Source organism: Anaeromicrobium sediminis (genome assembly GCF_002270055.1).
Lineage (GTDB): Bacteria > Bacillota > Clostridia > Peptostreptococcales > Thermotaleaceae > Anaeromicrobium > Anaeromicrobium sediminis.
Genome location: NZ_NIBG01000002.1, coordinates 288,358 through 346,028, shown reverse-complemented (window position 1 = coordinate 346,028; position 57,671 = coordinate 288,358). Strand labels below are relative to the sequence as shown.

General features: G+C 32.8%; 53 protein-coding genes and 1 riboswitch (2 of these 54 only partly in view). Of the genes, 3 read left to right on the top strand and 50 right to left on the bottom strand.

What is annotated here, in order from left to right; all coding sequences use genetic code 11:
• From gap to CCE28_RS04270, 48 genes are all read right to left on the bottom strand, one after another.
• Window positions 1-300, bottom strand: the 5' portion of a protein-coding gene (gene gap / locus CCE28_RS04505; RefSeq protein ID WP_095131377.1) for a type I glyceraldehyde-3-phosphate dehydrogenase. Its footprint begins 714 nt before the window's first position; only the first 300 of its 1,014 coding nucleotides appear in the window; it begins with the start codon at window positions 298-300; the stop codon falls past the left edge of the window.
• Between the two features lie 27 nt (window positions 301-327).
• Entirely contained in the window at window positions 328-1,383 is a 1,056-nt protein-coding gene (locus CCE28_RS04500; protein ID WP_095131375.1) for a sugar-binding transcriptional regulator, read from the bottom strand.
• 387 nt (window positions 1,384-1,770) lie between these two features.
• Entirely contained in the window at window positions 1,771-3,177 is a 1,407-nt protein-coding gene (rpoN, locus tag CCE28_RS04495; RefSeq protein ID WP_095131373.1) for an RNA polymerase factor sigma-54, read from the bottom strand.
• A gap of 150 nt (window positions 3,178-3,327) precedes the next feature.
• Window positions 3,328-4,290 carry an ABC transporter permease gene (locus CCE28_RS04490; protein WP_095131371.1) on the bottom strand — a complete coding sequence of 321 codons (963 nt, stop codon included), beginning with the start codon at window positions 4,288-4,290 and terminating at the stop codon, window positions 3,328-3,330.
• A gap of 2 nt (window positions 4,291-4,292) precedes the next feature.
• Window positions 4,293-5,381: an ABC transporter permease gene (locus CCE28_RS04485; protein WP_242972896.1), complete on the bottom strand. Its 1,089-nt coding sequence runs from the start codon at window positions 5,379-5,381 to the stop codon at window positions 4,293-4,295.
• Entirely contained in the window at window positions 5,371-6,873 is a 1,503-nt protein-coding gene (locus tag CCE28_RS04480) for an ABC transporter ATP-binding protein (protein WP_242972901.1), read from the bottom strand. The genes CCE28_RS04485 and CCE28_RS04480 overlap by 11 nt, the downstream gene beginning before the upstream one ends.
• 182 nt (window positions 6,874-7,055) lie before the next feature.
• On the bottom strand, window positions 7,056-8,090 hold the full coding sequence (locus CCE28_RS04475) for a BMP family lipoprotein (RefSeq protein WP_095131367.1): 1,035 nt from the start codon (window positions 8,088-8,090) through the stop codon (window positions 7,056-7,058).
• Window positions 8,091-8,343: 253 nt separating this feature from the next.
• Window positions 8,344-9,516: a glycine/sarcosine/betaine reductase complex component C subunit alpha gene (gene grdD, locus CCE28_RS04470; RefSeq protein WP_334293508.1), complete on the bottom strand. Its 1,173-nt coding sequence runs from the start codon at window positions 9,514-9,516 to the stop codon at window positions 8,344-8,346.
• Window positions 9,517-9,536: 20 nt separating this feature from the next.
• Window positions 9,537-11,075, bottom strand: a complete 1,539-nt coding sequence (gene grdC, locus CCE28_RS04465) for a glycine/sarcosine/betaine reductase complex component C subunit beta (protein WP_095131365.1) — start codon at window positions 11,073-11,075, stop codon at window positions 9,537-9,539.
• 135 nt (window positions 11,076-11,210) lie between these two features.
• Window positions 11,211-12,521 carry a glycine reductase complex selenoprotein B gene (gene grdB / locus CCE28_RS04460; RefSeq protein ID WP_095131363.1) on the bottom strand — a complete coding sequence of 437 codons (1,311 nt, stop codon included), beginning with the start codon at window positions 12,519-12,521 and terminating at the stop codon, window positions 11,211-11,213.
• A 244-nt stretch (window positions 12,522-12,765) separates the two neighbouring features.
• Window positions 12,766-13,236 (bottom strand): glycine/sarcosine/betaine reductase complex selenoprotein A, encoded by a 471-nt coding sequence (gene grdA, locus CCE28_RS04455; protein WP_095131361.1) that lies wholly within the window; start codon window positions 13,234-13,236, stop codon window positions 12,766-12,768.
• A gap of 24 nt (window positions 13,237-13,260) precedes the next feature.
• Window positions 13,261-14,547, bottom strand: a complete 1,287-nt coding sequence (locus tag CCE28_RS04450; protein ID WP_095131359.1) for a glycine/sarcosine/betaine reductase component B subunit — start codon at window positions 14,545-14,547, stop codon at window positions 13,261-13,263.
• A gap of 59 nt (window positions 14,548-14,606) precedes the next feature.
• Window positions 14,607-14,927, bottom strand: coding sequence for a thioredoxin TrxA (trxA, locus tag CCE28_RS04445; RefSeq protein WP_095131357.1), 321 nt, complete (start codon window positions 14,925-14,927; stop codon window positions 14,607-14,609).
• 16 nt (window positions 14,928-14,943) lie between these two features.
• Entirely contained in the window at window positions 14,944-15,891 is a 948-nt protein-coding gene (gene trxB, locus CCE28_RS04440; protein WP_095131355.1) for a thioredoxin-disulfide reductase, read from the bottom strand.
• Between the two features lie 32 nt (window positions 15,892-15,923).
• On the bottom strand, window positions 15,924-16,292 hold the full coding sequence (locus CCE28_RS04435; protein ID WP_095131353.1) for a GrdX family protein: 369 nt from the start codon (window positions 16,290-16,292) through the stop codon (window positions 15,924-15,926).
• A gap of 173 nt (window positions 16,293-16,465) precedes the next feature.
• Window positions 16,466-16,572: riboswitch (glycine riboswitch) on the bottom strand.
• A gap of 111 nt (window positions 16,573-16,683) precedes the next feature.
• Window positions 16,684-17,523, bottom strand: coding sequence for a DegV family protein (locus tag CCE28_RS04430; RefSeq protein ID WP_176461658.1), 840 nt, complete (start codon window positions 17,521-17,523; stop codon window positions 16,684-16,686).
• Window positions 17,524-17,676: 153 nt separating this feature from the next.
• Window positions 17,677-19,302: a Na/Pi cotransporter family protein gene (locus tag CCE28_RS04425; protein WP_095131349.1), complete on the bottom strand. Its 1,626-nt coding sequence runs from the start codon at window positions 19,300-19,302 to the stop codon at window positions 17,677-17,679.
• Between the two features lie 155 nt (window positions 19,303-19,457).
• Window positions 19,458-19,928, bottom strand: a complete 471-nt coding sequence (gene trmL / locus CCE28_RS04420; RefSeq protein WP_095131347.1) for a tRNA (uridine(34)/cytosine(34)/5-carboxymethylaminomethyluridine(34)-2'-O)-methyltransferase TrmL — start codon at window positions 19,926-19,928, stop codon at window positions 19,458-19,460.
• Window positions 19,929-20,008: 80 nt separating this feature from the next.
• Window positions 20,009-21,268 (bottom strand): replication-associated recombination protein A, encoded by a 1,260-nt coding sequence (locus tag CCE28_RS04415; protein WP_095131345.1) that lies wholly within the window; start codon window positions 21,266-21,268, stop codon window positions 20,009-20,011.
• A gap of 194 nt (window positions 21,269-21,462) precedes the next feature.
• On the bottom strand, window positions 21,463-22,155 hold the full coding sequence (locus tag CCE28_RS04410) for a lytic transglycosylase domain-containing protein (protein ID WP_095131343.1): 693 nt from the start codon (window positions 22,153-22,155) through the stop codon (window positions 21,463-21,465).
• Between the two features lie 316 nt (window positions 22,156-22,471).
• Entirely contained in the window at window positions 22,472-22,969 is a 498-nt protein-coding gene (locus tag CCE28_RS04405) for an SEC-C metal-binding domain-containing protein (protein WP_095131341.1), read from the bottom strand.
• A 103-nt stretch (window positions 22,970-23,072) separates the two neighbouring features.
• Complete coding sequence (hemL, locus tag CCE28_RS04400; protein ID WP_095131467.1) at window positions 23,073-24,365, bottom strand: glutamate-1-semialdehyde 2,1-aminomutase; 1,293 nt, start codon at window positions 24,363-24,365, stop codon at window positions 23,073-23,075.
• A gap of 2 nt (window positions 24,366-24,367) precedes the next feature.
• Window positions 24,368-25,345 carry a porphobilinogen synthase gene (hemB, locus tag CCE28_RS04395; protein ID WP_176461657.1) on the bottom strand — a complete coding sequence of 326 codons (978 nt, stop codon included), beginning with the start codon at window positions 25,343-25,345 and terminating at the stop codon, window positions 24,368-24,370.
• Window positions 25,329-26,864: a uroporphyrinogen-III C-methyltransferase gene (cobA, locus tag CCE28_RS04390; RefSeq protein ID WP_330396814.1), complete on the bottom strand. Its 1,536-nt coding sequence runs from the start codon at window positions 26,862-26,864 to the stop codon at window positions 25,329-25,331. Before cobA ends, hemB begins: the two co-directional genes overlap by 17 nt.
• Window positions 26,857-27,786, bottom strand: a complete 930-nt coding sequence (gene hemC, locus CCE28_RS04385; RefSeq protein ID WP_095131337.1) for a hydroxymethylbilane synthase — start codon at window positions 27,784-27,786, stop codon at window positions 26,857-26,859. The genes cobA and hemC overlap by 8 nt, the downstream gene beginning before the upstream one ends.
• 4 nt (window positions 27,787-27,790) lie before the next feature.
• A complete protein-coding gene (locus CCE28_RS04380; protein WP_207652850.1) occupies window positions 27,791-28,441 on the bottom strand; it encodes a precorrin-2 dehydrogenase/sirohydrochlorin ferrochelatase family protein in 651 nt (216 codons plus the stop codon).
• 21 nt (window positions 28,442-28,462) lie between these two features.
• Complete coding sequence (locus CCE28_RS04375; RefSeq protein WP_095131333.1) at window positions 28,463-29,215, bottom strand: cobalt-precorrin-6A reductase; 753 nt, start codon at window positions 29,213-29,215, stop codon at window positions 28,463-28,465.
• Window positions 29,212-29,952 (bottom strand): precorrin-3B C(17)-methyltransferase, encoded by a 741-nt coding sequence (gene cobJ, locus CCE28_RS04370; RefSeq protein WP_095131331.1) that lies wholly within the window; start codon window positions 29,950-29,952, stop codon window positions 29,212-29,214. Before cobJ ends, CCE28_RS04375 begins: the two co-directional genes overlap by 4 nt.
• A complete protein-coding gene (hemA, locus tag CCE28_RS04365) occupies window positions 29,942-31,240 on the bottom strand; it encodes a glutamyl-tRNA reductase (RefSeq protein ID WP_095131329.1) in 1,299 nt (432 codons plus the stop codon). Before hemA ends, cobJ begins: the two co-directional genes overlap by 11 nt.
• Entirely contained in the window at window positions 31,231-32,277 is a 1,047-nt protein-coding gene (gene cbiG, locus CCE28_RS04360; protein WP_095131327.1) for a cobalt-precorrin 5A hydrolase, read from the bottom strand. The genes hemA and cbiG overlap by 10 nt, the downstream gene beginning before the upstream one ends.
• Complete coding sequence (cobM, locus tag CCE28_RS04355) at window positions 32,277-33,026, bottom strand: precorrin-4 C(11)-methyltransferase (protein WP_095131325.1); 750 nt, start codon at window positions 33,024-33,026, stop codon at window positions 32,277-32,279. Before cobM ends, cbiG begins: the two co-directional genes overlap by 1 nt.
• Before the next feature lie 479 nt (window positions 33,027-33,505).
• Window positions 33,506-34,090: a precorrin-6Y C5,15-methyltransferase (decarboxylating) subunit CbiT gene (cbiT, locus tag CCE28_RS04350; RefSeq protein WP_095131323.1), complete on the bottom strand. Its 585-nt coding sequence runs from the start codon at window positions 34,088-34,090 to the stop codon at window positions 33,506-33,508.
• Window positions 34,077-34,706: a precorrin-6y C5,15-methyltransferase (decarboxylating) subunit CbiE gene (gene cbiE, locus CCE28_RS04345; RefSeq protein WP_095131322.1), complete on the bottom strand. Its 630-nt coding sequence runs from the start codon at window positions 34,704-34,706 to the stop codon at window positions 34,077-34,079. Before cbiE ends, cbiT begins: the two co-directional genes overlap by 14 nt.
• A complete protein-coding gene (gene cbiD / locus CCE28_RS04340; RefSeq protein WP_095131321.1) occupies window positions 34,707-35,819 on the bottom strand; it encodes a cobalt-precorrin-5B (C(1))-methyltransferase CbiD in 1,113 nt (370 codons plus the stop codon).
• Between the two features lie 8 nt (window positions 35,820-35,827).
• Window positions 35,828-36,448, bottom strand: a complete 621-nt coding sequence (locus CCE28_RS04335; RefSeq protein WP_095131320.1) for a precorrin-8X methylmutase — start codon at window positions 36,446-36,448, stop codon at window positions 35,828-35,830.
• 10 nt (window positions 36,449-36,458) lie between these two features.
• A complete protein-coding gene (locus CCE28_RS04330) occupies window positions 36,459-37,331 on the bottom strand; it encodes a GHMP family kinase ATP-binding protein (RefSeq protein ID WP_095131319.1) in 873 nt (290 codons plus the stop codon).
• Window positions 37,321-38,397 (bottom strand): threonine-phosphate decarboxylase CobD, encoded by a 1,077-nt coding sequence (gene cobD / locus CCE28_RS04325; protein ID WP_095131318.1) that lies wholly within the window; start codon window positions 38,395-38,397, stop codon window positions 37,321-37,323. The genes CCE28_RS04330 and cobD overlap by 11 nt, the downstream gene beginning before the upstream one ends.
• 12 nt (window positions 38,398-38,409) lie before the next feature.
• On the bottom strand, window positions 38,410-39,348 hold the full coding sequence (cbiB, locus tag CCE28_RS04320) for an adenosylcobinamide-phosphate synthase CbiB (protein WP_095131317.1): 939 nt from the start codon (window positions 39,346-39,348) through the stop codon (window positions 38,410-38,412).
• A 1-nt stretch (window position 39,349) separates the two neighbouring features.
• Window positions 39,350-40,864 carry a cobyric acid synthase gene (locus CCE28_RS04315; RefSeq protein ID WP_095131316.1) on the bottom strand — a complete coding sequence of 505 codons (1,515 nt, stop codon included), beginning with the start codon at window positions 40,862-40,864 and terminating at the stop codon, window positions 39,350-39,352.
• A gap of 4 nt (window positions 40,865-40,868) precedes the next feature.
• Complete coding sequence (locus tag CCE28_RS04310) at window positions 40,869-42,245, bottom strand: cobyrinate a,c-diamide synthase (RefSeq protein ID WP_095131315.1); 1,377 nt, start codon at window positions 42,243-42,245, stop codon at window positions 40,869-40,871.
• Window positions 42,246-42,344: 99 nt separating this feature from the next.
• Complete coding sequence (gene cobC / locus CCE28_RS04305; RefSeq protein ID WP_095131314.1) at window positions 42,345-42,932, bottom strand: alpha-ribazole phosphatase; 588 nt, start codon at window positions 42,930-42,932, stop codon at window positions 42,345-42,347.
• A gap of 49 nt (window positions 42,933-42,981) precedes the next feature.
• Entirely contained in the window at window positions 42,982-43,731 is a 750-nt protein-coding gene (gene cobS, locus CCE28_RS04300) for an adenosylcobinamide-GDP ribazoletransferase (protein ID WP_095131313.1), read from the bottom strand.
• Window positions 43,732-43,743: 12 nt separating this feature from the next.
• Window positions 43,744-44,319, bottom strand: coding sequence for a bifunctional adenosylcobinamide kinase/adenosylcobinamide-phosphate guanylyltransferase (gene cobU, locus CCE28_RS04295; protein WP_095131312.1), 576 nt, complete (start codon window positions 44,317-44,319; stop codon window positions 43,744-43,746).
• A 251-nt stretch (window positions 44,320-44,570) separates the two neighbouring features.
• Window positions 44,571-45,917, bottom strand: a complete 1,347-nt coding sequence (locus CCE28_RS04290; RefSeq protein WP_095131311.1) for a lipase family alpha/beta hydrolase — start codon at window positions 45,915-45,917, stop codon at window positions 44,571-44,573.
• A gap of 217 nt (window positions 45,918-46,134) precedes the next feature.
• Window positions 46,135-47,544 (bottom strand): VanW family protein, encoded by a 1,410-nt coding sequence (locus CCE28_RS04285; protein ID WP_095131309.1) that lies wholly within the window; start codon window positions 47,542-47,544, stop codon window positions 46,135-46,137.
• 259 nt (window positions 47,545-47,803) lie between these two features.
• Complete coding sequence (locus CCE28_RS04280; RefSeq protein ID WP_095131307.1) at window positions 47,804-49,666, bottom strand: cell division protein FtsA; 1,863 nt, start codon at window positions 49,664-49,666, stop codon at window positions 47,804-47,806.
• A gap of 445 nt (window positions 49,667-50,111) precedes the next feature.
• Window positions 50,112-50,759, bottom strand: a complete 648-nt coding sequence (nth, locus tag CCE28_RS04275; RefSeq protein WP_095131305.1) for an endonuclease III — start codon at window positions 50,757-50,759, stop codon at window positions 50,112-50,114.
• A gap of 28 nt (window positions 50,760-50,787) precedes the next feature.
• On the bottom strand, window positions 50,788-51,069 hold the full coding sequence (locus CCE28_RS04270; RefSeq protein ID WP_095131303.1) for a DUF503 domain-containing protein: 282 nt from the start codon (window positions 51,067-51,069) through the stop codon (window positions 50,788-50,790).
• Between the two features lie 142 nt (window positions 51,070-51,211).
• Here CCE28_RS04270 and CCE28_RS04265 point away from each other — a divergent pair, with 142 nt between their 5' ends.
• Genes CCE28_RS04265 through CCE28_RS04255 form a run of 3 tightly spaced genes read left to right on the top strand, consistent with a single transcriptional unit; the run spans window position 51,212 to window position 56,037 of the window.
• Window positions 51,212-52,324, top strand: coding sequence for an efflux RND transporter periplasmic adaptor subunit (locus CCE28_RS04265; protein ID WP_095131301.1), 1,113 nt, complete (start codon window positions 51,212-51,214; stop codon window positions 52,322-52,324).
• Window positions 52,325-52,336: 12 nt separating this feature from the next.
• A complete protein-coding gene (locus tag CCE28_RS04260) occupies window positions 52,337-55,444 on the top strand; it encodes an efflux RND transporter permease subunit (RefSeq protein WP_095131299.1) in 3,108 nt (1,035 codons plus the stop codon).
• 11 nt (window positions 55,445-55,455) lie between these two features.
• A complete protein-coding gene (locus CCE28_RS04255; protein WP_095131297.1) occupies window positions 55,456-56,037 on the top strand; it encodes a TetR/AcrR family transcriptional regulator in 582 nt (193 codons plus the stop codon).
• 202 nt (window positions 56,038-56,239) lie between these two features.
• On the opposite strand, the gene CCE28_RS04250 is transcribed toward CCE28_RS04255, so the two are convergent.
• Together CCE28_RS04250 and CCE28_RS04245 are read right to left on the bottom strand one after the other, a co-directional pair.
• Complete coding sequence (locus tag CCE28_RS04250; protein ID WP_095131295.1) at window positions 56,240-57,430, bottom strand: glycine C-acetyltransferase; 1,191 nt, start codon at window positions 57,428-57,430, stop codon at window positions 56,240-56,242.
• A 196-nt stretch (window positions 57,431-57,626) separates the two neighbouring features.
• Window positions 57,627-57,671, bottom strand: the final stretch of a protein-coding gene (locus CCE28_RS04245; protein ID WP_095131293.1) for a Lon protease family protein. Its footprint extends 2,304 nt past the window's final position; only the last 45 of its 2,349 coding nucleotides appear in the window; its start codon lies off the right edge, out of view — the gene reads right to left on this strand; its stop codon occupies window positions 57,627-57,629.

The window sequence follows — 57,671 nt, the reverse complement described above, 5'->3', positions numbered from 1 at the left end:
TCCAGTAGATTCAACTACGATGTCTATTCCTAGTTCTCCCCAAGGTAAGTTTTCAGGATCTCTTTCAGCGAAGATCTTAATTTCTTTACCATCTACTACGATAGCTCCTTCTTTAACTTCTACACTTGAATCAAACTTTCCAAAACAACTGTCATACTTTAATAAGTGAGCTAATGTCTTAGCATCAGTTAAATCGTTTATAGCAACTACCTCAAATTTCTTGTCTGCTCTCTCCATAGCAATTTTAAATGCATTTCTTCCAATTCTTCCAAAACCGTTAATAGCAACTTTTACAGTCATGTTAATCCTCCTTAAATTTTCTAAAACTTAAATTTTTTTAAAAATTTCTTTTGCCAATCCCTCGTCTATGACCAAGACCAGGTTTTTATTTAATTTGCTAATTGCAATAATTGCCTCTGCCTTTTGATTTCCACATGCAGCTCCTATTGGATGTTCTAATTCCTTATAATGGTTTAAACTTACACCAATAGTATTTACCTCTTCTACTATTTCTCCATTTTTATCAAAATAGTATCCAAAGGCCTCTGCTACTGCACCTTTTTTGATAATATTTTCTATCTTATCCTCTTCTGTTCCCCTATTATTGGCCATTTCGTCGGCTCTACCTATACCAAATATTAGGGTTTGGATTTTCTTTATGTACTCTACTACTTCTTTAGTATGTGGATCTTTAATCAACTTATCTATTAGTTCCTTTGATATATTATCAGATACATGTAGTAATCTATAACTTGCTTTTAATTTTTCTGCCAAGGTGGCTGCTATGGTGTTAGATTGCTTTTCAACACTTCTACCAAGGCCTCCACGACCAGGAACTACTACCACATTGTTATTTTTACTATTATCAGAGCCTACACCTTCGGCAACCATTTGCATGGTTTTTCCTCCAGTAATACCTATTATCATATCTTTAGCCAATATGCTTTTAAAATAACTAGCAGTTGCCTTTCCAACTTCTTTTATAACAGATTCGTCTTCGTCATAGGAATCCATTACAATTAAAACTTTCTTTATATTTAATCTATCCCTTAGAAGTTCCTCAAGGTCATGTAGCTTTCTACTGTTATATACGAAATTTTTTAACACTCCTAGACTATTTTCCCCAAATTCGGTAGTATTCATTCCACTAGGATGTATTTCTATAAAACCTTGTTCCTTTAGCATATTTACTTCTGACCTGACTATCCTTTCTCCAATTTCTAAAATTTGAGAAAGACTTCTTCTTCCAATAGGTTGATTTTTTTCAATTTGCCTTAAAATTTCATATCTTCTAGTAAAGACCTCATTCACTTCTGGTACTAATTTTTTTCCTATATGAATGATTTCTTCCATGTATTCATTGCTATTTTCATAGTTTAGCAATTTAACTCCTCATTTCTGACGATTTATACTGGGACAATTTGAGTCCATATAGTCATTTACTGTCCCGCCTGTAAATAGATTATCATAAATAAATTAAAATGGCAACACGAAAATTTTAATTTCAAGGTGCTCCTATTACAGTTTTAAATTGGCCTATTTACAGACCCTTGTGAATTCGTAAAGGAAAAGCTTTTCACGTTTTTTAGCCAATCTATAAATTAGTTTTAGTAAATTAAAATATATTATTCTTCATACTTTTCTTACCCATTTTTTTCATAATCTTATCTTCTATCTGTAGATTATGGTATAATAACTGAAAAATTATACCTGTTTCAAAAAACTAAAAAAGGTACAATAAAGAAATATTTCTTTATTGTACCTTTTTTATTAAAATCGCTTTCTCTTTGATGATGATTGTATATTCATCTCATCCCTATATTTAGCAACAGTCCTTCTAGATATATTTATTCCCTTTTTCTTTAATACATCTGATATGGCCTGGTCGCTAAGGGGCTTCTTCTGATTTTCATTGTCTATTAAGTCTTTTATTATAGTCTTTATACTTTGTGATGAGACACCTTCACCCATCTGATTAGACACTCCACTTGAGAAGAAGAATTTTATTTCAAAAACTCCCCTTGGAGTTTGCATGTACTTTCCATTTACAGCTCTACTCACAGTAGATTCATGAACTCCAACTTCATTAGCTATTTGCTTTAGTGTAAGTGGCTTTAGATACTTTCTTCCGTAATCAAAGAACTCCTTTTGGTATTCTATTATGGCATTTACCACATTGAATATGGTCTGTCTTCTTTGTTCTATACTTTTTATTAACCACATGGCCGAATTTAATTTTTCATTTAAGAACTTAGACGTATTTGAACTCTTTTCCTCGTTTAATAATATCCTCTTATAGTACGGACTTACAGATAATCTTGGTGCTGTAGAGTCGTTAACAAGTACCACATATTCATCATCGATCTTTTCTACTGTAACATCAGGTGTTATATATTTTATATCCTTCTTAGATGCAAACAATCGTCCTGGTTTAGGCTCTAGAGTCTTTATGAAATCTGATATTTGTTGTATTTTTTTTATATCTATATTTAAATTTTTTCCTATATTAGCAAGTTTGTTATCAGCAATATCATTTAAATGGTCTTCTATAACCTTCTTTATATTATCATCCTCAATACCCATTTGCTGTACTTGTATTAAAAGACATTCCTTTAAACTTCTAGCCCCAACTCCTACAGAGTCAAAGGTTTGTATTAAACATAAAATATTTTCTATTATTTCTTCATCCTTTAAAATGCTTTTACTAATTTCTTCTATGGTTGTATTTAAATATCCATTATTATTTAAAGATTCTATCAAATATCTTCCTATTTCCATTTCATCTTCATTTAGCATAGAAAATTGTAATTGAAATAACAAGTGATCTGTTAAAGATGTCTCAGAGGAAACAAATTGTTCAAAAGAAACTTCCTCATCTTTAGATTTATTATAAGTGCTTTTGTAACTTATATCATCATATTCTTTAAAGTATTCTTTCCAATCTATATCATTCTTTTCTTGCTTTTCTTCCTTTTGCTTTCCTAATTCAGCAACTTTTTCTTGTACGTTCCCTTGCAGATTAGGCACATCTATAACAGGATTAGTCATTATTTCTTCATTAATAAACTGATTTAATTCTTGATAATTGAATTGAAGGATTTGTATAGATTGCTTCAACTCCGGTGTCATAACTAGCTTTTGAATTTGTGCCACATTCAAACTAATACCTAAATGCACCTTAAATCACCGTCCTCTTCTGTCCCTTCATTTCTTTAATAAGCTTTTTTGCCTACACTATAATTATAGCATTAAACCAGTCCTAATTAAAGGTCGTTAGACAAAAGGACAAAAAAAAGATAGGTTTAAAAACCTATCTTTATTTTGTCTTTATCTTTCATCCTTTTCATATGCTGCACCACTAGCAGCTGGCGCAGATGTCTTTCCGCCAAACCCGATTAATACAAATATGGTTACTACATATGGGATCATTGATAACAGGTGAGTTGAAATTCCCGCTCCTGCTTCTGTTCCACCTAAATAAATTTGTATTGCAGTAGTTGCACCAAATAGTAAACATGCTACTAATGCTCCTTGTGGTTTCCACTTACCAAATATCATAGCTGCCAGGGCGATGAAACCTTGACCTGATATTAATGTTGGTCTAAAGTTGGCAACAATGGCCATACTTAATGATGCTCCACCAAAACCTGCTAATATACCAGATAAGATAACTGAAAAGTATCTAATCTTGTATACGTTAATACCCAATGTATCAGCTGCCTTTGGATGCTCACCTACAGCTCTTATTCTAAGACCTAGCTTAGTTCTATATAGTACATACCAAGATAGAGCTACTAAGAAAAATGCAAAGTATACAGTTGAAAATTGGTCAAATACAGATGCAAGGATTGGACTATCCTTTAATAAACCATGAAGTGGTCTTGATATTTTAGACTCAAGTGGTAATGCTGGAGTAGTTGTAGATGCAAATATTCTACGAGCTAAGAATATTCCTACACCCCCACCTAAGAAGTTAATTGCAATACCTGATATAACTTGGTCTGCCTTAAAGGTTACAGATGCCACAGCGTGAAGTAATCCGAATAAGCCACCTGCAATACCAGCTATTATGAATCCTAATAGGGGTACCCACCAAACATTACCAAATGCTTCTTGTAATAAAAATCCTGATGCAGTTCCTGCAAAGGCTCCTATAGTCATCATACCTTCTATCCCAATATTTACAACACCACTGTTTTCTGAAAATACACCTGCTAAGGCTCCATATATAAGTGGTGTGCAATACATAAGGGTAGTTCCAAGTATAATTGCTAAATCTCTTAATTCCATAATTACTTAACCTCCTTTTGGAGTTTTTTCTTCTTAAAGTATTTCTTTGTATATTCGAATATTCTATAAGTTGCTATGAAGAATACTATAGAACCTATAACAATATTTATAACTTCCGTTGGTATTCCTAGCTGTTGCATTCTCATACCACCAAATGTTATACCTCCGAATAAAAACGCAGATAATACTACTCCTAAAGGACTGTTATTTCCTATTAAGGCTACTGCAATTCCATTAAATCCATAACCTTCTGTAGCTGCCAATACGGATACGTGATATCCTTCACCCATAATGTTTAAGGCTCCAGCTGCTCCACCTAAAGCACCAGCAATTGCCATTGCTAGGATCATGTTTTTATTAACATTGATACCACCATATTTAGCAGCATCCTTGTTATATCCAACTGCACGCAATTCGTAACCAATAGTAGTTTTAAATAATATGTAAGAAACTATTATTGCTATAATAATAGCTATTAAAGTTCCCCAGTGTATTCTAGCAGGTCCTACCACATGTCTAAAACCTGTTATAGTAATTCTAGCCGATTCTAATATATCATATGTAGATTCAGTTCCTGGCTTTTTTACGCCCTCCATGGTTATTATGTAGTTTGAAGTATATAGGGCTATCCAGTTTAACATGATGGTTGCAATAACTTCATGAACTCCAAATCTTGCCTTTAAGTATCCAGCAATAGCTCCCCATAGGGCTGCAGCTATTGTGGCTCCTAAGAAAACGATTGGTATATGAATAATTGCAGGTAAATCTAGAAAGTAACCTAATAGGGAAGCTACTAGGGCACCTATAATAAATTGACCTTCAACTCCAATGTTAAATAGTCCTGTTCTAAAGGCAAATGCCACAGATAAACCAGTTAGTATAAGGGGCGTTGAGCGAATAATAGTTCTAGCCATATACTTAGGTTTTGAGAAAATTCCCTTTAGCATAGTACTATAAGCTTCTACAGGATTATATCCTGATATGGTAATTATGACAGCTCCAACTAAAAGACCCATTAGGATGGCTAACATAGTGTACATAAACGTATCACTTTTTACTGCACTTAAAAACTTTTTTTCCTTATTCTTCAACTTTGCCACCTCCTGCCATCATAAGTCCTAATTCATTTTCATTAGTTTCTTTAGCGTTTACTACATCAACTATTTTTCCTTCATAGATAACGGCAATTCTGTCTGATACACTCATAATTTCATCTAACTCAAAGGATACTAAAAGTACTGCCTTGTCCTTATCTCTTTGTTCCACTAGTGATTTATGAACAAACTCTATAGCACCAACATCTAACCCTCTTGTAGGCTGAGTAGCAATTAACAAGTCCGGATCATTAGTTACTTCTCTAGCAATAATAACCTTTTGTTGATTACCACCAGATAGTGCTCTAGCTTTATTTTTCTCATTTCTAGGTCTTACGTCAAATTTCTCCATCAATTCTTTAGCAAAGGAATTAACTTCCTCTTCCATTATCCTAACTCCCTTTGAGAAAGGTTCTTTTCTATAGTTTTCTAAAACCATATTTTCTTCAACGGTAAAATCTAATACAAGTCCATGTTTTTGTCTATCTTCAGGAATATTTGATATACCTGACTCGAATACTTCCCTAGGTGTTTTGTTAGTAACATCATTTCCGTTTATTAATACTTTTCCAGATTTTGATGGTCTAAGACCTGTAATTGCCTCAATTAATTCACTCTGACCATTACCATCTACTCCAGCAATACCTAGTATTTCTCCAGCTCTTACTGAAAGATTTAATCCATCAACTACACTTATACCTCTATGGTCTTGTACCACAAGATTCTCTACTTTTAGCACTTCACCTTTAGCTTTTCTTTCTTCCTTTTCAACTTCAAAGCTTACTTCTCTACCTACCATCATTGATGCTAGATCATCTTCAGTAGACTCCTCCACATTAACTGTTCCGATTCTTTTACCACGTCTTATGATAGTACAAAAATCTGAAGTCTCTTTAATTTCCTTAAGCTTGTGAGTAATTAGTATAATTGATTTACCCTCATTAGTTAAGTTTCTTATTATTTGAATGAATTCCTTAATCTCTTGAGGTGTTAGTACGGCTGTTGGTTCATCAAATATTAGTATTTCAGCACCTCTATATAGTGCCTTTAATATTTCCACCCTTTGTTGCATACCTACTGATATATCTTCAATTTTTGCATTAGGATCCACATGTAGTCCATATTTTTCAGATATTGCCGTAACATCCTTAGTAGCCTTATCCATATTTATCTTGTTGGCAAAGCCAGTAGGCTCCATCCCTAATACAATATTCTCTGCAACTGTAAAAGGCTTTACTAGCATAAAGTGTTGGTGGACCATTCCTATTCCATTTTCTATAGCTATATTCGGGTTTTTTATATCTACGTATTTTCCATTTATGTGGATTTCTCCACTGGTAGGAGTGTATAATCCATAAAGGATATTCATTAAAGTAGATTTTCCTGCACCGTTTTCTCCTAATAGTGCATGTACTTCTCCTTTATGAACTGTCAGGTCTATATGATCATTTGCTACGAAGTCACCAAACTTTTTCACAATTTGTTTCATCTCTACTACTACTTCGTTAAATTGTTTACTGCCACTCACTTTTATACCTCCTTCTTTATTCATATTTTTTACTCTATTCTCATAATTTTACATGTATTTAAAAGGAACATTAAACCCAGAACTATAGTTCTGGGTTTAATTATTTATCTTTTTTAACGTAAGTTTTTATGCAACTTTGCTAATTACTTCATTGCCTCAAATTCTTCCTTATTAGCAGGAACTTTAATTTCTCCAGCAATGATTTGCTCTTTTAATTTAGCAACTTCATCTAATATTTCCTTTGGAACTAACTTGTCAGATGATGGAGCAATGTCAACTCCGCCTTCAGCTAATCCGTAAGTGATATTAGTACCACCTTTGAAGTTTCCTTCTTTTAAGTCTTTAGCAACATTGTATATTGCATTGTCAACTCTCTTAACTGCAGAAGTGATTACGTTTTCCGGAGCATCAGGATTTTGGTCCTTATCAACACCGATTGCATACTTACCTTTTTCCTTAGCTACTTCGATCATACCGTTTCCAGTATCTCCAGCTGCATGGAAGATAATATCTGCATCTTTAGCATACATAGATTCAGCTATACTTCTACCAATTGCAGGCTTATCAAATGCTCCTGCATATTGAGATAATATTTCAGCATCTGGGTTAGCATGCTTAACTCCAGCTTTAAATCCATAATCAAATCTGTGAATAACAGCGAAATCCATACCACCTATGAATCCAACCTTGTTAGTCTTAGTCATTTTTCCAGCTATGTATCCAACTAGGAATGATGCTTCTTGCTCTTTAAAAGTAATTCCTAATAGGTTTTCAGATGGATTTTCATAGTAGTTGTCTATTATAGCGAATTTTTGTTCTGGGTAATCTTTAGCAGCTTGCTCAACTTGAGATCCCATTAAGAATCCAATACCCCATACTAAATCATTTCCAGCATCTGTTAAAAGTTCTAAGTTAGAAGAGTAATCAGCTTCTTGCTTAGATTCTTGATATCCAGGTTTAACTCCTAATTCATTTTCTGCTTTTTGTAAACCTTCCCAAGCAGATTGGTTAAATGACTTGTCGTTTACTCCACCAACGTCAGTAACCATTGCTATCTTTAATGCTTCTTCCTTAGCTGGCTCTTCAGTTTGTGGTTCTTCTGGTTTAGCACCACAACCTGCTAATAGGCCAACTAATAATAATCCTACTAATAGTAAAGATGTTATCTTTCTTAACATAGTTTACTTCCTCCTCACTTTCTCTTTCAGTTTTGGCATAACATAAAAAAAATATTCATTTTTTGTGAAATACCAAAAAAAAATAAATTTAGTGTATTTTGTACATTATTATTATAACACTTTATTTTGGAAATAGTAAGTATATTTACCGTTTTATTGCAAAGTGGCACTATTTCAAATTTTCTAAAAAGAATAAAAAAATACAATTTAAAAAGACTTAGGTCCCCATAAGGACCTAAGTCTTTCATTTATATTAGCATGGAGATCCGCTACCTGCTATAAATCCAGCTTTAGCTAAAGCTTCAGTTGCTTCAACCATTTTTCCTTCATTTACAAGTACGATTGGACCTGTACAACCCATTCCACTTTCAGCATATATTCCTGCTTTCCATAGGGCTTGCACTGCATCCTCTAAATCCATAATATCTATACCAGAGATAGATCCTGTTACTACTTCCTTTTCAGGCATTGCCACTTCTTCATCAGATGATTCCTTTTTAGTTTCTTTTGTAAATCCAGCTAAAATTTCATCTAATTTAGCAGCACGTGCAGCTTTTACTTCTCTCTTAGATACTTCCGCTAAGTTACCCTGAGCTAACTTTGCAGCATACTTGATTGCATTAGCAACTACTGGAGATCCTGAAGCTCTTGATAAAATAAGGATAGCTCTTTCATAGTCAATACCTATTCCTGGTCCATATCCATATCCCATAGCTTCATAGCTTCCACCTGTAGTGTAAGAAGAGAATACTTTCATCATGATATTACCCGTTAAGGTATCAGTTACCATAACATCAGCAGTACCTGCAAGTAAGTCATTTCCTCTCATTACAGCTCCGCCATCACTTCTCATTGATTCAGCAAAGTTGACTTTGTAACCGTTTGTATCTAATTCTCTTAAAGCTCTTTCAACTTGTCTTGCACCATCTAAGTTAAGTATACCTACAGTAGGATTTGGATTTCCCATTGCCTTTGCAGTTATAATTCCATATAGTGCATTTTTAACCATTGCTTCTGTTCTATGAGCTGAAGCAGTTCCTGTAGTTGTAGCTAAGAACATTTCTTTCCCTCTAGCTGGAGTTATAACTCTACCTACAGTAGATACTCCTATAGGGAAATTGTAATGCATAGTTACACAAGAAGCAATGTACTTAGAATCAAGTAATTCTTCCATTTTCTTATGCATTTCATCTTCTGAGTTAACTTCTACAATTTCAAGTTCTGTATCAACCTTTGGTCCTATTAAAACTATTTCAAAGTCTGAAGAATCCTTAGCTGCAAGTTCAGCACCCTTAACTAGGTTCTCTACTCCATGCTCACTTCCAAGTGTAGTTAAACCAACCTTAACTTTTGTACCAAAGTGACCACTTTGAATAGCTTCAGATATATCTAAAAAGGTCTTACCAATAAGTTTTTTGATTTCCATGTTTTCCATTGTCATCACTCCTATTCTCCTAAAAGATGTGATGCGAAATCTTTCATAGACTCAGCTATCATGCTTCTGATTGCATCTTCTGATACTCCTGGCTTATTATCTTCAACAACACCACTATTTCTTTCTATAACTATAGATACTCCATCAAATAAGTTAGTCATTCTTCCTAAGAATAAACTTCCCTTACCAACGATCATAGCTCTATTAACATTACCATTTGATAAATCATCCATAGCAAATCCTAAGTATGGAACTCCTGATGGAATATGTCCTTGAGTTGGAGCCCAGCCTGGCATACCATGACCTTTAACAAAGTTAAGTAATTCTTTTCTTTCTAATTCTTTTCTCTTAACACCTAAAGCTCCTATCATCTTGTAGTTAGCTTCTGGTACATCTCCAGCTCCAGCAGGCTTAGTGATGTCTGGGTTTTGCATTTCTACTGAGTACTTATCTACGTCAGTAATCTTAAGTCCACCCTTGTCAAGAGGAGCAGTAATAAGTGCAGTAATAACTGCTTGTGGTGAAGATCCAGTTCCAACTGTATGCTTACCAACTAAGTCAGTTCTAAGTATTGGATTTACTCCATCATTTTTACTGATTAATACAGCAAAAGCTCCTAATACGTCTTCTAGGATTGGCATTTCCTTCTTAACGTGGTCTTTACCATTCATTCCTAATTTTGCAGTAGCTCCACCAGCTACGATAGCAACGTTATCATATACTCCAGACTTAACTAAAGCAGCAGCTTCGATTAATGCATGAGTAGGTGCAGCACAGAATCCTCTAGTATCAGAACCTGTTGCATTTTCAGCTCCACACATTTCTGCGATAGCCTTAGCAAAGTTTCCTCCACCTCTTTGGTTCATGTCTCCGCAAGCTTCTTCTGAACACTCAATAACATAATCAATATCAGATACGTTAATGTTGTTTTTGTCTACTAAGTGTTTGAATGCTAATACTCCTGAAGCCTTAACTACTAAGTTTTCAAATATAATGTGAGAAGTTAAGTTAACATCCACATCATGAGCTCTCTTTACGCATCCAACTAATTTTCCATCATGATATAAAGCTTCTGAATGTTGTTCATTTACAAGCTTTTCTATTTCTTCAAACTCTTCTCCTTCTTTAAGCTTTGCAACTTCGTCTTTGAAAAGAGGATGTGCTTCTATTTTAGCTTTAACTTGTGCAGTAAATTCTTTGCTTAACTTTACTAAGTCAAAGGCATCACTAAACTTCATTAAAGCGATGAATTCGTCTTGAGGCATTATTTCCCCGAACTTACCATAACGATCCTTAGATTTTGCATCTTTGTCAAACCATGGCATTGCCATTTCTCCTAATTCTGCTGGAGTCATGTTTCCTATGTAAACTTGGTTTGGAGCATAGTTTAATACTTCTTCATATGGTCTTATATGCTCTGGTGCCTTTTTTAAATATTCTGAATCTGGATTAGTTATTTTTTCAGTAGTTTGAGTAGTTCCATTATGCATTATCATATCTGGTGTATGCACTAGTGCATATCCAGCTCCCTTAATTACTGGAAAGCTCATAATTTCCACCTCCGGTTTTTTTATAAGCTGCCTCTCTTTGCAGCTCGCAGTTATAGACTTTTTTTTAAAATAAAAGGGTGATACTAGACCACCCTTTTAGTCTCCATCTGCCAGCTGCAAAGCAGCTGACATATATTAATCTTCAAATACAGTTTGATCTGTTACTTCAACAGTTAATGCATGTAAAGATTTTTCAACAATCTCTCTTCTTAGCTTCTTCTCATCTGCAGCATCTAATGCTGGGTTTCCTAATGGATGAGGGATAGCTATTGCTGGAACTATTCTGTTAGCTCCAACTGTTAATGAAATAGGTACTACTGTACAGATATGAACTACTGGAATACCAGTTCTTTCAATCTCTTTAACCATCGTTGCACCGCAACGAGTACAAGTACCTCACGTAGAAGTTAAGATAACAGCATCTACGCCATCTGCTACTAATTCTTTTGCAAATTCAGCAGCAAATTGTTTAGAGTTACCAACTGAAGTACCATTTCCAGTTGTAGTATAGAAGTATCTGTGTAATTCACCGATAGCTCCTTCTTTTTCTAAGTCACGTAATACGTCTACTGGTAATACTCTATCAGAATCTTCGTTTGCATATACTGGATCATATCCACCATGTGCAGTTTCGTAAGTTTCTTCAGTTAAATCCATAACTCCATCAATATCGTATTTACCATACTTAGATGCACTTGAAGATTCTATACGATCTGGGTTACCCTTAGGTACTGTACCACCAGATGTTACTAAAGCAATCTTTGCTTTAGATAAATCTACAATTGCCTTTCCTGGCTCTACATTATCAAAAGTAGGCATTGGGTATTCAGTTTCGAATTCCTCACCCTTTAACTTTTTAACAAGCATGTTTACTGCTCTTGTAGCTCCTCTTTCTTCTCTAAAGATGTTCTTTCTTACACCTCTTTTAATGTATCCTTCAGCTTCAGGAGATCCAATTTCTTCTCCTCTACCTAATTTAAGTGCAAGTGATGCTAAAGCAGGTGCTGCTTTTCTCATTGCGGCAGCAGAGTTTCCAGTCTCTAATATGTATAAGTCTTTCTTGTACATGTCTGAACCTGGGTTTTCTGGGTACATAGCTGTTACTACAGGAATGTTTAATTCTTCTTGTACAGCTTTACAAATAGTACCACACGCAACACCATATCTTCCTGCATTGAATGCTGGTCCTGCTACAAATAGGTCAGGGTTTGCATCCTTCACCATTTTTATAACTTCGGCCTTAGCCTCTTCTACATTTTCGTTGAAATATGAGTCACCACAAATGATTGTAGCAACGATCTCAGCTTCTTCTTTCATTAAATTGTTGATAGCCATTCCTGGCCCAACAAAACCTTCTCTAACTTCTGGTTTGTAATCAGCCTTTTCTTCTCCACCTATACCTGCGAAGAATTGGTTTATATAATGAACAACTCTAAGCTTGCTCATATTTCCCCCCCTCTCTAATTTTTATTGGGAAATTAATTGTAATTTAGAGATTTTGCTCTCACGTAGATAATCTCCATGAGACATTTATTTTAAATTTCACGTTTAATTTACTTCTAATCAATTGTAATGTTTTGAATCTCAACGAGATTCGTTCAATGAATTTGTTTTATAATCAAAATTTAGAGTTAATAATTTTTATTAAAAAATTATTTAAAAATTAAATGCTTATACTAAATATGGCTTTTTAGTACTTGCAGAATTGGTCTCTGATAGAAGACATTTCAGATGCGATTTCATCCACATCTAGAACCATTTCCATCATACCAACTTGGTCTTCGTATACGTCAGCGTCAAATTGAGATTTAACATCTTCTTCAACTACGTGGTATACTTTTAATCCTAATGCAACTCCTGCAAGACAACCAGCAAATGTTGGGTCTCCAGCAGTTACAGTTTCAGCAGCTAATCCAGCTGATTCAGCTTCTGCAGCTCCTAAAAGTACTAACATGTTTTCTGCGCCATATTGATCAGTCATTGACTTAACTCTATTTTGATTTTCTAAATCCATTGCTCCTGCAGCCGTTCAGACAAAACACTCTGTAGATGAGAATACCACTTCTGCATTTGTAGTCTTAACGCATTCTTCCATAGCAGGTCCTGGTATACCATCTCTGTCACCAATGATGATGACTTTTTTACCATCAAATAAACTCATTGTTACCATCCTCTCTACTAATTCTTAATATTCTGTTGCAGATAATCTGTTAAATCCTAATTCGTTAGTAGCACCTGTAATTACTTGGATTTCAGCAGTAATGCTTCCATCTTCGCTTAAACTTCCATCAAATCCACCAGCAATTTTATCAGTGTAATCTAACATACCAATAATCTTCTTCATAGGTGGTAAAGTGATTACTTCGTTAGCATTTCCACCTGTAACAACTGCGTCAGCCTTTGCATCAGCATCTGCTAATGATTGAGATGCACCATCTCTACCAGCATATTCGTCAGTAACGATTACAGTTTTAACGCCTTCGTTTTCAATCTTCTTGCAGTTCATTATTAAGTCAGTATCTGGGTTACCAAAACCTTCTTGAGATACGATAACTCCATCTAATCCTAAGTACTTGCATAACTTAGCAGTCCAGTTAGATGATCTTTCCTTATCTGCTAGGTATACGTTTTCGTTAGTAGCAATGATTCCAACAAAATTGAACTCTTTACCATGCTTAGCATATAAATCTTTGATGATTGGGTTGTTTAAGTGATGATATGTAGTGTTCTTATCGCAAGCAGATACACAGTTACCACTTAAGATTGCTCCATCCATAATCTCTGTTGGATATAACATAGTTGGAACAATTTTCTTAGCATCTACTCCATATACATATGTATCATGAAGAAGACCTTGAGTTTGAAGCATGTATACATAACCAACCTTTGGAAGATCTGGATATTCATTTACTGCTTCTAATAAAGGCTTAGTTTCATAAACATCAACCTCATCTGGTGTTACATCCTTACCAGTTTGTCCTACGAAAGTAGCTATTTTAAGTCCTGCCATTCTTGCAGCATGCTCATACTCATGTTGCTTTAAACCATCAACTGGCTCAATTACTAAACATAAGTTGTTTAACTTTGAGAATGGTGTATACTCAGCACCTGGGCCAGACATGTCGATAATCCCTTCCTGAAAACCAACAATCTTACCGCAAGTAACAATAGCAGCTCCTTCTAAAACATGTGTGCGACCTGAACCTACAGTGTCTACCTTGCTGATTACTCCTGGGAATATTCCCCCATTTCCTTCAACTTTTACTCTAGGTTCTATAACATCTTTAACCGGAGTTATTCTTGTCTCCTCACCTGGTTTTGCAATATCAACCTCTACTGATTTAATATGCTCGTCTTCTAAAACCAAGTTAACGATTTCGTCTTTGTTTACGAATAAAACTCCATTTTCTACCTTTGTAGCTTCTCCGAATTGTATATCAGAGATCTTAATTTTACCTAATTCTAATCGCACAAAGCTCACCTCCCTTTTATTGTAGCTTATATAAGTGGGGCTCCCACTTATATAAGTTATTAACCAATGTTATTATTTAACATAGCTTCAATATTAGCTCTGTTTGCATCGTCTTTAGTTACTTCTGCAATCTTTTCTCCACCTTTGTAAAGAGCGATTGTAGGAAGTCCTAAAACTCTTTGTCCTATAGCTAATCTTCTAGCCTTAGTTGTATTAAGTTTTGTGAATTTTACTTTTCCACTAAACTGCTCAGCTAAAGCTTCAATATCTGGCATTAAAGCCTTGCATGGCTCACAACCATCACTCCAATAATCTACTAAAACAAAACCATCTGATTCTAAAACTTCTTCTTGGAAAGTATTCTTATCAACAGCTAACATTTTGTTTACCTCCTTTTTATTCTCCAAAATTGTGTTCAATATATTTCTCTGCAGTTACAGCTGCAATTGCACCATCTGCTGCCGCAGTGATTACCTGTCTTAATGATTTTACTCTAATATCTCCTGCTGCAAATACACCATCAACGTCTGTGTTCATATCATCATCTGTCATAATGTATCCACCTTCGTTCATCTTAACTTTACCTTTATATAATTCACTTATAGGTAAGAATCCAATGAATGGGAATACTCCAAATGTACCATCATCTTCGTGTGCTTCATACTCAGTTAATTCACCAGTTTTAGTGTTTTTGAATACTATAGACTCAATAATTCCATCACCTTTAATCTCATCTACAGTAGTATCCCACATAAACTCCATTTTATCATTCTTAAATGCTTTTTCTTGAATTGACTTAGCAGCTCTTAATTCATCTCTTCTATGTACAATTGTTACTTTTCTAGCAAATTTAGTTAAGTACATTGCTTCTTCTACTGCAGAGTCTCCTCCACCGATTACGAATACTTCTAAGTCTGTAAAGAAGTCAGCATCACAAGTTGCACAGTAAGAAACTCCCTTACCTGTTAATTCTACTTCACCTTTGCATCCAATCTTTCTTGGTTGTGCTCCAGTTGCAATGATTACTGCCTTTGCATGGTACTCTTCTTTTTCACCTTTTAAAACTTTAACTTTTCCAGTGAAATCTACATCTACTATTGAATCAATTTTCTTCTCTGCTCCAAATTCTTCTGCTTGCTCTACCATTCTTGCAATTAAGCTAGGTCCTGTTGCATCTGCAATTGATCCTGGATAGTTAGCTACTTCATTTGTAGTAACTATTTGTCCTCCAACTTTACCCTTTTCAAGAATTAATGTTTTTAACTTTGCTCTTGATGCATAAAGCCCAGCAGCTAATCCAGCTGGTCCTGCTCCTACTATTACCACATCATATAAGTTTTGCATTTTAATCCTCCTTAAACTTTACTTTTTTCTTACTATATAGCACTCTTTATTATTGACAAATCAATGACTTGAAAATCTTCTAAAATACTTTCTGTCCAATTAGGAGTTTTCCTATCATTTATTAATTTTTTAGCACTTTCTAATGAATTCTCTATAATCATTAAGGATTCCATATCTAGTTTAGCCACTTCTTTTGAAATCAATACAGATTTATAAGGAGTTTCATTTGGTTTAATACTTGATGATAGTGGATGTGTAAGCAACTTATGTCCCCCATGAATCTTATCTCTAACTAATTCTAGTACTTTAATGAAATCCTTTTCCTTCATGTAAATAGTATCTATTTCCTTGGAAAATTCTTCATTCACTTTTGGGTTATTCGTCACTAATATTCTTTTCATCTCATCCTCCAACTTTCTAAAAAGTCACAATCATTTTTATTTTATGACACTTTTGAATAAAATAAAAGCATGGCAAATAATTATGCCACGCTTCTCTGTCGTAAACCTGAGAGATTCTCCCCATAGGGGATTGCTCCTTCGGTGCTTTTTATTTAAAAAGCTTTCCAGAGTTCTGTCAGAGTACGGTCCTTTTGCCTGAAAAATTCACAAACCAGTTGGCAATAACATAGTTTGTTTGTCCCTTCGGCGACTAATTTTAGTTCTCTCCCACACCCATCAATCAGAAATCGATTTTTTTATACAATTTTTTCTATGTCCTTATCACAATTTCATTATAGAACAAAGTTTAAAATTTATCAATATCTTTTTTATGCAAGTATGCAAGTTTTTTTTACTTTAAAAATATAATCCCGATTAGGCTTGGTCCAGTATGCGTGCCTATTGTAGGCCCTATGCGACTTTCAAGGATTTCCACAGGTTTTAACTCTTCTCTCACTTCTTCCTTCATTTTTTCGAAACTTTTTTCATTTTTACCATGTATCAGGGTAATTGAACCTATTTTTCCATCAAGCGACATACTTCTACACATATCTATCATTTTCCTTATTATTTTTTTACTACCCCTTACTTTATCCATAACTTCTATTTCTCCACCCTCAATATGTAATATGGGTTTTAAATTTAATAAATTTCCTATCATGGCTTTAGCAGGACTTAATCTTCCACCTTTTTTTAGATATTCTAGAGTTTCTACAGAAAATAATACTTCCACCCTATCTATCATACTATTAATTTTTTCAATTATTTCTTCTTTTGTTTTACCTTCTTTAGCCATTCTAGCTGCCTCTACAGCCATCATTCCACATCCATAGGATAGTGATAGAGTATCTATCACATGAACTTTCTCTGGATCTGTTGCATCCTTAGCTATTAAGGCCGATTGATGAGTTCCACTTACCTTTGAGGATCCATTTATAATTATGATTTCATAACCTTCACTTAAATATTTTTCTATTTTTTCAATATATGCACTAGGTATAACTTGCGCTGTTTTAGGAAGTTCTGTACTTTTTTCCAACTTTTCAAAAAATTCATCTATAGTTATTGTCACCTGATCTTCATATTCTACTTCTCCAAATCTTACTTTAAGGGGTAATACACATATATCATATTTTTGGGCTACTTCTTTGGGAATGTCAGACAAACTATCTGTTATTATTTTTATCTTCATGAAATATGCTCCTTTCATTTTGTACCTACTTATAGATAATCTTATTATTAGGATTTGTCTTTTACAACATTTTTTATTTAGTATGTTAAAATTTTAATATTCTAATTAAAAAAGTGTAATAAGGGTCCTAACCCCTATTACACCTATTTTATATTATCTATCTGGAAAATCTAATACGGCAAAGGCAATCTTAGCTGTATGATCTCCTATTCTTTCTAAATTGCTTATAATATCTAGGAATATAACTCCAGAAGATGTAGTACATTCTTGTCTATTAAGTCTACCAATGTGGCTAGCTCTTAATGATTTTTCCATATGATCTATTTCGCCTTCTCGTTCTAATATTCTTCTTGCTGTATTTAAGTCAGCTGTTTCTAGGGCTAAAATAGATTCCTTATAAGACTTTAGAACTCTCTCGTGCATCTCTTCTAATTCCTTGATACCTTTATCACTAAATACTAATTTATTGTCTTTCTTATATACGGCCAATTCTGCAATGTTATCTGCATGATCTCCAACTCTTTCAATATCGTTTATAGTATTAAACATTCCATCTACAATTTCATGTTGTCTCGCTGATAGGGATGTATTTGATAATTTAACTAAATATTCTCCTATGGATCTTTCCATATTATTTATAATCTTTTCAAGCTTAAAGGCTTCTTTAGCAATTTTTTCACTACCCTCAAAGAATGCTTTTATAGATAACTCATAACTTTCTAACACTATATTTGCCATGTTTAATATTTCTTTATTTACCTGAACCATAGCTATTGATGGAGTTTCTAACATTCTATCATCAAGGTACTTAATACCCTTTTGCTCTGTTTCTTCTATATCTTGTATTGGTATTAGCTTATTTGCTAATCTAACTAATAGTGGTGCAAAAGGTAATAATATTAATGTATTCGCTATATTAAATATAGTATGGGCATTTGCAAGCTGTCTCTCTGGAAGTGAAGTCATCTTTGTAACAAAGTCTATTGTAAGACCTTTAAATGCTATCATAAATAAAACTGTACCTGTTACGTTAAACATTAAATGTATAATTGCGGCTCTTTTAGCAGTTTTATTAGCACCAATACTTGACAACATAGCCGTTACACAGGTTCCTATGTTTGTACCGAATAAAATCGGAAGTGCTGCCTCTATAGGTAGTAAACCTTCACTAGCAAGGGCTATTAATATACCCGTTGTGGCACTTGAACTTTGGACTACTGCTGTTATAAAGAATCCTGTGAATATGGCCATTAAAGAATCTACAAATGTATGATTTCCAAAAGAAAGAAGCATGTCTTTAAATCCACTATACTCTCTTAATGGCTTTACTGAATCCTTCATTAAATCCATTCCGATGAATAATATACCAAAACCAATTAATATTTCTGCCATGTTTTTGATCTTTTTATCATTGGCAAATAACCAAACCCCTACACCTATTGCTACAACTATAGGAGCTATCTCACTTAATTTTAGGGACGCTATTTGAGCTGTTATGGTTGTTCCAATATTTGCTCCCATAATAACTCCAGTTGCTTGAGTTAAATTCATTATTCCAGCATTTACAAAACCTACAACCATTACAGTTGTTGCACTTGAACTTTGGACTACCGCCGTTACTATAGCACCAACGAACACACCCATAATTCTATTACTAGTCAGGATTTCTATAATCCTTTTCATTCTATCTCCGGCAGATTTTTGTAAACCATCTCCCATAATGCTCATTCCATAGAGGAATAAACCTAATCCTCCTAATACTCCAAAGAGAATTTTCATTTGCTGACCTCCTAACAATATTCTATGTTTTATCTAGATTAATAATATAATATTTAACTTCTTCTTTTGTTAAGAGAATGTTAAATTTATTAACAGAATGTCAATTTTATTAATAAATTGTAAAATAAAATCACATTTTGACAATAAATCGTAGTTTATACTAGATCTTTAAATCCAAGTTGTCTTAAAACTTCGTATAAAACAATATTTACAGAATTAGATAGATTAAGGGATCTAGCCTTCTCATTCTTTACCATAGGTATTTTAATACAAGTGTCCATATGTTTATTTAATATGTCCATTGGTATTCCAGCCGTTTCTTTACCAAACATAATAAAGCAGTCTTCTTCATAAGTCATATCCGTATAATATGACTTTGCCTTTGTTGTTCCAAAATAAATCCTTTTACCCTTGTTTTTCTCAAAGAATTCTTCCACATTCTCATAAATATGTAAATCTAATAAATGCCAATAATCTAATCCTGCCCTCTTTAGATGTTTATCCTCTATAGAGAATCCTAAAGGTTTTATAAGATGCAAACTTGTTCCCGTTGCAGCACAAGTTCTAGCTATGGTTCCTGTATTTGGTGGTATTTCTGGTTGATATAATACTACATTAACAGGCATATTTTTTCACACCCTTCTTATTTTATTATGATTTTTCACCCTATTGATTATACCATATAGGTTAAATAAATCTATTTATTTTATTTTTTACCCTTTATATTTCCTAAATGTTCTTTAAATCTATTTTCCATTTTGTTGTTTGAAGGTTCATAATATATGCTATTCTTAAGTTTTTCAGGTAAATATTCTTGCTTAACATAATTACAAGGATAATCATGAGGATACTTATATTCTACTCCTCTCCCAAGTTTAGATGCTCCTTTGTAATGGGCATCCTTTAAATGGAGAGGTACATCACCTATGTCCATTGTATCTATATCCCTCAATGCCTTATTTATGGCATTCATTGCTGAATTGGATTTAGGTGCACTGGCAAGTAGTATGACAGCTTGTGCTAATGGAATCCTAGCCTCTGGAAACCCTAACTTCATAGCAGCTTCTACACAATTATTTACTATGGTTATTCCATTTGGGTAGGCAAGACCTATATCCTCTGATGCTATTACTAATAATCTTCTACATATGCTAAGTAGGTCTCCCGATTTTATTAAGCGGGCTAAATAATGTATAGCAGCATCTGGATCACTTCCCCTTATGGATTTTTGAAAAGCGCTTAGGGTATCATAGTGATTATCACCAAATTTATCGTATTTGAACCCACTAGTCTGAGTACATTCCTTTGCCAGATCCATATCTATTCTGATCACCTTATCAGTACCTGAATAGGCTGCTAACTCTAAATTATTAAGACCTCTTCTCAAATCCCCATTGGCTACCCTTGCCATATAAAGTAGAGCATTCTCATCATAGGTTATTTCTTTTTTTGTATATTCCTCTAATATATTAATACCTCTTTTAAGTCCCATTAATATATCTTCTTCTTCCAATTTCTTAAATTCAAATATACTAGAGCGGCTTAATATGGCACCAAATATGGTAAAATAGGGATTCTCTGTAGTACTAGATATAAGAGTAATTTCACCATTTTCTATAAATTTAAGCAATGATTGCTGTTGCTTTTTATTAAAATTTTGAATCTCATCTAAATACAACAAGACTCCACCAGCTGAAAACATACTACCTAACTCTTTTATTATGTCTTTTATATCACTTATGGATGCATTAGTAGCATTTAGCTTATAAAGCCTTTTATCTGTTTTATTGGCTATTATATTTGCCACTGTAGTTTTTCCTGTGCCCGGTGGTCCATAAAATATCATATTAGGTATATGACCATTCTCTGCTAGTCTTCTCAGAAGTTTACCTTCTCCCAATATATGCTTTTGTCCTACCACATCTTCTATGGTGTCAGGTCTTATCAAATCGGCCAACGGTCTCATATTATCACCTTTTTTCCTATTAATTTATGTAACAAAATAATCTATTATGGTTCTTGTATATTAAGACACACTTAAATACTATCTTAACATACAATGAGGTGTAGCATATGGCTGAAGTAGTTATGTACGGTTATTAATCCAAATTTAGCTATTAATAAAGAATTGGGTCTCCCCAATTCTTTATAATTTTTAAATTACTTATTAAACTTTAGAAATTTCTTTTCCTTCGTAAGAACTCCCCTCGAATAGGAAGTTGTATACGTCTTGTGTTTATTATAATAGGCCTTTAGATTATAAGGACCCCTATTGTATTCAGATAATATCTTATTGTAGTTCTCTCCGTAATTTTTCTTAAGTATACTTAAGTATATGGTACCTAATCCAATATTGTATTCTGGATCGTAAATTTTACTTGGATCATACTTTATTCCAATTGATTTTCCAAATTTATTTGCCAACCATTTTTCTGTGCTAGGAATTACCTGCATATAACCCCTATCTTCATCAGCACCTACTTCATACTTATTAAAATTACTCTCCTGTTTTATTACAGCTAATATTAAAGATGGATTTATATTAAACTTTTCTGAATAAGCCACCACTACAGCAGCAGCCTCCATATCTAGCGGAGTGTTTTTTTCTATTTCTAATACTTTATCTATATTGCTTCTCAAATCCATTTTAACATAGTTTTGAACCCTACTTATTTTATTAAGTACTTTTTGCTTTCTTTCTATTTCTTTTATAAGTTCCTCTAAATTCAATATCTTTTCGTCTAATATTTCTACTACTTCTTCTTCAGACTCGCCCTCTCCATAGACAGTCCCCATAGACATTAAACTTAAAATTAGTAGTACAACTATTAACTTCTTACTTTTGACTTTCATAATTCTTCTCCTTTTTTATAAACATAAAATAATTCCTAAACTAAAAAATACAGTTTAAAAAAACTGTATTCATAACAATATAATTACTACTTTAATATATTTTTTAAATAACCTAAAATATTTTACCACAACAACCATATTTTATACCAGTTTTTTTTGAATTTTTTATAAAAAATAAGGACAAAAGTATTGAAATTCCACAAGAAAACCTTTTCTTTTCATATTATTTATAGACTTACACCAGGCTAGTTTCCAATTGACAAATACATAATAATCTATTCCAAACAAAAAAAAATCACTTTTCAAAGAAAAGTGATTATTTTAAACAACATTTTTTATGTTTTTTTCCGCTTCCACATGGACAAGGGTCGTTTCTTCCAACCTTATTTTCGTTAACAACAGTTTTTGATTTTTTAAACTTCTTAACAATGTTCTCTCTCTCTTCTACACTTAAAACTCCTGCCCACTGAGGTAAGTTGTATAGGTAGTCAGCTCTAGCTTCTAACATGTTAAAGAATAATTTTTCATAATTTACTTCTAGGCTTACTGCTGTATCTTCAGTTGCCCCTTCTAAATCCATGCCTTCTTTAATACTTTCATTTATTCCATCTAAGAAACCTACTATATATTCATTAGTAGTTTCAAATTTTTCTGCTAAACCTTTAACTGTTCCCTCAAACTTTTCTTCATGGTTCTCAAGAAGGTTAGCATATATTTTTCCTTCTACTTTAGCATAGTCTCCCCAGAACTTTTCAAAAGTATCTCTTGATGTATGCTTGTACGCCATATCTTTCCAATTTTCAAATAAACTCATGTCTATAACTCCTTTGTTTGATTTCTTAATTATTAGTATTCAATAATTTTATTAAAACTATTAGGATGTTGACAAAGCAAAAAGCTTTGCCAACATCTTCTAGTTACTTAATAGTCTTTTTAAGTGAATTATAATTTGCTTTTATAGTTTTGTCAATATCTTCATCTGTATGTTTTATAGATATGAAGGATGCTTCAAACTGTGATGGGGCTATATATACACCTTCTTTTAGCATTTCTCTGAAGTATATATTAAATTTATCTACATCACTCTTTGTAGCACTTTCAAAGTCTACAACCGGATTTTCATTGAAGAAAGTACAAAGCATAGACCCTACTCTATTAGTAGTAACCTTTACTCCTAAATTCTTAGCATTTTCTTCAAATCCCTTTTCTAATTTTTTTGCTTTTTCTTCTAATTCATCATAAATTTCAGGATTGTCCCTTAACGTTTTAAGAGTAATATAACCTGCCATCATAGCAAGAGGGTTTCCAGATAATGTTCCTGCTTGATAAACAGGACCAATTGGTGATATTTTCTCCATTATGTCACGTCTACCACCATAAGCCCCTACTGGCAATCCTCCTCCTATTATTTTACCAAAGGTAGTTAAGTCAGGAGTTACATTGTAAAGACTTTGAGCACACTTATATGCCACTCTAAAGCCTGTCATAACTTCATCAATAATTAAAAGTGCCCCATATTCCTTTGTTAATTTAGATAATGTATCCATAAATTCTTGAGTGGCTGGTACTACTCCCATATTTCCTGCTATAGGCTCTATTATAACGGCTGCTATTTCTTCTCCAACTTCTTTAAATATGTTAGTTATATCCTCTATGCTATTATATGTGGCTGTTATAGTGTTTTGAGCTATATCAGCAGGTACTCCTGGGCTATTTGGAACTCCAAAGTGTAGGGCACCAGATCCTGCTTTTATAAGTAAACTATCTGAGTGACCATGATAATTCCCTTCAAACTTCACTATCTTATCTCTTCCCGTATATCCTCTAGCAAGTCTTAGGGCACTCATAGTAGCCTCTGTACCAGAGTTAACCATTCTAACCATATCTACCGAGTCTACAGCTTCACACACAAGCTTTGCAAGCTTAGTTTCTATCTCTGTAGGAGCACCATAACTAGTACCCATATCTATAACTTTTTTTAATTCTTCTGTTACAATTTCATTGGCATGTCCTAAAATAAGTGGACCCCAAGAACCTATATAATCAACATATTCATTTCCATCCACATCATATATTTTGCTTCCCTTTGCATTTTTTATGAATGGAGGATTAATTCCAACTCCACCAAAGGCTCTTACTGGACTATTTACTCCCCCTGGTATGTATTTTTTTGCTTCTTCAAAAGCATTCATAGATTTTTCTAAATTCATCTTTAAATTTCCCCCTTTAACCATTTTGCCGCTTCCTTTGCATGATATGTAATTATAATATCTGCGCCTGCCCTTTTTATGGAAGTTAGTGTCTCTAGTATTATGTTTTTCTCATTAACAAGACCAGCCTTTGCAGCTGCCTTTATCATAGCATATTCACCACTTACATTGTAGGCTGCCACAGGTACATTTGTCATGTCCTTTACTTCCCTTATTATATCTAAATAAGCTAAAGCTGGCTTCACCATAACTATATCAGCACCCTCAAGTAGATCTAGTTCTACTTCTTTCACAGCCTCTAACCTGTTAGCTGGGTCCATTTGATAAGTTTTTCTATCTCCAAATCCAGGTGCTGAGTTTGCAGCAGCTCTAAATGGTCCATAAAAGGCAGATGCATATTTAGCACTATAAGACATTATAGATATGTTTTCAAATCCATTATCGTCTAAGGTATTTCTCATGGCCTCTATTCTTCTATCCATCATATCTGATGGTGCCACCATATCTGCTCCTGCTACAGCATGGGATAGGGCTATTTTAGATAAGTATTCTAAGGTTTCATCATTGTCTACATATTTATCCTTTAGTATTCCACAATGACCGTGGCTAGTATACTGGCACATACATACGTCTGTAACTACGAACATGTCCTTATCTATTTCTTTAACCTTTCTTATGGCCCTTTGTACTATTCCCTCATTGTCATAGGCACTACTTCCCACTTCATCCTTAGACTCTGGCACTCCAAATAATATGATAGATTTAATTCCTAAATCTTTAATTTCTTTTATTTCATCTTCAAGCATGTCCACAGAGAAATGATATACTCCAGGTAGAGTTTCTATTTCTTTTTTTATATTTTCTCCCTCTACTACAAATAATGGATAAATAAAATCATTAACGTTTAACGTAGTCTCCCTTACTAAACTTCTTATTCCTTCATTCATTCTAAGCCTTCTAGGTCTAAGCATTTTTCCCATCCTCCTCACTATAATTTCTTATGGCCTTAACTAATCCATCTATAGTGTATTTATCAGCTTCTATATGACAAGTCAATCCTAAATCCTTAGCCGCATCTGCCGTTATAGGTCCTATCATAGCTAACTTTGAATCTTTTAGTAACCCCTTATTTTCTTCACCTAATATGGTAATGAAGTTTCTTACTGTAGATGCGCTGGTAAAAGTTATTATATCTATATTATTATTCTGTAGTGTATCTATTAACTCTTCCCTTTTACTATCAGGAACAATAGTTTCATATATGGCCATATTTGTAACCTGTGCTCCTAACTTTTTCAATTCCTCTATTAGAACTGTTCTAGCTATATCAGCCCTTGGAAGAAGAACCTTTTCACCCGGTTTTATCTTGTCCTTTATTAACTCTACTATGGCTTCCGCCCTATATACATCTGGCATATATTCTACAATTAGGCCCTTTTCTTCTAAGGCATCTTTAGTTGCAGGACCTATGGCACAAATCTTACCTTGTCCCATATGTCTTATATCCATCTTTAACGCTTTCATTCTTTCAAAGAAACTATTTACTCCATTGACACTAGTAAATATTATCCAATCATATGTATCCATTTTTTTCATATCTTTATCTATTTCTTTAAAATCATCTGGTCTTTTTATTTCTATAGTTGGGAATTCCACAGTTTCAGCTCCAAGTCCTTCTAGCTTTTCAGATAGACGACTTGCCTGTTTTCTAGTTCTTGTAACTAAAACTTTCTTCCCAAATAGTTCTTTTTTATCAAACCATCTTAAAGTATCAGATAAGTTTGTCACATTTCCTACTATTATTATGGATGGATTTTTAATGTTATTTTCTATAACTATATCATAGATATTTTCCAAAGTACCCTTTACCATCCTTTGTTCCTTAGTACTTCCTCTCATTATTACAGCAACAGGTGTATTCTTATCTTTACCGTATTTAATAAGTTGTGTAGAAATTTTGCTTAAATTCTTAACACCCATTAAAAATATTAATGTTCCTTCAAGTTTTGCAAGGGCCTCATATTGTACAGTCTTTTCCTCCTTAGTAGGGTCTTCACTTCCTGTGATTACATGAAAAGATGTACTCACATTTCTATGGGTAACGGGAATACCTGCATAAGCTGGTACTGAAATGGCAGATGTAACACCTGGTACAAACTCAAAGTCTATATTTTCTTCAAATAGTCTTTTAGCTTCTTCTCCACCTCTACCAAATACTAGAGGGTCTCCTCCCTTTAATCTAGCAACTATTTTATCTCCCTTTGCCTTCTCTACTAATAATTCATTTATTTCATCTTGAGTATAAGCATGATTATTAGGGGCTTTACCCACATAAATAATTTCTGCATCTTCTTTAGCATACTTAAGAAGTTTTGGATTTGCCAATCTATCGTATAATACTACGTGGGCTTTTTTTATGGCTTCCATTCCCTTTAAAGTAATAAGTTTATGATCTCCAGGACCTGCCCCTATTAAGTACACCTTTGCCATCTTAATCATTCCCTTCAATCTTGTCTAATATATGTCTAGCTCCTTTATCTAGTGCTTCCTTTGCAAGGCTTTCTCCTAGTTTTGTATATTCTTCTAAATCGGCACTTTGTCCAAGTCTAATAATTTCTTTCCCATCTAATGATGCCACTACGGCTATCATACTTAACATACCGTCTTTGATTTCACAAAATGCTCCCATAGGTACGTGACATCCACCTTCTAGCACTCTCATGAAACTTCTCTCTGCTTTTATGGTATATTCTGTTTCCCTATGGTTTAATACTGAAATTATTCCATCCATCAAAGGGTCATTTTCTCTTATTTGAATACCTAGTGCGCCTTGACCTACAGCTGGTGTACATATATCTTCACTAATGTAGTCATTAATTTTTTCATTCCAATCCATTCTATGGATTCCAGCAGCAGCTAAAATTATTCCATCTAGATCCATTTCCTCTATTTTACCTATTCTAGTTCTTATATTTCCCCTAATAGGTACTATGTCTAAATCATTTCTATAAGCTAAAAGCTGAGCCTTTCTTCTCAAACTACTAGTTCCCACCTTAGCTCCACTTTTTAACTCTTCTATTTTCAAATTATTTTTTCCTATAAATACATCTCTCACATCTTCCCTCTTAGTTATGGCTCCTATCTTTAAGCCTTCAACCATAACTGTTGGAACGTCCTTCATACTGTGTACTGCCAAATCTATTTCCTTATTTAAAAGGGCACTTTCTATTTCCTTTACAAATAATCCTTTACCACCTATTTTATCTAATGTCTTATCTAATATTTTATCTCCAATAGTCTTTATCTCAACTATTTCATATTCATACTCTGGAAAATGTTCTTTTAATACTCCAATGACTATATGAGTTTGCTTCAGTGCAAGCTCACTACATCTAGAACCTACCTTTATTATTTTATCCATATTTTCACCTTTTTCTATGTGTTTTAGTGTTAGAGCCCATCTTATATTTCATATAAATCCTTCTCATTTCATCTTCTAGGTCATCTATATCATTATCCATAAAGTCATCTAACAAAGATCCATATACCAATTCCTTAAAAAGCTCTCTTCTTACTTTTATATCATCTATATTATCTATTGCCATTTTTCTTATTTTTCCTAATTCTTCTATAAAAGTTTCATATTCGTCCTTAAATATAAGTTCTAAATCTTCTTTTATCTTTTTTGCAAGCATAGGGCTTTTCCCCTCTGTGCTTATGGAAATACTAAGGGGCCCTTTTTTTATGGATGAAGGAATTATAAAGTCACTATCTTCAGGATTTTTAGCACAATTTACTAAAATATTTTTACTATTAGATTCTTTTAGAACTAATTCATTTACCTGTTCATTATCCGTAGCTATATATGCTAGAGTCGCCCCTTCTAGATCTCCATACTCATAATTTCTCTTTATAATTTCTATTTTGTTTTTGTGAAATAATTTTTTTATTTCTTCATCTATCTCTGGACTAACCAAAGTTACTTTGGCACCATATTTGAGTAAGGTCTTAGTCTTTCTTAAGGCAACCTTGCCTCCACCTATAACTATACATCTTTTATTTTGTATGTTAACCATAATTGGATAATACTTGTCCATTTACTTCACCAACTTTTTTATTAAATGCTCCATATTATCATATAGATTTTCATACTCTATTTTAGGTCTTTTAATAAATATGACCCTTATATTTTTATTATGGGCTGCCTCCAGTTTTTCAAGTAGTCCTCCTATTTTACCACTATCCTTAGTGACTAGTCCCCCAATATTATATTTATCTATCATAACCTCATTCATAGGAGTGGAAAAGGGGCCTTGCATACCTATTATTTGAGATGCTTTTAAGCCTAAATCTTCACATTTTTTTATCATATTACTAGTTGGCAGGACTCTAGGATATAATCTACCTTTATCTATTTTATCTACAAATATATTTAAGGTTTTACTTCCCGTAGTAAGTAAAATGTTGCCATTTATTTTCTTAGCTTCAATAGCTGCACTTTCATAGTCATCCACATAAGTTATTATACTTTCATACTTACTTAATTCCTCTTCTTTTCTTTCAAACCTTATATATTCTATATTCGATTGTCTACAAGCAGCCATGGCATTTAACGATACTTCCGCCGCATAAGGATGGGTAGTATCCACAACCATGCTTATGCTCTCTTTTTCTATTAAACTAACCATTTCTTCCTTAGTAAGCCTTTTTGAGAGGACCTTGTCCTCCTTGTCTCCTACTAACTTTTTTCCATATGCTGTTGCCGTAGTAAATATAAATGGAATAGATTCTTTTTTTAAAATTTCATACAAATTCCTAGAATCTTTAGTGCCACCTAATATTAATATCATATTTTGTAGCCCCTTGGAGTTACCATTTTATTATTTTTAACATAAGTCTTTTCGTTTCCTATTATAACCATAGTAACCATATCTATATCTTCTTCTAACATATGTTCTAAATCAGTGATAACTATGTTCTCACCTTCTCTTTTAGCGTTTTTAACTATACCTACAACCGTATCCTTCTTTTTATGCTTTAGCATTATTTCACGGGCTTCTTCTATTTGAGTAACTCGTCCCTTACTCTTTGGATTATATAGAGAAACTACAAAGTCTCCCATGGCTGCACATTCTAATCTCTTCTTTATTAAATCCCAATCTGTCAATAAATCACTTAGAGAAATAGTACATGAATCATGCATAATAGGTGCTCCTAGACTTGCTGCTGCTGCATTTGATGCAGTTATTCCAGGTACTACTTCCACCTCTATAGAAGCTTCTCTATCAAAGACAACTTCGTGCATAATTCCTGCCATTCCATATATGCCAGAATCTCCACTACTAATTATGGCCACTACTTTTCCTTCTAGGGCCTTATCTAAAGTAAGATTACACCTTTCAATCTCTTTTCTCATTCCTGAATCTATTACTTCTTTATTTTCTATTAAGTCCTTAACTAAATTAGTATATGTTTTATATCCTATGATTACTTCCGATTCACTTATGGCATCCTTTGCCCTTTGACTCATGTGTTCTAAATTTCCAGGTCCTATTCCTATTACATATATTTTCCCTTTATTTTCCATAACTTTCACCTTTTCCTTTACAACTATATTCTTTCATACTAAACAACTCATTTGTAACCTTTGCATATAGTTCTCCCTGTTTGTCTTCTCCTGCCATTTTCAAATTGTGTATAGGCTTTTTTATGATTTTCTTCACCAGGGAATTCATGACTATTTTAATTAAAGCCTTATCTTTATCAGTAGCTCCATCTAGTCTATACATTAAACTATCTATTTCTTCATCTAGTATTTCTTTAGTAGTTTTTTTAAGATTATCAATAACTGGAAATACAGGTAAGCAATTATACCAATTTTGAAACTTTACTGCCTCTTCTATTATTATTTCCATGGCATTTTTAGCAGCTTCCATTCTAATTTCCATATTATCCAGTGCTACTTTTTTCAGTTCATCTAATTCATATACATGGATTTTTTCCATATTATTAATTTCTGGATCCACATCTCGAGGCAATGCAATGTCTACTATGCATAGTTCCCTTTCCTTGTTATGATATTTTTCCATACGTTCTTTTTTTAGTACATAGTGTGGTGCACTTGTGGATGAAATTACAATATCCACTTCTCCTATTAAGTCATATCTCTTTTTAAACTCCACTACCTTTATCTCTTTGTATCTATTAGACAAGTCAATGGCATGACCAACAGTTCTATTAGTTACATAAATTTCACTGACACCCTTATACAAAAGATTTTCAATGGCAATTCGACTCATCTCTCCCACACCAATGACTAATACTTTTTTGTTCCTTAAGTCCTCAAATCTATTTTCAATAAATTTTACTGCTATTGAACTTATAGATAGAGAATTTTGAGATATTAAAGTTTCTCTTTTTATTTTCTTTGCTGTAGTTATACATTCTCTAAATAATGTATTTAAAACTTTCCCCGTGGCACCTCTTTCTAGGGCATACATATGGGAAGATCTCACTTGTCCTATTATTTGGTCCTCCCCTAATATGAGAGAATCCAACCCTACTGCTAGCTTATATACATGTTTTACAGCCTTATCTGACTCTTCTATGAAAAAGTAGTCTTCCATACTTTCCATAGGTATATCAAAAAATCCACTATAAAAAGCCTTTAATCCTTTTATGCCATCATCTACTTTAGTAACATATGAAACTATTTCACTTCTATTACATGTAGATATGATCACAGATTCTACTATTTCATCATATTCTTTTAATCTATTATAAGCTATGTCCAGGTCAGTTTTTGAAAATGAAACCTTTTCTCTCACTTCAATGGGAGAGTTGTTGTGATTAATACCTACTACTATTATGTCCAATTCTTATCACCTTCTTTAAATATAGCTATGGTTATTCCATCAAAAGCCCTTTTTCTTTGAATAAAATTCCCTTTATTACTAGTTAAAAAAGCCACTGGCTCACACACACAACTTACTCCTATAGTTTTTTTTACAAAGTCAGAACCTATAAATTTATCTTCTACCCTTTTAACTTTTTCCCTAGCAACAATCTTTAGTGGTCTCTCAAATTTATCTGCTAATTTTTTAATACCCACTTCATCCTTTTTAACATCAACAGTTGCAAAATGTCTAATAGACTTTGTAGATAAATTTAAATCTCTAAAAGATTCCTCTAAGGCTTCCTGTATTTTTTCATATTCTTTATTACGTCTACAACCAATTCCCACTATCAGGTTTTTAGGTCTTAAAACTACTGTATCATCAATGGGCTTATTTACTTCTTCCTTATTTGTTATAAGTATTAATCCCTTTAAAGAATTATCTATTTTTTCCTGTTGTACTTCTATATTTTTAGGCAAATGAAAATCTATTGGTATTTGAGATTTAATACCTACTCTTTCCTCATTTACTATATGGGCTGTTACTTTAGTAGCTTCACTAAAATCTTCTATTTTGCAGTTTAATTTCATTGCCAATGTATCTACAGCTATTGTACCTGATACATCAGAAGCTGTGGTTATAACAGGATTTGCCCCTAATAAGTTTGCCACCCTATGGGTATATTCATTAGCCCCACCTAAATGACCACTAAGTAGACTTATTACATGGGTCCCCCTCTCATCCATAACCAGTACAGCGGGATCTGTTTTTTTATCATTTATAAAGGGAGCTATACTTCTTACTACTATACCCGTTGCCATGATAAATATTAGACAATCATGTTTTTTAAATATGTCTTTTACAAGAACTTTCATTTTTTCAGTGAAGGATATAACATTAGGACCTTCCCTATAAAATTTGTCTTTTACATAAAATGATGAATAATTCATCATTTTATGTAGTTTATATCCTAAATTAGCTCCATTCTTAGTTAAAGCTATTATTCCTATGTCCATTACTTAGCCTTTCTAAATTCGTGACTAAAGGTCTTGTCATATAACTTTGACAACTCGTACTCATTTCCCAGGAAATGACCAACTAGTATTTGAGCTGTTTTAGTTATGTTAGCTTCTTTAACTTTCTCTCCTATATTCTCTAATGTTCCCATTACAACCTTTTGGTCTTCCCAAGTAGCCCTTTGGATTATAGCTATAGGAGTTTCCTTTTCATAATGTACAAGTAATCTTTCAACTACCTGGTCTATCATATGTACTGATAAGAATATACACATGGATGCTTTGTGTGCTGCTAATTTTTCTAATTGCTCCTTCTCAGGCACTGGAGTTCTTCCCTCTAATCTAGTTAATATAACTGTTTGCGTTACTCCAGGTAATGTAAATTCCTTCTTTATTGCTGCCGCAGCTCCAACAAAAGAACTTACCCCTGGGATTACACTATACTCAATATTTTTTTCTTCTAATATATCCATTTGTTCTCTTATAGCTCCATATATACTAGGATCTCCCGTATGAACCCTAGCCACTAATAGACCTTTTTCAACTGAATCTTCCATAACTTCAATTACTTCTTCTAAAGTCATAGATGCACTATTATATACTTTAGCATCTTCTCTTCTGCAACCTATTATTTCTTTATTAACTAAAGAACCAGCATATATTATTACATCTGCCTTCTCTACTATTTTTCTTCCCTTAACCGTTATTAAATCCGGATCTCCCGGTCCTGCTCCTATAAAATAAACCATTTCTCTTCCTCCTAATTATATATGTACCTTGTTATAGATAAACCATGTCCAATCTAAATGTATCGGAACTTACTTCGGTCATATAAATAAAAACGTTTATAAGGTAATTCACTATCAGACTATAGAGTGTGAATATTATACTCACGATAGAAGGTTCACAATTGTTTACAGCATAGGATGTTCTGATGTTCCACCTTCTAAAAATTTTTCATTCATATTCCCTTGTAAGTAGCTAGAGTTTAGTGATTAAAACCCTTCCCCCTAATCTTTCAACCTTATTTAACAATAACCTCTGAATACCTATGAGGGAAACTATATTAAAAATTATTGGAATTGTAGGAGCGTCACAACATCATAGGATTCCTCAATATGAAACATGAACCTATTTTAGAGATTTATACTTTCGCATGTGACAGCGACTCCAATGGAAATAATTTTTAATATGGTTGACTGAAATAGGTTCACATAAACCTAGCTCCCTATTGTTTTTTTCCCGTAATTATATATATGGGATTTAATCCCTTCATCAATGTGTAATTCCCTAGTTTATCTCCCCTAGATATGTTTACACATATAGTTTCTATCTTTTCAAACCCTTCCTTTTCCATAAACTTAATGGAATTGTATAAGGTTTCTATGGTAATGGCATTTACTACTAAAATACCACCATCTACTAATTTTTCATGACACATTCTAACTATTTCTTCCAATTGACCTCCACTACCACCTATGATAGCCCTATGGAAAAAATCTATGTCATTTAAAGCCTCTACAGCTTTCCCATGAATAGGTATTAAATTGTTAATATGAAATTTTTCCATATTCTTTTTAATAAGATCTATTCCCTCTTCTTTTCTCTCTATGGAAAGAACCGTTCCATTTTTACAAACCAATGCGGCTTCTATGGATAGGGAACCTGTTCCTGCTCCTATATCTACTACCGTATGGTCTTCTTGTAACCTTAATTTTGATATGGTAATAGTTCTAACTTCCTCTTTAGTCATAGGCACCTTGCCCCTAATGAATTCTTCATCAGGAATGCCAAAAGTTTTATAATTCCACATGTCTTTTTATCATCACCACCGACATACTAAATTCATCTATATCTAAAATATTTTTGGGACTTCCCAAAGTTATTTTCTCATTTTCGTAGGACAAATTTTCTCCAACTGCTAAAAGACAATCTTCCATCTTATTTTCTATTAAATTTTTAGCTATACTTTTAGGAGAATTTTTTTTATCTGTTAACAAAAATATTTTATTATATTCCTTTAATTTACTTATATAATCAAAATCTCTTCCATGAACACTACCAAGGAGTGCATCATTGTATTCTTCCCCAATTTTAGCTGCCATATATTGAAATGAACTAATTCCAGGTATAACTATCATGTCATCCTTTGAAAAGTGTTTTTTTATAAATGTAGTCATACTATAAAAACCCGTATCCCCAGAAAGTAAAAAACATATTTTCTTTCTTTTATAGTTATTTTTAACATAGTCAACTATTTTATTTAAATCTGCTGATATATAAAGTTTTTCCTTATTTAGGTGTTCAAAATATTGTAGATTTCTCTTTCCTCCGATTAATACATGACACTCACTAATAATTTCCTTAGTTATGGGTAAAATGTATTTTTCGTTTCCTGGTCCCATTCCTAGGACATAAAATTTTGACATTTATATTTCCTCCAACATTTTTTTAGCTTTTTCCCCTACTGCAAGGACGCCCTTTGTCATAGAAAAGGTTATTACCCCAACTTCTAATTCCTCATAAATTCTCATATTAGCTCTTTTCTCACATTTGTCTATTAAGAGATTATATACTTCTTTATAAGGACTTTTTTCTATAATATCTAGAGCAGCCTCTGTAGTTACACAATCAAAAATTTCCTTTATCATGTTGGTTGGAGCTCCTAAATAGGCTAAATTTGAAGCAAGTATCTCAACTCTTCCATCGGCCATTTTACTGTGAGTATAAAAAATCCCACCTGCTAACTTTACCATTTTTCCAATGTGGCCTATCAATAATACTTTTTTAACTTCTTGTTCTACACATTTTTCTAGCATATATCCAATGAAATTGCTGGTTTTTACTATTTTTTCCTCAGGTATTTTATAGTGATTAAGTGCCAAATCTTCTCCATAATTTCCAGGAACTAATACTATATAATCCTTATTGTCTTTAACAGCCACCTTAAGCTCTATATTTAAGGATTCTCTAAAGGCTTCCTCTGACATGGGTTCCACAATTCCAGATGTACCTAATATGGATATACCTCCTATGATACCAAGTCTTGGGTTAAAGGTTTTTTTCCCTATTTCAACACCCTCTGGTGCATAAATCTTCACATCTGCTCCAATCTTTTCTCCAATGACTTCTCTTACTTCTTTTCTTATCATTTTTCTTGGCACAGGATTTATGGCATATTCTCCTTTAGGAATTTGAAGTCCATCTTTAGTTACTAGACCCACTCCAACTCCACCTGTTATGTTGATTTTTTCATGATCATTTAGCTTAACATTTCCATAAATGAGCATGTTATTTGTGTTATCAGGATCATCCCCTCCATCTTTTCTGATGGCACAAGTAGCTTCCCCAGCATCAAGGTTTGGCTCTAAAACTTCAAGATTTAATGTCCACCCCTTTGGAGTATCTATAGTCACGTGATCAATAATTTTACCCGTCTTAATCATTATGGCACAAGCCTTGGCAGCAGCTGCTGCACAAGAACCTGTAGTGTATCCATATCTCATTTTTTTCCCATTTTTAACTATATATTTATCTAGCATGGTCACACCTATATCATGTATAAAATGGCATTCATTATGGCAGCTGCCACTGTACTTCCACCTTTTCTTCCCCTTATAGTTATATAAGGTACATCTAATTTTTCAAGTTCCTCTTTAGATTCTGCAGCTCCCACAAATCCTACAGGAACACCTATAATTAAAGCAGGTTTAACTCGTCCAGCTTCCATATGCTCCTTTAATTTAAATAAAGCTGTAGGTGCATTACCTATAACAAAAATTTTATTTGTTTCATCTTCTATGGCTTTATTCATAGCCGCCATGGCTCTTGTAGTTTTCTCTTCCTTTGCTCTTACAGCCACATCCTCATCGGCTATAAAGCATCTTACTTCACCACCAAAGGACTTTAATATTCTCTTATTTATGCCAGATTTAGCCATGTTAGTATCTGTCACAATATTATATCCTTTTTTTACAGCTTCCTTAGCTGCCTCTATGGCACCATCTGAAATAATGGTTATATCTGCATATTCAAAATCTGCTGTAGTATGTATTACTCTTTTTACTATTTTTCCTATTTCCTCTGGAAAAGTCTTTTCTCCCAATTCTTCTGTAATTATTTCAAAGCTTTTCTCCTCTATTAAATGAGGCGTTTTAACATAATTATCCATATGTATCCTCCTAGATTATCCTTACTCCACCCTCTACTAATTTTGTAGTATATATTTTTTCATATTCCCTATTAAAGCTTTCCTTAAAAGAAAATAATAATTTATCCTCATCTACCTTTGATTCTTCATACAAGACTCCCACAACAGTACCACTATGGGCCACATTAACTCCTGCACATCCTAATTTAGTGGATAAATCCATTATTTCCTTAAGTTTACTCTTCTTTAATATGATTTCATTGGCTAAAGCACTATACTCACTAGCTTTACCTAGTAAGGATATGTCTTTATTTTTATATGCCTGAGTAAAGGTGTCGTAGGCTCTTTTAATTTTTTCTTTATTCTTATTTCTTAAATAATTGTAATCTAATTTTCTAAATTTTTGAGTTTCTAAAATGTGGGAAGGTTCTAAAATTAGTACCGAAACATTCGGTACCCAAGAAAAGTTTTCTATTTTTCGTCCGTTTAAGTGGTCAAATAAGGTAAGTTCTTTGAAAATAGTACTATCTGTTGGTTCTACGGAAACACAAATTTGTGCTAATTCTTCTTCTGTGATTTTTCTATTAATCATGGAACACATGGCCACAATGGTGGCTGCCATATCTGCTGTTGAGCTGGCCATTCCCTTTGCTATTGGAATTTGAGATTCTTTATATACATTAATATTATCTAGTATACTTTTATCTTCATTAAAATAGTCTATAGTTTTTTCTAAAGCCCTATAACATTTATTTAAACTCATATGCCTAACTTTACTCATCTCCTCTTTTAATTGAATATGAGTATATAGGTCAACACCATAGGATATAAGTTTTTCTCCATCACCTATTATGCCCTGTATTAACTCTCCACAGGAGGCAGGACATATGGCTTTAACTTCCATAATATATTTCCTTTAAGGCCCTTATTAACTTATCATTATAATGTCGATTTTTCACTGCCACTCTAAAGTATCTCTCATCTAAATTAATATAATTATCACAGCTTCTTATTAATATATTTTTTTTCATTAGCTCTTCTTTTAAATTAGTTTTATCCGTTTTAAGTAGAAGATAGTTTACTGTACTTTTGTACACTTTTATACCTTCTATTCCTTTTATCTCTTTATATAAATAGTTATTTTCCTCTTTAATCCATTGTCTAGTTTTTTTAATATATTCCTCGTCTTCAAGTAGAACTTGCCCTCCTAAATCAGCATAGGAATTTATAGTCCAGGGTTCACTACTATCTTCAAATTTTTCTATTATTTTTTTATTTGAAGTTATACCATATCCAAGCCTCAATCCCGGTATGGCAAAAAATTTAGTCAACGCCCTTATTATATGCAAGTTTTCATATTCATCTATATATTTAATGAGACTTTTATCCTCATAGTCCTCAACAAAATCTATAAATGCCTCATCTATTATTATCTCTATATTTTTCCTCTTACTTTTTTTCAGTATGTCCTCAATTAATCCTTTGTCCACAAGTTTTCCTGTGGGATTATTCGGATTACATAATATAATGCAATCAATTTCCTCTTTTATATAATTTAAAAATTCCTCATCTAATAAAAAGTTATTTTCCTCTTTTAAAAAGTAATATTCAACTGAGCTATCTATTTTTTTTAAAGCTCTTTCATATTCTGCAAATGTAGGTGCTAACAAAAGACTTTTCTTAGGTTTTATTATATCTATTAAAGAAAATATGATCTCTGTGGCACCATTTCCTACAATAATTTTCTCTCTATCTATTTTATTATGTTTACTTATACTTTCTTTTAACTTTATATAATCTGGATCTGGATAATTTTTAATTATATCCATATTTTCTATTAAAGCTCTTTTAAAACTCTCAGGTACACCTAGTGGGTTTATGTTAGCACTAAAATCTATTATATCCTCTTTGTTAATGCCATACTTTTTCTCTATCTCGTATATGTTTCCACCGTGTTTTGCTTTATTCATTTTCCCTCCTCCTTAAAAAATAACTAAAAAAGTTAATAGTCCTACAAAGGATACTCCATACATTAATCTTATGGCATCATTTATATGATCTACCTCTAACTCTTTTATATTATCTCCAATAGTAGGTTTGTACACTTTTTTTCCAAAATAAGTGTTTGTTCCCCCTATTTGAATTTGCAATGCTCCAGCAAAAGCTGCCTCTCCATGAGCAGAGTTGGGACTTTTGTGATTCAGCCTATCTCTTATGAATATTTTAAAGGCATTTTTACAATCATACCTCATAAAAAATGCTGTAATTATAGTAACTATTCCTGTAATCCTAGCTGGTATGAATCCTACAATATCATCTACCCTTGCACTAGCCCATCCAAAGTAGTAGTACTTATCATTTTTATACCCTACCATGGAATCTAGAGTATTTACTGCCTTATATGCCATACCTAGGGGAGCTCCTCCTATGAAAATAAATAAGAGTGGTGCTATTATTCCATCTGAAGTACTTTCTGCAATGGTTTCTATACAGGCCCTAGTCATTTCCTTTTCATTAAGTTCTCTAGTATCCCTTCCAACTATATAGGATAAAAACTTTCTTGCTTCCCCTATATTTTTCTCTTTAAGGGGTTTTAATACTTTCCTAGTTTCCACATCTAAACTCTTTGTAGCTAGTATCTGAAATATAAAAAACGTCTCTACAACCTTAGCTATATAACCACTATTATCTATTATGTTCCATATATTCACTAAATAATAGGTAACTATATAAGTTATACTTACAGTTAATAGTACTAATATACACCCCATTAATTTTTCACCTTTATTATCCTTAGAAAACTTCCTCAACTTATCTTCTAAAAATCTAATTAATTTTCCTATAAACCTTATAGGATGGGGTATAGCATATGGGTCTCCAAATATTATATCTCCTATATACCCTATTACTATCTTTAGCATATTATAGTTCTCCGTTTAATATTTTATCTATTGTTTCCATATCCATATTTTCTCTTACTATATTTGCAAGCTTGTCATATTCTTGTTCTTTAAACTCTTCAAAGGATTCAATAGCACTTTCTATCTTATCTAATCCCTTTTTAGCTCTTATGTGGTTTAAAATACTTCTAGTGAATTTAATATTGTCAAATACACCATGAATATAAGTACCTATTACACTTCCATCTTCATTTATAGCACCGTCTTCTATAAGAACTTCTTCTCCCAATTTAACTTTAATATTACTAAAGACTTTAGCATCTTTTCCTAAGAAACTTCTTCCCATATGAATTTCATATCCCTTTATAAATGTGTTCTCCATATAGTCTATAGGAGCAGTCACTTCAGCCTCTACTTGGGTCGTAGTTTTTTCTGTTTCAAAGACAGTTTCTATATCCAGTAGACCTATACCATTTATCTCTGGTATGCTACTTTCTGTATGATGTGGATCTTTTAAAGTCTTTCCAAGCATTTGATATCCACCACATATACCAAATATAATCTTATTTTGTCTATGTAGTTTTATAATCTCTTTTTCAAGACCTGCATCCCTTAAGTACTTTAAGTCTTCTATAGTGTTTTTCGACCCTGGAATTATTAACATATCTGGGTCTCCTATAGATTCACCCCTCATTACATATCTAAGGTTTACATCCTCTTGTGTCTCAAATACATTTAAATCTGTAAAGTTAGATACATGGGGTAAATAAAGTACAGCTACTTCTATTTGTCCCTTTGTATTCTTATTTTTCTTAAATCTTTCTGCTAATGAATCTTCATCTTCAATTTCTAAATGGGAGTATGGAATAACTCCAAGTACAGGAATATTTATTAAATCCTCTAACATCTTAATTCCTGGCTCTAAAATTTTCACATCTCCTCTGAACTTATTGATTATAACACCTTTGATTCTTTTTCTTTCTTCTTCAGTCATAAGCATTATGGTTCCATATAAAGATGCAAATACTCCACCCTTGTCTATATCTCCAATTAATATAACTGGTGAATCAGCCATTTCAGCCATTCCCATATTCACCAAATCGTGTTCTCTTAAATTTATTTCAGCAGGAGATCCAGCTCCTTCTAAAAATACAATGTCAAATTGATTATGAAGTTCATCATAAATTTCCTTAACCTTATCTGCTAGTTCTGGCTTGAATTTATGGTATTCCATAGCAGACATGTTTTTATATACTTTCCCCTTCAGTATAACTTGGCACTTCTTATCAGTTGAAGGCTTTAATAAAATAGGATTCATAAGTACACTAGGTTCTACTTTAGCAGCTTCTGCTTGTACCACTTGTGCACGTCCCATTTCTAAACCATTCTTCGTTATATAAGAATTAAGTGCCATGTTTTGAGATTTAAAAGGGGCTACCTTATGTCCCATCTGTGAATATATTCTACAAAAGGCTGCTGTAAGCAAGCTTTTTCCAACAGATGATCCTGTTCCTTGAAACATCAAGTTCTTAGCCAAATCCCTATTCCCCTTTCTTATACTTTATACAATTTCCTATGAAGTTTTTAGGTATTTCCTCATTTGTATAAAAATGTATATGCCCATAAGCTGCAAAGGCATTGTACTTCTTTAGGCCACATTTCCATGATTTGATTTTCTTTTCGTTTCTATATTTATCTACTCTATAAATATAATCAAATTCATCCTTTTCATCTATTGTTGAACGATGAAATTCATGGGCTTTAAACCTATCTCCTGACCTACCTATTATACAATCCTCTATCATATTCACATGTACATATCCAAATCTCTGCAATCTCTTAGTCATTTTAGCACTAGTATCATAAAGACCTACCATCTTATATTTTTCTTTAGCTAAATTTTCTATTTCATTGCACAGATACATAAATCCTCCACATTCAGCATAAGTGGGTAAACCATTCTTAATTGAATTTAATATACTAATTCTCATTCTTTCATTTTCCTCAAGTTCTTTACTAAAGACTTCTGGAAAACCACCACCTAAATATAGACCATCTATATTATCAGGTAGGTTTTTATCTTTAAGAGGACTAAAGTATATTAAATTTGCTCCTAATTCTTCTAAGAGTTCTAGATTTTCTTTGTAGTAAAAATTAAAGGCTTTATCCATTGCAACAGCAATATTAACTGACCCTATTTTTTCCCTTTTTTTAGGTACATAGTCTATTTTAGGTGCACTTTTACTAATATTTATTATTTCGTCTAAGTCTATGGTCTCTGAAACCATTTCACCTATTTCATCTATCTTGTTTCTTAAATTTTGTACCTCTACACTAGGGACTAATCCTAAGTGTCTACTTTCTAATGAAATATTATCATTAGGCTTTAAATAACCTACACACTTTATATTAGTATCTCTTTCAATGCTTTCTTTTAAGAGGTTATAGTGTACTTCATTAGAAACATTGTTGATTATTACACCTTGTATATTTACATCTTCATCGTACATTTTATATCCTAAAACTAAAGCAGCTCCACTTGATGACATACCTTTTCCATTTATTATAAGTATTACTGGAGACTTAGTAATTTTAGAAATATGGGCTGTACTTCCACAATCCTTCTTAGTTCCAAAGCCATCATATAATCCCATAACACCTTCTATTATGTTTATATCCTTGTCATGGCTGTTTTTACAGTATATATCTAAAATCTTATGTTCCTCAAGCATAAAGCTATCCAAGTTTCTAGATTTATTCCCTGTAACAAAAGTATGAAAGGCTGGGTCTATATAATCAGGCCCCACTTTAAAAGATTGTACATTTAATCCCCTTTTCTTTAGGGCAGCCATAATTCCTAATGAAATAGTAGTTTTGCCTACTCCACTTTGGCTTCCTCCTAAGACTATTCTACTCATGTACATCCCTCATTTTTAATTATTCACTCTTAGAAATTTAGTTTTTACATATGATTAAATCGGTTTTTACATATGACATTTTATGTAGAATTATGTACCTCATTTGTTAGTATACAATAGAACGGGAAAATCTTCTACTATTTCTATAAGGTTTATGGTACAGTTTAATATTTTATATTTCCAATAATCATCTATTCCATGACCAATTAAATGGGCCATTATGGATCTTATGGCTCCAGAATGGGATACTACCAGTATAGTTCCTTCTTCATTTTTTATTATTTCATCAATCTTTTTAGTAACCCTATTGTGCATATTAACTAAACTTTCCCCCTCAGGCATACAATAACCTTTCCAATCATCTGCCCAAAGATTTAATTCTTTAGGATGAGTATCTTTTAGTTCACCATATGACTTACCTTCAAATAACCCAAAATTAATTTCCCTCAAATCATTGGATTTTATTAAATCCCTTTTATGATATTCATTTATAAACTGGGCCGTTTCAAAGGTCCTTTTCAAATCACTCACATAAATTTTTTCTATAGGCTCATCCTTTAATTTTAAAGCCACCTCTTTGGCCTGCTTAATGCCATTCTCAGTAAGCTCATGATCTATCCAACCACAATAGACCTTATCCACATTCCCCTTAACTTCCCCATGCCTTACCAATATAAGTCTTAACATAATTCACCTCTTAATTTTTAATTTATTGAGACGAAGTAAGTCCGTCACCCTAAGATAAAACAACATAAACTAAAATCACAAATGTATAAAATACTTCTCCAAGCTCACAAAGGGCACCTAAAGTATCTCCTGTCATTCCACCTATTTTTGAACTTATATGATTTATATACCATATGGAAAATACATATGCCACTAAAAATATCCACACTATTTCTATCTTTATTAAACTTATTAAGACACAAGTTATTAATGCTCCAATTAAATGCTTATTAGTTGTTTTTCCTATGAAAAATCCACCCATACCATTATTCCTTGCATACACAGAAAACCTTGCTCCAAAAACTTGACACATTCTAGCAAAGACAGGCATTAATATGAGATAATAATATATTTCATTTCCGCTTAGCTTTTCACCTAAAGTCTTAATCAAACTTATTTTTAAGATTATAAGTATTAACATGGCCAAAGCTCCATTAGCCCCTAGCCTACTATCCTTCATTATCTCTAGTATTCTTTCCTTATCCCTATTAGAGTATATTCCATCAAAGGTATCAGAGAGGCCATCTAAATGAAGTCCTCCCGTAATAAAAACTCCACCTACCACAGTAAATACAGCCCCCAAGAACGAACCCCCTAGGGAATATCCCAAATAATATGATCCACTTACAAATAGGCCTATTATAATTCCTACTAAGGGAAAGTACATAATTCCATCTAAAAAATCACTCTCATCCACATCTAAATTAATATTTATGGGAATCCTAGTTAGAAACTGAATCATCAATATTAACTTTTTCATATCTTATCTCTCCTATTTAATCTTCATAGGTATTCCTGATACTACAAAATATACTTCATCGGCCATTTTGCTTATTAGTTGGTTTACTCTTCCAGCCATATCCCTAAAGATTCTGCTTAATCTGTTTTCAGGAACTATTCCCATACCTAATTCATTAGTTACCAATACTAAATTTAAATTCATTTCCTTGGCCCTTTGAAGGAGTAATAGAAACTCATTTTTCACCATATCTTCAATAGAATCTATTTCTTCCCTAGATACATTATCCCAATCCACATTTTTTTCAAACATTAAATTAGTGACCATTATGGTAACACAGTCAAGTAGTGCCACTTCATTGGATTCATTAATTTCACTTATGAGCATGTGTAAATTCTTATACTGTTCATAGGTTGTCCAATCCTTTGGCCTTGAATCTTGATGCTTTTTAATCCTATCTACCATTCCCTCATCAAAGGCAATTGCTGTAGCTATATAAGCTACTTTTTCATATCTTTCCTTTATATATTCTTCAGCAAAGGAACTTTTACCACTTCTTGCCCCACCTGTTACTAATACTATACTCACTCTGACACCTCCCTTTACTATTTTATTTAACCTAAAAAAGGCATACTCCGTATGCTTCGCTAAGGAACCCTATGGTTCCTTTCGACGATTACTAGCGTAATCTGAGCATCCTCCTTTAAAGAGGCAGGGGATGTTCCCCCACACCCCCTTCATTTTTTTACTTATCTAGCGTTTTGAAAATTTATAATTTCATAGCAAGTAAAAAAAGTCCCTAAGACCTTAGGGACCTATGGATAAACTATAACAAATTTTTTAGATTCTTTCAATTTCTTCTAGGATATTCTCATTCTATACACTTTGTTCTTAGGAACATTTTTCTCCTTAATTATTTTGTGTCTCCCTAAACTATCTTCTATTAAAATTTCTATATCTTCATTTTCTGTTGCTTCATATTCTAGATAAACCCTATTTTTCAGCTGATTTCTAACCATGATCCATCTTAGATTCTTACCATAGGATTCTATTTGAACATCTTTAACCCGTTCAGTCTCATTGTACAAACTATTTATTCTATTTCGATTTAGTTCCTTTATGGATACCTTTCCCTTTCCACTTACTCTTATACTTATATAATCTCGCATAAAGTTCTTCTGCATAATATAAGCCTTTTGGATACCCATTCTGCCAAATATTACGTTACTGCATTTTTGCAATAGTTCCGTATGCTTTCCAGAAAAGGTCTTTTGATCTCCCTCAATGGCAAAGGCACTCTTTAACATTACAGTACCATCTCCATCCTTAGATTTATCACTACTAATTGCCCTACCATCTGGCCACTCATTATTATTACTTTTAAGTTCCCTTTCAACTCTTATATAATCATTAGTTTCAAAACCATTTCCACCTATTAGTAGCACCTTTATATTCCTTCTCTTTAAAATATATTCTTTCTTATTCAAATTATCTAAAAAATCATTTTTAAATGCCATCTTTTCATACTCTATATACTCTTTATTATTATTTCTATTTAAAGTATATATATATTGGCCATATTTCCTAGATGGTAGTAAATCCTTTGTGCTCTTTAAATACTTCCTTATAGTTTCCATATCTGTTTCTGTTCCATAGGACTTTTTGAGAACCCATAAATAACCATCTACTAAAGATTTATACAAAGTAGAACCAAGGGTCCTGTCGGAAGGAACTATGCCACCTTCCCAGAAATAATAAGCATTGGCAGAACCTGCATTTGGAGTTCCTACCAATATAAGTTCTTCTATATCCTTTTCATAGTAATTGCTTTGAGCATAAGCTCTACTTACTAGCCCCCCCATACTATGACTTATAATATTTACCTTCTTATATCCACTTTTCTTCTTTGCCTTATTTATGGTTGACTTCAAATACTTTTTAGCACATATATTACAGCTTTTTCTCCAGTCATAAAAGGCTATAAACAGATCCTTATCCCTTGTGTACCCTATTTCTTCTAATTGCTCTATAAATGGTCCATATACACTTTCAGCAATGCCAAAATGCCAATCTCCCGTTCCAGGTATAATTTCATCTCCCATGGAACCATATAAACCTGGTACGAATACTATTGGTCTTTTTTTTCCCTTGGCTTTTCTCATCCTATTTAATTGTAATAATCCTAATGCTGCTACTAAAGAATTCATATATTCTACCCTCCCGATAAACAAAAATGCATACTTCGTATGCTTCGCTAGGGAACCCTATGGTTCCCGCAGGCATATACTAAAGTTGCTGAGCACCCTCCTTTAAAGAGGCAGAGGAATCCTTCCCCTACACCCCTCCATTTTTTGCTCACAGATTTTAAATTACTATAATTTTCTTGGGGACAAAAAAAGTTGCTATTTTTATAGCAACTTTTCCTTAGTTTTGTATAATTTGTTCAGGTTCTACACCTTCATTATCTACATCTTTATGTTCTACCTTTGGAATTGTCTTTGTTCCCCTTATGATTATCTGTTTACTTGGTCTATAATAATCTTTTGATATTTTTTCATTCTTAATGATTTTTCCGTTTTTATAAATTATTCTATAAGTACTAACTTTATACCCTTTTCTACCTTTTTTCTCTATTCTTTCAGACCCTTGTGTTAGGCCATTATCATACTTTGTTTCTATAGGCATCTTTTTTATTTCATCTAATTTGGTTTTTATTTGTGTCACCGTATTATCTATTTTATTTCCATAAATTCTAATTATCATTTGATTTCTGTGTACATAAGATTCTATATATATGGGATAAGCTAAATTGTTTTTAAATTTAAGGTCTAGTACACCATAGGATACGGTAGCATCTCTCCCCTTACCCACATAGGTAGATGGAATAGAATGATTATACCTTTCTACAATTTCTAAATTACTCATTAAAGCTGCATTGTATAGGGTACTAGATACTTGACAAATTCCTCCACCTATCCCTTCTATCAATTCACCATTTAATATGACAGGTGCAGGTTTATAACCTTGTTGTATAGTTCGTGGACCTACTGAATCGTTAAATGAAAATTCATCATTAGGCATTAATACTATTCCATTAATAGATGCTCCTGCTGTTTTTATATTACTACTTCTTTGTACTTTTCCAGTATTAAATCTAGTAACGTAATATCCTAATAAACTTTTTATTTGTCCTAAGTCATCCTTAGTAATCCGTGGCCCTACAGTCTTTACTACCAAAGGAATAACCATATTATTTGAATTTTCCTTAAGTTTATCATGAATTACTTTTTCTGTTTCTTCTCTACTTAAATGGGGGGCCAGTTGTTCTTCTATAATAACAAACTTTCCCTTTTCCCTGTATATACTTGCATCTACAGGTTCCTTATTTATATCTTTTTCAATTCCAATTAATATATTATTTAGTTTTTCCTTACTATATGTAGTTTCTAAATCTATATTTTCCTTATTCTTATACAACTCAATAATCTTCTCTATTCTCTTAAAGGGATTTCCTTCCCGTCCTAAATTATATGCCTTTTCTATAGCCTTATTATAATCATATCCATATTCAATATCTATTCCTGAGATAACCCAACTCTGCTTATCATATTTAAGTTCTATTTTCTTTTCATCTATGGCATTTTGTAATTTTTCCTTAAGTAAATTTCTAGCTTCATTTTGAGTGAGACTACCTACCTCTACATTCTCTATACTTACGCCTCTATATATGGTATCTCTAGATAATATAAATAACATTAGACCTGTAGTAGTAACTAAAAATACTAAAAAAACAATCAAGATACCACTTTTAACTTCGTGCTTTTTATCTTCCAACCTTCCCCCTCCTGATCCCAACTTTACATTTATATTTTATTTTTCAGAATATTATTATATTACTAATTCCTTAAATAATCCCACCCTTTTCTCAATATATGACGTCCAATTATATTTAACATCACAAGTAAAAACAGTAACACATTCCTAGTACATACATATAATGTATTGGACAAACAGTCCAAAAACTATTTTCCCCCTTTAATTTAGGAGAGAATTCTATTCTCTCCTTTTTCTTTTGAAAACAAATTTCACCATATTATTCCCAATATATTTCTATATGATCATTTTCATTTAGCACATCTGTAAAACTTCCTTTTTCATCATTTACTTTCATTATTAATTTTCCCTTTACTCTGCTTCTATCAAAATCTATATAATCAAATATATCTATAAAGATGGGACTTTTCTCTTTTTTTATATGTATTTCCTCATTATTCACATATACTTTTGTAATTTTTTTTTTAAGAGAACTTCCCTTATCCCTTTGAATAGGTTCTTTTATGATGGAATCCTCAAAGAACTCTATATTTATTCTGTCTTTATTCCCCAGCACATAGGATAATTCACATTTTTCATTATTTACTCTAATGCCTTTTATTTTCTCACCATCTACCTCTAGTTTATGAATAAAATCCATTAAGGTGCTAGTACCATCTTTCCCTGGTAAAGCTTCTTTTACTACAAGAGTATCTTTATCTGATACGGCTGCGTCTATGCCTACCTCTTCACCGTTTAAATAAATTTTAGCACTTTCTCCAATCTGACCACTTATAATATGCTTTTCGTCACCCAAAAATACTTCCATAGATTTTCCCCTCTTGCTTATTAGCTTGTTTGGAGAAAAACCTGCTTTTATAAGTACATCTGATACTTTCATAGTTTTAGTCTTAAACATTTCAAATAGGTTGTTATTAAAAGTTATCTTAATTAAGTCCTTTTGAATACTGTGTCCTATAGTTCCTATACCTATTGGTGTTATAAACTCTGGTCCTCCTAATTCCTCATAATTGACTTTCACATTATGAAGAATTTCAGTTCCTCTAACAACTACCCTCTCAGGTCTTATATCTAATTTTTGTGCTAAAAACTCTGTTAATAAGGGGATTTGACTTCCTCCACCTATGCAAAACACTGCACTAGGAGCTTTCTTATTGTACTTTAATATATTCTCAGCAATATTATCTGCTAAATTTTCTATACTGCCTTTTATTCGTTCTAGTATTTCTTCTGTAGTTAAAGTATATTCAATACCAACTATATCCAAAAATGTATGCATATTCTTTTTATTTAATTGGATTTTTAGTTCTTCTGCCATATTAAAATCTAGTAAAAATTCCTTAGCTAAGATTTCTGTTATTTCATCTCCTGCCACAGAAGCCATGGCATAGGCTACCACATTTCCATCTTTAGTAAGGGCAATATCTGATGTGCCAGCACCTATATCTACTAAGGCAATGTTTAATAATCTCAATTTTTCTGGTATGGCTGCATTCATGGCAGCTATAGGCTCTAGGGTTAGACTTTTAACTTCAAGATCTATTTTATTCATTACCGTATATAAACTATCTACAACTACATACGGTAAGAAAGTAGCTATTATTTCAGCACTTATTTTATTTCCCTTGTGATCAATTAAGGATGTCATTATATTATCATCTAAATAATAGTTTACAACTGTATGCCCTACACAATAATACTTCAATGACTTATCTTTATTTTCAGAATCTAAAGTTTCTTGTGCCCTTTGCACACCTTCAATTTCCATTGATCCTACAATTGATTTATCTATTTTAGCTAGAAAATCTATTTCCTTTTCCACCTTAACCTTATAAGTTTTTAAGGCTCTACCAGCTGCAGCTATGGATACATATTTTAATTTAAACCCTAATCTCTCTTCAAGGTTTCCCTTTACTTTCTCACAAGTTTTTGCCACCTTTTCTACATCATGGATTTGACCATCATACATGGCCCTTGATGGGTGTTTTAATATATCATAATCTATTATTTCAAATTCCTCATCTGTCTTTCGCCCTACAATACCTACTACACTCTTAGTCCCTATATCTAATGCAAAGACCACTTCGTGGGGATTTATATTTCCTTTAACTGCTTCTACCATTACTCATACACCTCAATCGCTAAATATACTTAAGATATATTCTTCATAATCTTACAATTTCCTTCTTTCTTTTTGCTAATAGGCATCGTACAGACAATATTTTAAAAGGAAAATTTGTTTAATTTTGTCAAATAAAATTATATATAGATACACTACTTCCAAACAAAATGTATATAAACTTACTTCGGTCATATAAATAAAAAATATTTTATAAGGTAAGTCACTATCAGACTAAATAGTGTAAATCTTATAATTAGGGTAGAAGGTTCACAATTGTTTGCAGCATAGGATGTTCTGATGCTCCACCTTCTAAAAATTTTTCATTCATATTCCCTTGCAAGTATCCAGAGTTTATTGAATTTAGATCACTGGTTAGACGTTAATCGTTATTCGTTAAAACCAAATACGAATGACGATTAACGACTAACCTTACGAAGATACATAATCACATAACTTTTCCTTTATAGTAAAGACACTCTTCATTTATAGGACATTCCTCACATATGGGTTTTCTAGCTTTACATATTCTTCGTCCTAAAAAAATTATTCTATGATGGGTATCTGTCCAAAGATTTTTAGGTATATTTTTCATAAGCTGCTGTTCTGTCTCATCTACATTTTTCCCATTAACTAGACCTATTCTATTAGATACTCTAAACACATGGGTATCTACTGCCATGGCTGGTTTACCATAAGCATTACTGATTACCACATTGGCAGTTTTTCTTCCCACTCCTGGCAACTTCATAAGCTCTTCCCTCGTATCAGGCACTACTCCATCATAGTTTTCTATTAATATCTTGCATGTTGCCAATATATTTTTAGACTTTGTGGAATAAAATCCACAACTTCTTATTTTATTTTCAAGTTCTTCTTGACTTAATTCTAATATTTTCTCAGGAGTATTATATTCCTTATACAATTCACTAGTAACCTTATTAACCCTCACATCTGTACATTGAGCAGCAAGTATAGTGGATATTAATAGTTCAAAGGGTGAATTATAAGCAAGTTCACATTCTGCATGGGGATATAATTTTTCTAGTTTATTTAAGACAACGTTTATATCTTTTTTAGATAATTTTTTCTTCATTATATTATCGTCCTTTCTTTAGATATATCTATAGTATTTCCTTATTACAACTAATAATTTCTATTCTCCCATCTCTTTGTATAAACTCAACTATTTTATCTATCATCTGTAGAGCATGCTTTGTATTAGTACTAACACAAGCTACTCCTACTTCTGCCCTTCTCCATACATCATTTAAACCAACTTCTCCTATAGACACATTAAATCTTGATTGAACCCTTCCTATTATACTCTTTAGTATTTGTCTTTTTTCTTTCAATGAATTTACTTCATATATGAAAAGTTCCATATGGCAACTTCCTATTATCATTAACAATCACCTCTATTTAATAATACCTTAAAATAGTACAGCTTAAACTATATTATTTTCTTGCTATAGAGGATTTAGAAATATATAATATTTATGTAAGCATTTCTGACCAGCTGGTCAGTTTTAGAAATGGGGGTATTTTATGAAGAAAAGGTATTTAATTTTAATTATGGTTTTTATCCTCTCCCTCTCAATGGTAGGTTGTTCTAAGGAAAAAACCGCAAATGCCACATCTGAGGCTCCAATTAATGTGGAGACCAGTTTGGCAGCTCTCAATAGTTTCACATTGCAAACAGCTTTATCGGGAAAAATCAGTGCCATAGACGAAGCGGATATTTCATCTAAAGTAAGTGGCACAGTACAAAATGTAAATGTGGAAATTGGGGATTTTGTAAAAGAAGGAAATATATTAATTTCTTTAGAGAAAACAGATTTTAAAACATCCTTAGAAGAAGCTCAAGCTTCCTATAGTATGGCTTTAGCTAGTTATAACAACACCTTAGAAAAAATAAAGGTGGCCAAAGCTAATTATAGACGTATGGAAGAATTGTATTCTCAAGGTGCCCTGTCTAAGAGGGAATTAGAGCAGGCTGAACTAGAAGCCTCTGATACAAATTTAGAACTAGCTAAGGCTAAACTTCTTCAAAGCCAAGCTACTTTAACAAAAGTCCAAAATTCTTATTCAGATTCTAACATTACAGCTCCCATATCAGGTTTTATTACGGCTGTTAATGTTAGTAAGGGTGAAAGTATATCTCCTTCCGTACCTGTAGTTTCCATATCAAATATAGATCCTGTTAAAGTAGAAACTTCCGTGTCAGGATATTTAGTTAACAAGCTACATAAGGGAGATTTAGTTGACGTATTCATTAAATCAGTAGATACTAAACCCTTTAAAGGAACTATAAATGCCATATCACCTGCTCCAAGCAAGGATAATTTAACTTATCCTATTCAGATTACAATAGAAAACAAGGATTCATTAGTAAAACCAGGTATGTTTGCAGAAATAGTTGTATCTTCTGATAAAAAAGAAAATATTTTAACCATTCCATCTCAAGCTGTAGTTATAAAAGATGGAGAACCTGTGGTATTTGTAATTAAGGATAGTACAGCTTATATGAAAAATATAGAGGTTGGATTAGATAATGGTACTTTAGTTGAGGTTCTTAATGGTCTTAGCGAAAATGAAGAAGTAGTTATTAAAGGGCAAAACTATCTAGAAGATGGAAATCAAGTGAAAGTTATTAAATAGGGGTGGGGTTTTATGAATTTATCTAAAATAAGTGTTAAAAGACCTGTTACCACACTAATGTTCATGTTTATAGCCATCTTATTAGGTAGCGTTTCTTTGACAATGCTTCCTGTAGACTTATATCCGGATATGGAGATTCCCGTTGCCATAGTATCCATAGATTATCAAGGTGTTGGGCCAGAAGAAATAGAAACATTAATTACTAAGCCTGTAGAACAGTCTGTAGCTACTGTAAGCAACTTAAAAGAAGTATCCTCCTATACAAAGGAAGGAAATTCCTTAGTAGTGGCTGAGTTTGAATATAACACAGATATGGATATGGCGGCTCTTGAGATGAGAGAAAAGGTTGATTTAATAAAGGGCGCCCTACCAGACGAGGCATCTACTCCTTTAGTATTAAAGATCGATCCAAACTCTCAACCAATTATTGAAATGGGAATTAATGCAGATATGGAAATCAGCAAGCTTCAAACCCTCGTTGAAGATGAAATCGTATCACACTTTGAAAGAATAGATGGGGTAGCTTCTGTTGATTTAAGCGGAAAAGTCGAAAAGGAAATAAAAATAATAATAGATCAAGAAAAGTTATCAGGTTTTGGATTAACCTTAAATGACATAAGAAATATATTGATGGCTGAAAATTTAAACTTGCCTGGTGGTAAGGTAAAAAAAGGTGAAAAGGAACTTATCGCAAGAACTACAGGAGAATTTCAATCTGTAGATAATATAAGGGATATTCCTATTATATTAAAAAATGGAGAAAATATATTACTTTCTGATATAGCCTATATAAACTTAGGATATAAAGATAAGGAAAGTATAACAAGAGTAAACAATAAGACATCCATAGGAGTCAGTATAAAAAAACAATCTACCGCAAATACAGTACAGGTTGCAAAGAAAGTATTACAAACCGTATCAAATGTACGAAATACTTATCCTAATTTAAACATTACAGTCGGAATGGACCAGTCGGAATTTATTAATAAATCCATAGAAAATGTATCTAAGACAGCTCTAGCAGGTGGATTTTTAGCTGTAATAGTACTATTTTTATTCTTAAGAAATCTACGATCTACTTTCGTAATAGGCATATCCATACCCGTATCTATCATATCTACCTTTGCTTTAATGTATTTTGGAGATTTGAGTATAAACTTAATTTCATTAGGTGGTTTAGCTCTAGGTATAGGTATGCTGGTGGATAACTCAATTGTTGTACTAGAAAGTATTTATCGAAAGAGAGAGGAAGGTCTTTCTAGGGTAGATTCAGCCATTGTAGGTGCTAAGGAAGTTGCCATGGCAGTATTTGCTTCCACAGCTACTACCATAGCAGTTTTTCTACCAATAGTATTTGTAAAAGGCTTTACTTCCATATTATTTAAACAATTATCTTTTACTGTAACTTTTTCACTTTTAGCATCCTTAGCAATATCACTAACAGTAGTACCAATGCTTAGCTCTAAAATATTAAAGGTTGGAGAAGTGAAGAAAAGGAAACATACTGGTATATCTATAGGCCATTTATTAGATCTTTTTACTAAGATAATAGATAAACTATTAAAAATTTATAACAAAGTATTGAATTTTGCCCTAAATCATAGAAAAACCATAGTAGTATCTGGTGTTATTATATTAGTAGGTTCTCTTTTCCTAGTTGGAATGGTAGGTGGAGAATTCTTCCCTAAAGAGGATGAAGGTTCCCTGTCTATAGAAATAGAACTTCCTTTTGGAACCACATTAGAAGAAGCAGATAGCATAGTTACACATGTTGAGGACATAGTAGATGACATTCCAGAAAAAGATATTATCACATCTACCGTTGCAGGTAGTGCCAACATGGCCTTTAGTTCTTCTAATAAATCTACCATATCTGTAAAACTGGTGGATTCCAAGGATAGAGAAAGAGAAACTAAAGACGTAGTATATGACATTAGAAAGAAATTATCAAACATTGCAGGAGCTAAAATCACCGTAACAGAATCATCTTCCATGAATGGTGGTGGACCTGCTTCATATCCTATAGAATTAAAAATCAAGGGTGATGATCTAAATGTCTTAAGAACTATTGGTGATGAGGTAGAACATATAGTTAAAACCGTTCCTGGAACATCCGATGTTAAATTAGATACAGAAGATGGTGAACCTGAAGTTAGATTAGTAATTGATAGAAAAAGGGCATCATTTTATGGTATCACCGCATCTCAATTAGCTAACACCCTAAAGGGTTCCATAGATGGTCTAAAGGCTACTACCTTTAAATCAAATGGTGAAGAAATAGACATTAACTTATACATCAATGATACATTTAAATCATCCATTGAAAATATGAAACAAATACTTATAGCATCACCAAATGGAGAAAATGTACCTATTGGGCAAATAGCCCACTTAGAGTATTCTAATGCTCCTACTCAAATAAAGAGAGTTAATCAAATTAGAACTGTAACCGTATCTTCTCAGCTAAAGGGTCGTGACCTAAAGTCTGTAACTAAAGACATTCAGGAAAAATTAAATAGTTATAACTTCCCATCTGGCTATAGATATGAATTCACTGGTGAAGAACAAGATAGAGCAGAAGCTTTTAAAAGTTTATTTTTAGCTTTACTTTTATCTATAGTGTTAATATACATGATTTTAGCATCTCAGTTCGAATCATTGCTACATCCATTCACCGTTATGCTATCAGTTCCATTTGCTTTATCCGGTAGTTTTATCGGTCTCTTTGTTACAAATAGACCCCTATCAGTACCAGCCTTTATAGGAATCATAATGTTAGCTGGTATAGTAGTTAACAATGCCATAGTTTTAGTAGACTATATTAATCAATTACGTGATAGGGATATGAATAGAAAAGATGCCATAATACAAGCTGGTAACACAAGGTTTAGACCTATACTTATGACTACCCTAACTACAGTACTAGGATTAGTTCCCCTAGCTTTAGGAATAGGAGAAGGTGCTCAAACTCAAGCTCCTATGGCTACAGTGGTAGTTTGCGGTTTAACTTTATCAACCCTGTTGACACTTGTATTTATCCCAGTTGTATATACTCTATTTGACGACTTATATATAAAGATAAAGAGAATCCTCTTTAGAAGAAAAACAGTTTCAAATTAAGGGAGGGTTATATGAAGAAATTAAACTTAAAAAGAGATGCAATAATGAATTCAGCCATAGAGCTTTTTTCACGGGATGGATTTCACAAAACCAAGGTAATAGATATTTCAAATCATGCAAAAGTAGGAAAAGGCACCATATACCAATACTTTAGAAATAAAGAGCAACTTTATATGGAGTCTATTAAATATGTATTTGAACTCTATCAAACTTATATTAAGAAAGCTATAGATGATGAAAAAACACCCTTAGACAAATTAAAAAAATACCTTTATGTTTCAGATGAACTTACAAGCAAGTATGGTTCTGTAGTTTTTGCTCTTATGAAGGATATGCGTTCTAATGGTATGTCCATGTTTGATACATTAACGGAATATGAAAATAAGGATATAGAATTAGTCCTTAAAATATTCGAAGATGGTTTGAAAGAAAATATCTTCAAAGATATTTGCCCACGTGTAGCTACTAATACCTTCATTGGGGCCATTAGATTTCATATGGGTAATAAATATATTAAACCTAAAGGACATATAGAAGACAATGATTTAGAATATCTTTTTAACATGTTATTATATGGAATGATAAAGGAGTAGGGAATTTTCCCTACTCCTTTTAGACTATTGACAAACCCCAATTTCTTCGTTGTTACTTCAACCAAGAACCCTTACGTATGTGTATATACGCTGCGGTCTCTCGCTTTCAGCACGCCTCGAACTTGAAATTTGTCAAAAGTCTATCAGATTGTAGACTGTCTCTACAATCTGAAATGAGTAGGTTACCCTACTCATTTACTTCTTATTTTAATATATTCATTTCTTTTCCTACTTTTTCAAAAGCATCTACTGCCCTATCCAATTGTTCTTTAGTATGGGCTGCTGTTACCATACATCTAACTCTTCCAGTTCCCTTTGGTACTGTTGGGAATACTATACCAGATACGAATACTCCCTTTTCAAATAGCTTTTTAGAAAACTCCATAGTCTTAGCTTCATCCCCAATTATAACTGGAGTTATGGGAGTTTGACTATTACCCGTATCAAAACCTAACTTCCCTAATTTTTCTTTAAAGTATTTAGCATTATCCCATAACCGATCCGTATATTCTGTAGTTTCCATAAGGATTTTTACAGCTTCAATTATAGACCCTACTGCCGCTGGAGGTAGGGATGTACTAAATAATAGTGGTCTTCCCCTATGACTTAACCAATCTTGCATAGTTTTGCTACCTGCCACATATCCACCGATTACTCCTATTGCTTTAGATAGAGTTCCTATACTAAAATCAATTCTTCCATGTAGGTTAAAGTGATCTACTGTACCTCTACCACTTTCACCTAATACTCCAGAACCATGGGCATCATCCACATAGGTCATGGCACTATATTTTTCTGCTAAGTTAGCTATATCTGGAAGATTTGCTATATCTCCATCCATACTAAATACACCATCTGTAATAATAAGTAAGTTTCTATACTTGTCTCTTTTTAATTTAAGTACTTCCTCTAAACTATCCATATCATTGTGCTTATATATGGTCTTATCAGCACGACTTAGTCTAGCACCGTCTATAATACTTGCATGATTCAATTCATCTGAAATGATTAAATCTCCCTTTTCGGCTATAGCTTGGATAGTTCCTGCATTACAATTAAAACCTGATTGGAATGACATTACGGCTTCTTCTCTTTTAAACTTAGCAAGTAATGTCTCCATTTTTTCATGGATATCCATATTCCCAACTATAGTTCTTACTGCTCCTGCTCCTACTCCATATTTCTCTACAGCTTCTATGGCAGCTCTTTTTAATCTTGGGTGATTTGCAAAGCCTAAGTAATTATTAGAAGATAGGTTTATAACCTTTTTTCCATTTAATATTACTTCTGATTCATTGGCACCTTCTAATATGGGTAACTTTCTGTAAACTCCATCTGCCTTTAGCCCTTCAATCTTTTCTTTTAAGAAAGTTAATTCATGTACATTGTTCATTATTTTTTTAACCCCCTAGTATATAATCTATTTTTTACTTTTCATATAATGTAAAATTCCCTCTACTTAAATAATATAAACATTATTTCATATAATTATGTTAAAACCATATAAATATAGCGTTCTAATGTGCTTGTAGTAAAGAAAAACCTATAATTTTAGGGACGGTTATCTTAAATAACCGTCCCATATAATCTTATCTGTTTCCAACTCTATTATTATTTTTTTTCTTTCTCTTATA

Excerpts from the sequence above, each read along its gene's own strand:
- CCE28_RS04475 (WP_095131367.1), bottom strand. The coding sequence starts at position 8,090 with ATGTTAAGAAAGATAACATCTTTACTATTAGTAGGATTATTATTAGTT.
- CCE28_RS04410 (WP_095131343.1), bottom strand. The coding sequence starts at position 22,155 with ATGAAAGTCAAAAGTAAGAAGTTAATAGTTGTACTACTAATTTTAAGT.
- nth (WP_095131305.1), bottom strand. The coding sequence starts at position 50,759 with ATGAAGAAAAAATTATCTAAAAAAGATATAAACGTTGTCTTAAATAAA.
- CCE28_RS04380 (WP_207652850.1), bottom strand. The coding sequence starts at position 28,441 with ATGGTTAACATACAAAATAAAAGATGTATAGTTATAGGTGGAGGCAAG.
- CCE28_RS04280 (WP_095131307.1), bottom strand. The coding sequence starts at position 49,666 with ATGGTAGAAGCAGTTAAAGGAAATATAAATCCCCACGAAGTGGTCTTT.
- cobC (WP_095131314.1), bottom strand. The coding sequence starts at position 42,932 with ATGTTAAGACTTATATTGGTAAGGCATGGGGAAGTTAAGGGGAATGTG.
- CCE28_RS04290 (WP_095131311.1), bottom strand. The coding sequence starts at position 45,917 with ATGAATTCTTTAGTAGCAGCATTAGGATTATTACAATTAAATAGGATG.
- CCE28_RS04405 (WP_095131341.1), bottom strand. The coding sequence starts at position 22,969 with ATGAGTTTATTTGAAAATTGGAAAGATATGGCGTACAAGCATACATCA.
- cobM (WP_095131325.1), bottom strand. The coding sequence starts at position 33,026 with ATGGTTTATTTTATAGGAGCAGGACCGGGAGATCCGGATTTAATAACG.
- trxA (WP_095131357.1), bottom strand. The coding sequence starts at position 14,927 with ATGTTAGCTGTTGATAAGAATACTTTCCAAGAAGAAGTTTTAGAATCA.
- trxB (WP_095131355.1), bottom strand. The coding sequence starts at position 15,891 with ATGCAAAACTTATATGATGTGGTAATAGTAGGAGCAGGACCAGCTGGA.
- cobD (WP_095131318.1), bottom strand. The coding sequence starts at position 38,397 with ATGAATAAAGCAAAACACGGTGGAAACATATACGAGATAGAGAAAAAG.
- CCE28_RS04255 (WP_095131297.1), top strand. The coding sequence starts at position 55,456 with ATGAAGAAATTAAACTTAAAAAGAGATGCAATAATGAATTCAGCCATA.
- trmL (WP_095131347.1), bottom strand. The coding sequence starts at position 19,928 with ATGCCTGTTAATGTAGTATTATATCAACCAGAAATACCACCAAATACA.
- hemL (WP_095131467.1), bottom strand. The coding sequence starts at position 24,365 with ATGAATTTAGAAAAATCTATGAATGCTTTTGAAGAAGCAAAAAAATAC.
- hemC (WP_095131337.1), bottom strand. The coding sequence starts at position 27,786 with ATGGATAAAATAATAAAGGTAGGTTCTAGATGTAGTGAGCTTGCACTG.
- cbiB (WP_095131317.1), bottom strand. The coding sequence starts at position 39,348 with ATGCTAAAGATAGTAATAGGGTATATAGGAGATATAATATTTGGAGAC.
- CCE28_RS04375 (WP_095131333.1), bottom strand. The coding sequence starts at position 29,215 with ATGATATTAATATTAGGTGGCACTAAAGATTCTAGGAATTTGTATGAA.
- CCE28_RS04330 (WP_095131319.1), bottom strand. The coding sequence starts at position 37,331 with ATGGAAGTTAAAGCCATATGTCCTGCCTCCTGTGGAGAGTTAATACAG.
- cbiD (WP_095131321.1), bottom strand. The coding sequence starts at position 35,819 with ATGCTAGATAAATATATAGTTAAAAATGGGAAAAAAATGAGATATGGA.
- grdC (WP_095131365.1), bottom strand. The coding sequence starts at position 11,075 with ATGAGCTTTCCAGTAATTAAGGGAGCTGGATATGCACTAGTGCATACA.
- CCE28_RS04415 (WP_095131345.1), bottom strand. The coding sequence starts at position 21,268 with ATGAGACCGTTGGCCGATTTGATAAGACCTGACACCATAGAAGATGTG.
- CCE28_RS04480 (WP_242972901.1), bottom strand. The coding sequence starts at position 6,873 with ATGAAACAAATTGTGAAAAAGTTTGGTGACTTCGTAGCAAATGATCAT.
- CCE28_RS04490 (WP_095131371.1), bottom strand. The coding sequence starts at position 4,290 with ATGGAATTAAGAGATTTAGCAATTATACTTGGAACTACCCTTATGTAT.
- cobS (WP_095131313.1), bottom strand. The coding sequence starts at position 43,731 with ATGAAAAAGTTAATATTGATGATTCAGTTTCTAACTAGGATTCCCATA.
- cbiG (WP_095131327.1), bottom strand. The coding sequence starts at position 32,277 with ATGGACATAGGAATAATAGCTTTAACTAAGAATGGAGCTAATTTAGGA.
- cobJ (WP_095131331.1), bottom strand. The coding sequence starts at position 29,952 with ATGGAAAATAAAGGGAAAATATATGTAATAGGAATAGGACCTGGAAAT.
- CCE28_RS04430 (WP_176461658.1), bottom strand. The coding sequence starts at position 17,523 with ATGAAGATAAAAATAATAACAGATAGTTTGTCTGACATTCCCAAAGAA.
- hemB (WP_176461657.1), bottom strand. The coding sequence starts at position 25,345 with ATGGGAAAAATGCTTAGACCTAGAAGGCTTAGAATGAATGAAGGAATA.
- CCE28_RS04310 (WP_095131315.1), bottom strand. The coding sequence starts at position 42,245 with ATGAGTAGAATAGTCTTAGGAGGAAGCCAAAGTGGAGTAGGCAAAACT.
- CCE28_RS04435 (WP_095131353.1), bottom strand. The coding sequence starts at position 16,292 with ATGAAAAGAATATTAGTGACGAATAACCCAAAAGTGAATGAAGAATTT.
- grdD (WP_334293508.1), bottom strand. The coding sequence starts at position 9,516 with ATGGAAATCAAAAAACTTATTGGTAAGACCTTTTTAGATATATCTGAA.
- CCE28_RS04265 (WP_095131301.1), top strand. The coding sequence starts at position 51,212 with ATGAAGAAAAGGTATTTAATTTTAATTATGGTTTTTATCCTCTCCCTC.
- CCE28_RS04270 (WP_095131303.1), bottom strand. The coding sequence starts at position 51,069 with ATGATAATAGGAAGTTGCCATATGGAACTTTTCATATATGAAGTAAAT.
- cbiT (WP_095131323.1), bottom strand. The coding sequence starts at position 34,090 with ATGTGGAATTATAAAACTTTTGGCATTCCTGATGAAGAATTCATTAGG.
- CCE28_RS04250 (WP_095131295.1), bottom strand. The coding sequence starts at position 57,430 with ATGAACAATGTACATGAATTAACTTTCTTAAAAGAAAAGATTGAAGGG.
- CCE28_RS04260 (WP_095131299.1), top strand. The coding sequence starts at position 52,337 with ATGAATTTATCTAAAATAAGTGTTAAAAGACCTGTTACCACACTAATG.
- cobA (WP_330396814.1), bottom strand. The coding sequence starts at position 26,864 with ATGATTAAGATGGCAAAGGTGTACTTAATAGGGGCAGGTCCTGGAGAT.
- cbiE (WP_095131322.1), bottom strand. The coding sequence starts at position 34,706 with ATGTCAAAATTTTATGTCCTAGGAATGGGACCAGGAAACGAAAAATAC.
- CCE28_RS04425 (WP_095131349.1), bottom strand. The coding sequence starts at position 19,302 with ATGAAAATTCTCTTTGGAGTATTAGGAGGATTAGGTTTATTCCTCTAT.
- CCE28_RS04335 (WP_095131320.1), bottom strand. The coding sequence starts at position 36,448 with ATGGATAATTATGTTAAAACGCCTCATTTAATAGAGGAGAAAAGCTTT.